General features: G+C 40.4%; 50 protein-coding genes and 1 tRNA gene (1 of these 51 running past the window's edge). 20 read left to right on the top strand and 31 right to left on the bottom strand.

The window, feature by feature from the left end; translation table 11 throughout:
- Window positions 1-655 carry the 5' portion of a hypothetical protein gene (locus CL667_14115; GenBank protein MAL18834.1) on the bottom strand. 512 nt of this gene lie to the left of the window's left edge, so 655 of the gene's 1,167 nt are visible here — the first part of the coding sequence; the start codon lies at window positions 653-655; the stop codon falls past the left edge of the window.
- Window positions 656-752: 97 nt separating this feature from the next.
- Here CL667_14115 and CL667_14110 point away from each other — a divergent pair, with 97 nt between their 5' ends.
- The 3 genes from CL667_14110 to mutY are packed head-to-tail and all read left to right on the top strand — an operon-like array spanning window position 753 to window position 4,386.
- Window positions 753-1,727 (top strand): hypothetical protein, encoded by a 975-nt coding sequence (locus CL667_14110; GenBank protein MAL18833.1) that lies wholly within the window; start codon window positions 753-755, stop codon window positions 1,725-1,727.
- A 4-nt stretch (window positions 1,728-1,731) separates the two neighbouring features.
- Complete coding sequence (locus CL667_14105; protein MAL18832.1) at window positions 1,732-3,273, top strand: hypothetical protein; 1,542 nt, start codon at window positions 1,732-1,734, stop codon at window positions 3,271-3,273.
- A gap of 51 nt (window positions 3,274-3,324) precedes the next feature.
- A complete protein-coding gene (mutY, locus tag CL667_14100; GenBank protein ID MAL18831.1) occupies window positions 3,325-4,386 on the top strand; it encodes an A/G-specific adenine glycosylase in 1,062 nt (353 codons plus the stop codon).
- Here the strand turns inward: mutY and CL667_14095 are convergent, their stop codons facing one another.
- Window positions 4,387-4,998 (bottom strand): SAM-dependent methyltransferase, encoded by a 612-nt coding sequence (locus CL667_14095; protein MAL18830.1) that lies wholly within the window; start codon window positions 4,996-4,998, stop codon window positions 4,387-4,389.
- Between the two features lie 111 nt (window positions 4,999-5,109).
- On the opposite strand from CL667_14095, the gene CL667_14090 reads away from it, so the two are divergent.
- Window positions 5,110-5,958: a TIGR02757 family protein gene (locus CL667_14090; GenBank protein MAL18829.1), complete on the top strand. Its 849-nt coding sequence runs from the start codon at window positions 5,110-5,112 to the stop codon at window positions 5,956-5,958.
- A 125-nt stretch (window positions 5,959-6,083) separates the two neighbouring features.
- Window positions 6,084-6,278, top strand: a complete 195-nt coding sequence (rpsU, locus tag CL667_14085) for a 30S ribosomal protein S21 (protein MAL18828.1) — start codon at window positions 6,084-6,086, stop codon at window positions 6,276-6,278.
- Between the two features lie 31 nt (window positions 6,279-6,309).
- On the opposite strand, the gene CL667_14080 is transcribed toward rpsU, so the two are convergent.
- From CL667_14080 to CL667_14070, 3 genes are all read right to left on the bottom strand, one after another.
- Complete coding sequence (locus CL667_14080) at window positions 6,310-7,650, bottom strand: DNA repair protein RadA (GenBank protein ID MAL18827.1); 1,341 nt, start codon at window positions 7,648-7,650, stop codon at window positions 6,310-6,312.
- Between the two features lie 3 nt (window positions 7,651-7,653).
- A complete protein-coding gene (locus CL667_14075) occupies window positions 7,654-8,607 on the bottom strand; it encodes a TIGR00374 family protein (GenBank protein ID MAL18826.1) in 954 nt (317 codons plus the stop codon).
- A gap of 170 nt (window positions 8,608-8,777) precedes the next feature.
- Window positions 8,778-9,854, bottom strand: a complete 1,077-nt coding sequence (locus CL667_14070) for a fructose-bisphosphate aldolase (GenBank protein MAL18825.1) — start codon at window positions 9,852-9,854, stop codon at window positions 8,778-8,780.
- Between the two features lie 306 nt (window positions 9,855-10,160).
- Between CL667_14070 and CL667_14065 the strand changes: the two genes are divergently transcribed.
- Together CL667_14065 and CL667_14060 are read left to right on the top strand one after the other, a co-directional pair.
- Window positions 10,161-11,150 (top strand): tRNA dihydrouridine synthase DusB, encoded by a 990-nt coding sequence (locus CL667_14065; protein ID MAL18824.1) that lies wholly within the window; start codon window positions 10,161-10,163, stop codon window positions 11,148-11,150.
- Between the two features lie 64 nt (window positions 11,151-11,214).
- The gene (locus CL667_14060; GenBank protein ID MAL18823.1) at window positions 11,215-11,421 is read left to right on the top strand and encodes a hypothetical protein; all 207 of its coding nucleotides are present in this window, start codon (window positions 11,215-11,217) and stop codon (window positions 11,419-11,421) included.
- 3 nt (window positions 11,422-11,424) lie between these two features.
- On the opposite strand, the gene CL667_14055 is transcribed toward CL667_14060, so the two are convergent.
- Complete coding sequence (locus CL667_14055) at window positions 11,425-12,693, bottom strand: serine--tRNA ligase (GenBank protein ID MAL18822.1); 1,269 nt, start codon at window positions 12,691-12,693, stop codon at window positions 11,425-11,427.
- Between the two features lie 186 nt (window positions 12,694-12,879).
- On the opposite strand from CL667_14055, the gene CL667_14050 reads away from it, so the two are divergent.
- The 4 genes from CL667_14050 (at window position 12,880) to CL667_14035 (ending at window position 15,980) form a co-directional block, all read left to right on the top strand.
- Complete coding sequence (locus CL667_14050; protein MAL18821.1) at window positions 12,880-13,362, top strand: AsnC family transcriptional regulator; 483 nt, start codon at window positions 12,880-12,882, stop codon at window positions 13,360-13,362.
- Window positions 13,363-13,509: 147 nt separating this feature from the next.
- Window positions 13,510-14,802 (top strand): sigma-54-dependent Fis family transcriptional regulator, encoded by a 1,293-nt coding sequence (locus CL667_14045; GenBank protein ID MAL18820.1) that lies wholly within the window; start codon window positions 13,510-13,512, stop codon window positions 14,800-14,802.
- Window positions 14,789-15,304 carry a hypothetical protein gene (locus CL667_14040; GenBank protein MAL18819.1) on the top strand — a complete coding sequence of 172 codons (516 nt, stop codon included), beginning with the start codon at window positions 14,789-14,791 and terminating at the stop codon, window positions 15,302-15,304. The genes CL667_14045 and CL667_14040 overlap by 14 nt, the downstream gene beginning before the upstream one ends.
- A 55-nt stretch (window positions 15,305-15,359) precedes the next feature.
- Window positions 15,360-15,980 (top strand): hypothetical protein, encoded by a 621-nt coding sequence (locus CL667_14035; GenBank protein ID MAL18818.1) that lies wholly within the window; start codon window positions 15,360-15,362, stop codon window positions 15,978-15,980.
- 4 nt (window positions 15,981-15,984) lie between these two features.
- Here the strand turns inward: CL667_14035 and CL667_14030 are convergent, their stop codons facing one another.
- The 4 genes from CL667_14030 to CL667_14015 form a co-directional block, all read right to left on the bottom strand.
- Window positions 15,985-16,614, bottom strand: a complete 630-nt coding sequence (locus CL667_14030; GenBank protein ID MAL18817.1) for a hypothetical protein — start codon at window positions 16,612-16,614, stop codon at window positions 15,985-15,987.
- A 67-nt stretch (window positions 16,615-16,681) separates the two neighbouring features.
- Window positions 16,682-16,900 (bottom strand): 50S ribosomal protein L31, encoded by a 219-nt coding sequence (gene rpmE / locus CL667_14025; GenBank protein ID MAL18816.1) that lies wholly within the window; start codon window positions 16,898-16,900, stop codon window positions 16,682-16,684.
- 72 nt (window positions 16,901-16,972) lie between these two features.
- A complete protein-coding gene (locus tag CL667_14020; protein MAL18815.1) occupies window positions 16,973-18,460 on the bottom strand; it encodes a magnesium chelatase in 1,488 nt (495 codons plus the stop codon).
- Between the two features lie 85 nt (window positions 18,461-18,545).
- Entirely contained in the window at window positions 18,546-19,802 is a 1,257-nt protein-coding gene (locus CL667_14015) for a hypothetical protein (protein ID MAL18814.1), read from the bottom strand.
- A 68-nt stretch (window positions 19,803-19,870) separates the two neighbouring features.
- Here CL667_14015 and CL667_14010 point away from each other — a divergent pair, with 68 nt between their 5' ends.
- A complete protein-coding gene (locus tag CL667_14010; protein MAL18813.1) occupies window positions 19,871-20,902 on the top strand; it encodes a dihydroorotate dehydrogenase (quinone) in 1,032 nt (343 codons plus the stop codon).
- Window position 20,903: 1 nt separating this feature from the next.
- On the opposite strand, the gene CL667_14005 is transcribed toward CL667_14010, so the two are convergent.
- Together CL667_14005 and pyk are read right to left on the bottom strand one after the other, a co-directional pair.
- The gene (locus CL667_14005) at window positions 20,904-23,636 is read right to left on the bottom strand and encodes a hypothetical protein (GenBank protein ID MAL18812.1); all 2,733 of its coding nucleotides are present in this window, start codon (window positions 23,634-23,636) and stop codon (window positions 20,904-20,906) included.
- Window positions 23,637-23,659: 23 nt separating this feature from the next.
- Window positions 23,660-25,093: a pyruvate kinase gene (gene pyk, locus CL667_14000; protein ID MAL18811.1), complete on the bottom strand. Its 1,434-nt coding sequence runs from the start codon at window positions 25,091-25,093 to the stop codon at window positions 23,660-23,662.
- 454 nt (window positions 25,094-25,547) lie between these two features.
- Between pyk and CL667_13995 the strand changes: the two genes are divergently transcribed.
- The 4 genes from CL667_13995 to CL667_13980 all read left to right on the top strand — a co-directional run bounded on the left by CL667_13995 (window position 25,548) and on the right by CL667_13980 (window position 29,974).
- Entirely contained in the window at window positions 25,548-26,897 is a 1,350-nt protein-coding gene (locus CL667_13995) for a GWxTD domain-containing protein (GenBank protein MAL18810.1), read from the top strand.
- Window positions 26,898-26,946: 49 nt separating this feature from the next.
- Window positions 26,947-28,374: a GWxTD domain-containing protein gene (locus tag CL667_13990; GenBank protein ID MAL18809.1), complete on the top strand. Its 1,428-nt coding sequence runs from the start codon at window positions 26,947-26,949 to the stop codon at window positions 28,372-28,374.
- Between the two features lie 98 nt (window positions 28,375-28,472).
- Window positions 28,473-29,177 (top strand): hypothetical protein, encoded by a 705-nt coding sequence (locus CL667_13985; protein MAL18808.1) that lies wholly within the window; start codon window positions 28,473-28,475, stop codon window positions 29,175-29,177.
- Window positions 29,178-29,302: 125 nt separating this feature from the next.
- Entirely contained in the window at window positions 29,303-29,974 is a 672-nt protein-coding gene (locus CL667_13980; GenBank protein ID MAL18807.1) for a hypothetical protein, read from the top strand.
- Window positions 29,975-30,083: 109 nt separating this feature from the next.
- Here CL667_13980 and CL667_13975 read toward each other — a convergent pair whose 3' ends face one another.
- The 6 genes from CL667_13975 to CL667_13950 form a co-directional block, all read right to left on the bottom strand.
- The gene (locus CL667_13975) at window positions 30,084-30,803 is read right to left on the bottom strand and encodes a hypothetical protein (protein MAL18806.1); all 720 of its coding nucleotides are present in this window, start codon (window positions 30,801-30,803) and stop codon (window positions 30,084-30,086) included.
- Between the two features lie 42 nt (window positions 30,804-30,845).
- Window positions 30,846-31,277 carry a hypothetical protein gene (locus CL667_13970; GenBank protein ID MAL18805.1) on the bottom strand — a complete coding sequence of 144 codons (432 nt, stop codon included), beginning with the start codon at window positions 31,275-31,277 and terminating at the stop codon, window positions 30,846-30,848.
- A 40-nt stretch (window positions 31,278-31,317) separates the two neighbouring features.
- The gene (locus tag CL667_13965; GenBank protein MAL18804.1) at window positions 31,318-32,823 is read right to left on the bottom strand and encodes a hypothetical protein; all 1,506 of its coding nucleotides are present in this window, start codon (window positions 32,821-32,823) and stop codon (window positions 31,318-31,320) included.
- A gap of 24 nt (window positions 32,824-32,847) precedes the next feature.
- Window positions 32,848-35,928, bottom strand: a complete 3,081-nt coding sequence (locus CL667_13960; protein ID MAL18803.1) for a hypothetical protein — start codon at window positions 35,926-35,928, stop codon at window positions 32,848-32,850.
- Between the two features lie 219 nt (window positions 35,929-36,147).
- A complete protein-coding gene (locus CL667_13955) occupies window positions 36,148-38,313 on the bottom strand; it encodes a hypothetical protein (protein ID MAL18802.1) in 2,166 nt (721 codons plus the stop codon).
- 413 nt (window positions 38,314-38,726) lie between these two features.
- Window positions 38,727-38,799, bottom strand: a tRNA-Met gene (locus tag CL667_13950).
- 120 nt (window positions 38,800-38,919) lie between these two features.
- On the opposite strand from CL667_13950, the gene rocD reads away from it, so the two are divergent.
- Window positions 38,920-40,176, top strand: coding sequence for an ornithine--oxo-acid transaminase (rocD, locus tag CL667_13945; protein ID MAL18801.1), 1,257 nt, complete (start codon window positions 38,920-38,922; stop codon window positions 40,174-40,176).
- A 10-nt stretch (window positions 40,177-40,186) separates the two neighbouring features.
- Here rocD and CL667_13940 read toward each other — a convergent pair whose 3' ends face one another.
- The 3 genes from CL667_13940 to CL667_13930 are packed head-to-tail and all read right to left on the bottom strand — an operon-like array spanning window position 40,187 to window position 43,238.
- On the bottom strand, window positions 40,187-40,936 hold the full coding sequence (locus tag CL667_13940; GenBank protein MAL18800.1) for a DNA-binding response regulator: 750 nt from the start codon (window positions 40,934-40,936) through the stop codon (window positions 40,187-40,189).
- Entirely contained in the window at window positions 40,933-41,967 is a 1,035-nt protein-coding gene (locus tag CL667_13935; protein MAL18799.1) for a hypothetical protein, read from the bottom strand. The genes CL667_13940 and CL667_13935 overlap by 4 nt, the downstream gene beginning before the upstream one ends.
- Window positions 41,964-43,238 (bottom strand): hypothetical protein, encoded by a 1,275-nt coding sequence (locus CL667_13930; protein ID MAL18798.1) that lies wholly within the window; start codon window positions 43,236-43,238, stop codon window positions 41,964-41,966. Before CL667_13930 ends, CL667_13935 begins: the two co-directional genes overlap by 4 nt.
- Window positions 43,239-43,539: 301 nt before the next feature.
- Here CL667_13930 and CL667_13925 point away from each other — a divergent pair, with 301 nt between their 5' ends.
- Window positions 43,540-44,664 (top strand): hypothetical protein, encoded by a 1,125-nt coding sequence (locus tag CL667_13925; GenBank protein MAL18797.1) that lies wholly within the window; start codon window positions 43,540-43,542, stop codon window positions 44,662-44,664.
- Between the two features lie 12 nt (window positions 44,665-44,676).
- Here the strand turns inward: CL667_13925 and CL667_13920 are convergent, their stop codons facing one another.
- From CL667_13920 to CL667_13910, 3 genes are all read right to left on the bottom strand, one after another.
- The gene (locus tag CL667_13920) at window positions 44,677-45,540 is read right to left on the bottom strand and encodes a hypothetical protein (GenBank protein MAL18796.1); all 864 of its coding nucleotides are present in this window, start codon (window positions 45,538-45,540) and stop codon (window positions 44,677-44,679) included.
- 132 nt (window positions 45,541-45,672) lie between these two features.
- Window positions 45,673-46,467 (bottom strand): hypothetical protein, encoded by a 795-nt coding sequence (locus CL667_13915; GenBank protein MAL18795.1) that lies wholly within the window; start codon window positions 46,465-46,467, stop codon window positions 45,673-45,675.
- A gap of 57 nt (window positions 46,468-46,524) precedes the next feature.
- Window positions 46,525-48,873: a hypothetical protein gene (locus CL667_13910; GenBank protein MAL18794.1), complete on the bottom strand. Its 2,349-nt coding sequence runs from the start codon at window positions 48,871-48,873 to the stop codon at window positions 46,525-46,527.
- A gap of 164 nt (window positions 48,874-49,037) precedes the next feature.
- Between CL667_13910 and CL667_13905 the strand changes: the two genes are divergently transcribed.
- Window positions 49,038-50,387: an L-lysine 6-transaminase gene (locus CL667_13905; protein ID MAL18793.1), complete on the top strand. Its 1,350-nt coding sequence runs from the start codon at window positions 49,038-49,040 to the stop codon at window positions 50,385-50,387.
- Window positions 50,388-50,398: 11 nt separating this feature from the next.
- Here the strand turns inward: CL667_13905 and CL667_13900 are convergent, their stop codons facing one another.
- The 6 genes from CL667_13900 to CL667_13875 form a co-directional block, all read right to left on the bottom strand.
- Window positions 50,399-50,887: a hypothetical protein gene (locus tag CL667_13900; GenBank protein MAL18792.1), complete on the bottom strand. Its 489-nt coding sequence runs from the start codon at window positions 50,885-50,887 to the stop codon at window positions 50,399-50,401.
- Between the two features lie 11 nt (window positions 50,888-50,898).
- Window positions 50,899-51,582 carry a hypothetical protein gene (locus CL667_13895; protein ID MAL18791.1) on the bottom strand — a complete coding sequence of 228 codons (684 nt, stop codon included), beginning with the start codon at window positions 51,580-51,582 and terminating at the stop codon, window positions 50,899-50,901.
- 87 nt (window positions 51,583-51,669) lie between these two features.
- Window positions 51,670-52,515 carry a hypothetical protein gene (locus CL667_13890; protein MAL18790.1) on the bottom strand — a complete coding sequence of 282 codons (846 nt, stop codon included), beginning with the start codon at window positions 52,513-52,515 and terminating at the stop codon, window positions 51,670-51,672.
- Window positions 52,512-54,041 (bottom strand): hypothetical protein, encoded by a 1,530-nt coding sequence (locus tag CL667_13885; GenBank protein MAL18789.1) that lies wholly within the window; start codon window positions 54,039-54,041, stop codon window positions 52,512-52,514. Before CL667_13885 ends, CL667_13890 begins: the two co-directional genes overlap by 4 nt.
- Window positions 54,042-54,051: 10 nt before the next feature.
- Complete coding sequence (locus CL667_13880) at window positions 54,052-54,927, bottom strand: hypothetical protein (protein MAL18788.1); 876 nt, start codon at window positions 54,925-54,927, stop codon at window positions 54,052-54,054.
- A complete protein-coding gene (locus CL667_13875; protein ID MAL18787.1) occupies window positions 54,924-56,126 on the bottom strand; it encodes a hypothetical protein in 1,203 nt (400 codons plus the stop codon). The genes CL667_13880 and CL667_13875 overlap by 4 nt, the downstream gene beginning before the upstream one ends.
- A 362-nt stretch (window positions 56,127-56,488) precedes the next feature.
- On the opposite strand from CL667_13875, the gene CL667_13870 reads away from it, so the two are divergent.
- Complete coding sequence (locus CL667_13870; GenBank protein ID MAL18786.1) at window positions 56,489-56,692, top strand: hypothetical protein; 204 nt, start codon at window positions 56,489-56,491, stop codon at window positions 56,690-56,692.
- Window positions 56,693-56,694: 2 nt separating this feature from the next.
- Here the strand turns inward: CL667_13870 and CL667_13865 are convergent, their stop codons facing one another.
- Window positions 56,695-57,414: an SDR family oxidoreductase gene (locus CL667_13865; GenBank protein ID MAL18785.1), complete on the bottom strand. Its 720-nt coding sequence runs from the start codon at window positions 57,412-57,414 to the stop codon at window positions 56,695-56,697.
- Window positions 57,415-57,671: the final 257 nt, after the last annotated feature.

Here is a 57,671-nt window from a genome sequence, read left to right as displayed (position 1 = left end):
ACACAAGACGCGACACAAAAGTCACAACGATATCGTCATCCTTGAACCCGGCTTTCCTTCTCCACTCCATATCTCGTTTTTGGGGAGAAAATAATTTTGTGTTAACTCCACGAGCCCAAATCTTCATCCCCTTTTCAAACCCATGTGTCACCAATTCGTCAATCATTGATTGAGAAGGCACGTATACATGGGTTGTAGAATTATAAAACCAGCTCAGATAGCGCCAGGCGAGAAACTCGATGGGAGTAAGTCCATAATATTTAAAATAACTGGTGAAATGAGTATGATAAGATGAAACTACCTGAACACGATTTTTCTTAGCCCACTTCAGTGCTTTGTAGCCGGCCGCATCAGGAGTAGCAATATGAATGAGGGTCGGGTTGAAATCTTTCAATTCTTTCTCAGCTTTTACTGAAAATCCTGATGCAACCCGATACTCTCCCCTTCCCGAGACCGGCATCCGGATAGATGGTACCGAAACCATGCGCCCATTATGCTCAAGAGCAGGCTTATCCACTGTTGGCGCAAAAACCAATACAGGAATTCCCTGACTTTCTAAAAATTTCACCAACCGATTCAGCGTTAATGAAACACCGTCTCTGATGTGGTTGTAGTTACCAGTAAAAAGGGCGACTCTTAATTCCTTCATAAAAATTTAAAAGCAGAGGGTAGATTTGTATCTTACTTACTCTGCAGGGATGCTTAATAATTCTCTTTTTTATTCTAAACAATCTTCAAATATAAGGAAATTAATGAAAGCCTTTGTAACCGGAGGAACAGGTTTTATTGGAAGTCATTTAGTGGAAGCTCTTCTTAAATCAAAAGAGTACTCAGAAGTCCGCTGTCTTGTACGTTCTCAAGAGAAATGGCTCTCGGGATATGATTTCAAAAAAATTAGCGGTGATCTTCAAGATCTTCAGGCTTTGAGCGAAGGGCTTGAAGGTGCTGATGTTGTCTTTCACATTGCGGCTATCGTCAAAGCTCCCACGAAAAAGGAGTTCACGCACGCAAATGTTGATGCAACAGAAAACATCGTGCGGCTTGCCCAAAAGAAAGGCGTAAAGAATATGGTAATTCTATCTTCACTGGCAGCAGCGGGACCTAGCAATGGCTCACCTAAAACAGAAACCGAACCTATGAATCCGGTGAGTATGTATGGAGAATCCAAAAAGGAAATGGAAGTAAAAATCCATAAAGCCTCTCAAAAAACCGATAGTATAAAAATTGTCCGCCCTCCGGCCGTTTATGGACCTCGGGAAGATCAGATCTATTCTTTTTTCAAATCTTTCTCAAAAGGTATCTGCCCTATTGTGGGAGACGGGAACAATCCTCGCTTGTCGATGGTGTATGTAGGTGATTTGGTTAATGGAATTCTGAAAGCAGCACAGAAATCAGATTCAGGAGTACATACCTACTTTATTTCAGGTGAAGGAACCCATTCCTGGAACGAGATTCGTGGTATTACCTCAAAGGTAATGGGCAAAAAAGCGCTGGCCATTAAGATTAAACCTAAGTTGGTTAAAAAAGCCGCCGCTGTGATAGAAAACGTTGCATCATTATTAGGTAAGTATCCCGTTGTTAATAAGGAAAAAGCCAATGAGCTTATTTTAGAGTGGACTTGCTCCACAGAAAAAGCTCAAAAAGAATTAGGTTATACTCCCGAAGTTTCTTTAGCTGAAGGAATTTCAAGAACCATTCATTGGTATAAAATGCACAACTGGCTATAGTGATATGAAATTTATTTCGACTTTAATTATCTCCGCTCTCTTTCTGTTTACCGCAGGAGTTTCTGCTTTTGCACAACAAAGTCTGGCTCAGGATTATAGCCAGCTTATGGAAATCCCAAACATATCAGCTCTAGAAGGTTCACCAACGCATTTATATGTTTTATCTGAGACGGAAGGTATGGCTGTCTTTCGCGCTTATCCTGACACGCTTCAGTGGTTATACACTTCTTCAGGAATGCAGCGCAGGGGCAACAAAATTATGGCTGACATCCGATTTGCTTACTTATTTGGTGAATCACGACGGCTCACCGTACTCGAGCCTACTTCTGTGTTAGGAGTTTATTCTTCTACTATCCTGCCTGCCCAGCCTCGAGCCGCTGCCCGACTTAATAACAGTCTATTTATTGCACTTGGAAAAGAAGGGCTTGGAATGGTTTCGTTAACCTCTCCTGAGTCGGTTGACACAAATCCAAAAATGGTGCTTTCAGAAGCCTTAGGTGGAGCTTCTGTTATCGATGCCCGTTCCTCCAATATCAACAACCAGCTTTTTGTACTTACTGACGCCCCTTCCCTTTTAGTAGTTAATCAGGTTGATTCTACTCTTGAAGTTTCAGAAAATATTAGCCTTCGCCGATCACTCAAAAACATATTTATCGATCAAGAACAGCTTTGGGGCAGTACTCAAAATGGCGAGATTTTTGAAATCCGTTCTGCTGGCATTGGCAATCGAATTGGGGTAACCAACGAGCCTGTCGCTCATGTATCAAGTTGGAATAATCGTATTTTTGTTCGAACTGAGTCCGGTAAAGTTTGGGCAACAGATCAAACAGGACTTCTTGAACTTTGGAAAAATGATGGTAATGCCGGCAACTTTATTGCCAATAACACCGGTCAGCTCTGGATCTCAGAAAATGACAATATTTCTAAAGTTGAACTCAGGTCTGAAGTGTCATCTGCTCCAACATCAGCATCCGGCAGTTTCCTGCTAAAAGCCATTCCCAATAAAATTGTAACCTACCCTAACCCTCTTATTTTACCGCTTGAACTTGAAGGCAACTATCCTGCGGGGCAAGTTGAGTTCTCCTATCGATCAAATGCCAATAATGCCAAAATCCGGAAACAAGGTTTTTTCTGGCAACCAACGGTAAATCAAATGGGGAACTACTGGTTTAATATTGTGGCAACAAATTCTGAAGGGCAGTCTGACAGTACTCGATTTGTTGTGGATGTGCGTTCTTTTAATGCTCCTCCCCGCTTCAGCCCAATCCGCACAACTTCTATAGCTATGAACGAGGAATATGTGCTCCAGTTCAATGCCAGTGACCCTGAAAATCCGCAAAACCCCATCATTCGATATATTGGAGTAGACATGCCAGATGGGGCTTCAATTAACGAGAAAACAGGTGAATTCAAATGGACACCGACTGAACGACAAGTTGGAGAAACAACGTTTAAAGTGATCGCTACTGACCGACTCGGCGCGGCATCTTCCATTGATGTAACGCTGAACGTGTTAGATATCTCCCGTGATAGTGGCGATGAATAGTTAATCAGAAAGAATTCAATATCCTTGCAGAACCAAGATTTTTCCCATCACCTGCTAAATTGGTACGAAGATCATAAACGACAAATGCCATGGCGGGGTGAAGCCGACCCTTATAAAATCTGGGTTTCCGAAATCATGCTACAGCAAACCCGGGTTGAGCAAGCCACTCCCTACTTTAAAAACTTTATTTCCCTTTTCCCTACCGTTTTTGATCTGGCTGAAGCAGAACAGCAAAAGGTTTTAAAAGCCTGGGAAGGATTAGGTTACTACAGCCGGGCACGTAATCTTCACTCAGCCGCAAAAACCGTAGTTGAGGAATATAACGGCAAGCTCCCTGAGACTTATGATGAAATCATAAAACTCAAAGGCATTGGTCCCTACACAGCAGCAGCTGTGACTAGTATTGCCTTCAACAAACCCAACGCTGTTGTAGATGGGAATGTGATTCGGGTTTTGACACGCTATTTTGGAATTGAAGATGATGTCCGGAGTTCTAAGACAAAAAATAGAGTTCAGGATTTTGCAGATGAACTTATTGATAAAGAAAACCCTGCCTCTTTTAATCAGGGGATGATGGAATTAGGTTCTATAGTCTGTAAGCCTTCTAATCCTGATTGCATGGAATGTCCTGTACAGTCCGGTTGTGTAGCTACCAAAATGGCCAAAACTGATACCATACCCTATAAATCTCCCGCTAAGAAAAAGCCACACCATACCATTGGAGTGGGCATTATTGAAGGTGAAGATGGGAAACTATTGATAGCTCTGCGCCCTGAAAATGCAATGTTAGGCGGACTTTGGGAATTTCCCGGAGGTAAGCAAGAAGAGGGCGAAGAAATACATAAAACCGTTGAACGTGAACTTAAAGAAGAGCTCGGGGTTGAAGTAAAGGCCTTTAAGGAACTAATGAGTTTAAAACATACCTACTCTCACTTCTCAATCACCTTACATGCCTGGATGTGTAAACTCGTTTCTGGAACGCCTCAACCCAAGTCAAGCCAGGAAATTAGATGGGTAGAAAGAGAAGAATTGGAAAAATATCCTTTCCCGAAAGCTAACAAAGTACTTACTGAACGACTCAGCGGTAAAGGGCTGGCCGAGTTAGGTATTTAATCATTTAGTAGCTACACCCGCTATGTGTGGGATGATCGGGAGAAATATAGTTTTGTTTGAAAACTCTGTTTGCTTCACTTTACTAAACCCTGCATGCTGAATAATGCGTCCGGTTTCCCGGGTTAAATTACAGCCATCAAAAAACCATTTCCAAGATGTTTTGAGACTTTTCTGGACTTTATAAATCCAGCTATGTTTATGGGCTCTAACATGCTCGATATATACAAAAACGCCCCCTTTCTTTAATATCCGCTTGATTTCCGACAATGTTTTGGGTGGATTAGTAACGGAACATAAAACCAAACTACTTATTACCATTTCTGAAGTGTTTTCAGAAAGCGGGATATCTTCAGCTGTTGCCTCATAGATTTCTACACTGATCCCAAACTTTTCTGCACGATATTTCAGCATATCAAAAAAGCCCTTATTCGGCTCAATAATTTTCACTTTCGTGCCTTTTCTCAGATATCTGAAATTGGCTCCATAACCTGCACCAATTTCTACAATAACATCCGGGTGATTTTCAAAAAGAACTTTTTTTCTGTCGCCATATTGTAAATGCATATAGGCATCTACCATTGCAAAAAACCAAGAATTTATAATGTGAATCAATTTGGCTGTGTTTTGTTGTTATGTAAAAGCCCCGTAATCCTCAAAGTGTAATTACACTACTTATCGGCTTTAGCTTTTAATACTTTATAATAAATAAATCAGGGTAATCTATTGCCAAGAAAACGAAAAAAGTTTAAGACCATAACGCGCAAGAAGCTTCAACAGCTCAAGCCTTTCTTGGATGATTTAGTATCAAAGATTGAGCAACCCGACTATATTAATGATGACCCTGTGCAGTTCATGCATGCCTTTGAGGATAAAGCAGACCAAGAGCTTGCCGGCTTTTTTGCGGCTACCATGGCATGGGGTCGCCGCGATATTGTAAATGCTAAAGTTGAAGACTTACTTCAGCGAATGGATAATAAGCCTGCAGAATTTATTAAGAACTATTCGGAGAGCGACTTCTCAGTTTTTGATGGGTTTAAGCACCGAACGTTTAAACCCATCGACATGCATTGGTTAACCATCATACTGCAAACTATCCTCCTGAAATTCGGCGACTTTGAACATTTTTGGAAACACTGTTATGACTCAGCTAAGCACCAGAATCGTGAGCTAATTGCCGTATTTCATGACCAATTCTTTTCTTTTCATCCCGAAATGCCTCTACGGACGAGAAAACATGTTTCTAATACGGAAAAAAATAGTTCCGCAAAACGGCTTTATATGTACCTGAGATGGTGCATAAGAAAAGATAGTCCGGTTGATCCTGGTACTATGAGTTTTATGGATCCCTCGGAACTAAAAATCCCATTAGATGTACATGTTGCCCGACAAGCGAGGAAACTGGGGCTTCTTTCCAGAAAGCAAAACGACTGGAAATCAGTGCTCGAACTTGATGCCAGATTAAAATTTTTGGATCCCGAAGATCCTGCGAAATATGATTTTGCCCTATTTGGTATAGGCGTTCTAGGATCGGAAATCCCGAATGAGTATGTGATCAATGCTAAAACTTCATAAAGCTGATTCTAAAAGTTTAACGCCTGAATTGAATTCAAAATTGAGTATAAGATTAACCTACTTTTTTCTTATCTTTTCAGTCCCAATTAAGGGGAAAAAATTAAAAGAAAGGATGTGATACTTCTATGTTAGGAGTCGAAGTTAAAGACAACGAAAGTGTTGACCGCGCAATTAACCGCTTTAAGAAACTGATTTCAAGATCTCGTGTTCTCAACGAATACAAAGATCGACAACAGTATACGAAGCCGTCATTTGAGCGTCGTGAAGCTTTGAAAAAAGCCAAACGCGAACAACGACGTCGCAATCGCGACAACTTCTAAACGAAGTTCAACTCATTTGAGCCCTCTGGTTTTACCCGAGGGCTTTTTTTATGGCTTGATGTACGTACCTGATACCATCTCTCTCCTTTGAAGCCGGCAATAGCACCTGTTTAAAACCTAACTTATTGGCTTCTTTCTGTCTCTGCTCAAGGTGAGGCACTGTTCTTACCTCTCCACCTAACCCTACCTCACCAATAAAAGCCATGTTTTGGGAAACCGCTTCATCCATTAGGCTGGAAACCAGAGCACAACAAACGCCTAAGTCACCTGCAGGATCACTGAGCTTGAAGCCCCCCGCAATATTTAAATACACATCGTGATTGGAAAAGTTTTTACCCACCCGCTTTTCTAAAACAGCTAATAATAGAGCTAAACGATTACGGTCAAACCCGTTTGCCGTTCTTTGGGGTGAACCGTAGGAAGATGGCGTTACTAAGGCCTGAACTTCAATCAGCAAAGGACGAGTTCCCTCCATCGTACATACAACTGCGTTTCCACTCACTCCTGAGGTCTTGTCCGAAATAAATAACTCTGAAGGATTTGAGACTTCTATAAGTCCATCCGATTTCATCTCAAAGACCCCTACCTCCTGCGCTGCACCAAATCGATTCTTTAAGCTTCGCAACAAGCGGTAGGTATATTGCTTATCTCCTTCAAATTGAAGCACGGTATCGACCATATGCTCTAAGACTCGTGGCCCTGCAATGTCCCCTTCTTTCGTTACGTGACCTATCACCAATGTCGTAATATTCTTTTTCTTGGCCAGCTGTTGGAATAGGGCTGCACATTCTTTCACCTGTTGAATACTTCCCGGCATGCTCGATAGCTCAGTTCGGTAAACAGTTTGAATAGAATCAACGATCAGCAGGTCCGGTTTCATCTTCTGCGCTTCAGCAATGATGTTGTCGACCTGAGTTTCGTTGTAAATCAAAAGTTTTTCTGATTCAACACCAAGACGAGCCGCACGCTGTTTTATTTGCCCTGCAGATTCTTCACCCGCACAATATAGAATCGTCAAATCTGGATTGGCTTTGGCTATCTGCAAAGTCAAAGTACTTTTTCCGACACCAGGCTCTCCCCCAATTAGCACATAAGATCCGGGCAGGAAACCTCCTCCCAATACACGGTCAAGTTCCGATATATTACTTTTGAACCTGCTCTTTTCAGAAGTCTCTACGTCTTGGAGTTTTAGTGGAGCTGCTGCAGACTCTAATCCTTCTACGTTAGCTTTATGCTTGGACGCGGATTTATTCTTACTGATTGTTTTTTCCACAAAAGTATTCCACTCGCCACAAGAGGCACAGCTTCCGTTCCATTTAGGTGAAATGTATCCGCAGTTTGAACATTCATATTGCGTCTTCACCTTAGCCATAGATCAATCCTGAGTCTTTATTTCAACAACTTTCTGATTCACGTACCATGTCGTAGCCATCATCCCCAAACCTATACTTATATAGTAGCTGATGATCCTCCACACGAATACTGCCAACCCAATAAATCCTTCTCTTGAGATGAGTGGTCCCTGGAAGAGCACAAACAAACCTTCAACACCTCCACTTCCACCCGGGGTTGGTACAACAAGGAAGGCAAGGTTCATAGCAAGACTTCTTAATACCGATAAAACTTCGGGTGCCGGAAGTAAACTCAAAACTACAATCGTCGGTAAGGCAATTCTAGCTAACCACGACATGGTTGATAAAAAGAAAGCCTTCAACAAAAAGCTAAGTGGTTTCTGTCCCAGCTGCTGAGCATATTCTTCAAGGTTCTCAGCCTCTTCCTCTACCTTATCACCCATTCGGCGTAAAATTGGAAGCTTGAAAACAAACTTAACCACTTTTTTAATTGCGGTTGGGTTAACCAAAACTCCGTATGCCAATAATCCGGCATAGCTCAACAAACATACATAAAGTATCCCCATCGAAACATCACCGGCAAGACCGATTTCTGGCGGAACAACTTCATAAAAGATTCCTGCTACCAAAAGAATAGGAATCGCGATCGCAAACCAGATTTGGTCTAGTAAAACACCGTATAAAACAATGGCACCTGAATCGCCTAGCTTAAGGCCTTCTTTGGTCATCGCGTATGTCGCCATGGGCGCACCACCTATCGTGGATGGGGTAACAGCTGAGGTAAAATCCCAAGCTAAAACTACGCGCATAGATGCGTACCAACTCAATTGTTTTTCTGAAAGAAACCGGATTTTAGCTGCCGAAAACCAAACCCTTAGTAAAGAAACGACCAGGGCAATCACTAAACCCGGCAAGCGGCTTGGCGAAAGATATTCCAAAACACCAGGGGTATAGGTCCAGTAAATAACGCCCGCCATAGTAGCAACGCTTAACAAGATGGAAATAATCAGATATTTCCTTGAAAAAAAGGACTGGGAGTATTTGGTATTTGTTGTTTCGGAGCTCAAATAAAAATTTTTAAAAGAGAGGCGTCAATAAAAAAAGCCTTACAGGATAAACCCTGCAAGGCTATAAATAGTATCCGCAATTATGCGAGTGTGATTTCGTCGTTTAGGTAAACATCCTGAATCATATTCAGAAGTTTAACTCCTTCACCAATTGGGCGTTGGAATGCTTTACGGCCACTAATAAGACCCATTCCACCAGCACGTTTGTTGATGATGGCAGTCTTAACAGCATCAGCAAAATCATTTGAGCCGGAAGCTCCACCTGAGTTAATCAATCCTGCACGACCCATAAAGCAATTTGCTACCTGGTAACGGGTAAGATCGATTGGGTGATCAGAAGCTAGTTCTGTATAAATGCGTTCGTCAAGTTTACCATAGCTGGAATCGCCTGTGTTAAGGGCTTTATAACCACCATTATTATTTGGTTGCTTTTGCTTGATAATATCAGCGCCCAAGGTTGTTCCGATATGATTAGCCTGCCCGGTTAAATCAGCAGAACCATGGTAATCAACACCATCTACCTTAAAAGCTTCATTTCTGGTATAACACCAAAGAATAGTCGCCATTCCCAATTCGTGAGCATATGCAAATGCTTGTGCCACTTCTTGAATTTGTCGGTTAGACTCTTCGGATCCAAAATAAATAGTTGCTCCAACAGCAGCTGCTCCCATATCATAAGCTTGGTCAATAGTACCAAACATGATCTGGTCGTAGTTGTTAGGATAAGTCAACAGCTCGTTGTGGTTTATTTTAACAACGAAAGGAATTTTGTGAGCATATTTTCTAGATACAGATGCAAGTGCTCCAAACGTAGAAGCTACGGCATTACAACCGGCTTCCATGGCCAATTCTACAATATTTGCAGGATCGAAATAATCTGGATTTTTAGCAAAAGAAGCTCCTGCTGAGTGCTCAATTCCCTGATCTACGGGCAGAATTGACAAAAATCCAGTTCCGCCTAAACGACCGTTATTCAAAAGCCTTTGGAGGTTTTGAAGTACTCGATTGTTTCTGTCAGAGTGATACCAAACATCATCAACATAGTTAGCAGTTGGTTTTATCAGACGGTCGGTGCTGATTGTCTGACATTTGTGATTAAGAAGATCAGAAGCTTCATCTCCAAGAAGTTCTTCAATACTGTTAATTCCAAGTGACATATATAATTTCTCTTATTAAAATTTATCTTATGAGTGAGTAAGTGGGCCTAAAATATAAGTGTAAAAGAGGGAAATGGCTAAAGCGACTTTAAGGAATTTATATGACCTAAATTACCGATCAACCTAGAGTTATGTGTTTTCAACTAAGATCGCATTTGAGTGCTTACAGCTTGAACTTTAAAGATCTTCGTAATGAATTTAGGCAAGTAAACCTGTGAGCATATATACTTTTCTTTTCCTCATATTAATCCTCCAAAAAAAGCTTTATTTTTGATAGTCTAAATTATCATTTAATAAATATTACTGATGAAAATCGGTCCCATCGAACTGCAAGACCAGCCTCTTTTTCTAGCTCCAATGGAGGATGTTACAGACTCTCCCTTTCGCCAAATTTGCCGAAAGAAAGGTGCTGACATCGTATTTACTGAATTCATTAGCTCAGAAGCCCTGATTCGTGATTCAGATATCGCGATGCACAAAATGGACTTCAGTGAAATGGAGCGTCCATTTGGTGTTCAGATTTTTGGTGGCCGTGAAGAAGCCATGGAAGGCGCTGCTAAAGTTGCTGAGAATAACAATCCCGATTTGGTTGATATCAATTTTGGATGTCCAGTCTATAAAGTAGTTAAGAAAGGCGCCGGTGCCGGATGTTTAAAAGACCTTTCTATGATGGAGCGAATGGCTGGAACAGTTGTTGATGCTGTAGAGAGTAAACCGGTTACTGTGAAAACACGCCTCGGCTGGGATGACAGCACTATTAAAATCCAGGAAGTAGCATTGATGCTTCAAAGTCTTGGTGTAAAAGCACTCACAGTTCACGCACGAACCCGTGCTCAGAAATATAAAGGGGATGCCCGATGGGAGTGGCTCAAAAAGCTGAAAAATACACCCGGACTTGAGATCCCAATTATTGGAAATGGAGATGTTACCTCTCCTGAACTTGCTAAAAAAATGTTCGAGGAAACTGGAGTTGATGGGGTGATGATTGGCCGTGGAGCGATTGGAAATCCCTGGATTTTTGAACGTACAAGACACTATCTGGAAACCGGCGAAATTCTCCCTGAACCGACCGTTGAAGAACGAATTGAATTATGTGCAGAACAACTCCGCTTGTCTGTTGAACATCAGGGAGAAAGGTATGGAGTTATCATCATGAAGAAACACTACGGCCAGTACCTCAAGGGTATTCGCAATGGGAAGAATCTTCGGATGGAACTAATGAAACACGATGAAATGGATCCTATCCTGGAGCTTCTTTATAACTTTGATGAGACTGAAATTCACGCTGTGGCTTAGTACTTGAATCTTTTGCAGGAACTGACCGTACTTTCTAAGCACCTGATAACCAACTAAGAATCCAATGTTAGCACGTTTAGTCCGAGTACTCCGATCTTTCCTGACTGCTTCTGCATTTGCAGCCTCCCCTCTTAAAGCCGTCACGGGTATCGTTGTAAGTATTATTCTTCCTTATTTACTGTACGCTTTTTTAGGCGGATTCGGAATCGCTTTAGCTTTGGTTGGCATTATTTGGGGAGTCATCTGGTTGGCTAAAAAGAATGATAAATAATTACTAAAGGTAATCTCTCCCTATAAATGGTTTGAGCACTTCAGGAACCCTTACTTTTCCATTCTCTTCCTGATACGCTTCCAAAATTGCTGACACCACTCTCGGTATTGCTAACCCTGAACCATTAATTGTGTGAAGAATTTCTATTTCTTTTTCATCTTTACGATAGCGAAGCTGCATTCTTCGAGCCTGAAAGCCTTCAAAATTGGAACAAGAACTCACTTCAAGCCAACGCTGCTGCCCCGGACTCCATACCTCCAGATCATATTTTTTACTTTGTGTAAAGCCCATATCTCCGGTACACATTAGCAGAGTTCTATATGGAAGTTCGAGAGCCTCAAGCAGCCCTTCTGCATGTTCACGAAGACTTTCCAACTCATCATAAGAATCTTCGGGCTTCACAATTTTCACCAGTTCTACTTTATCAAACTGATGAAGTCGGTTTAGGCCACGGACATCTTTTCCATAAGAACCGGCTTCTCTTCGCCAGCACGGTGTGTGGCAAACATATTTAATAGGCAGCTCTTTAAGCTCGATAATCTCATCCCGGTGAAAGTTAGTCACGGGAACTTCCGCGGTAGGTATATTGAAAAAACCATCTCGGGTAATTTCATACATCATATCCTCTTTGTCAGGAATTTGGCCTGTTCCACGAGCGGATTCTTCATTCACAAAATACGGCGCCTGGAGCTCGGTATAACCTGCATTTCCTGCCTCATTGATAAAATAGTTTATCAATGCACGCTGAAGTTGAGCAACGCCGCCAATATAGAATGGAAACCCTGCTCCGGTTACTTTCACACCTCGTTCAAAATCTACCCAACCGTGCCGTTCTGTGAGTTCCCAGTGTGGTTTTCGCCATTCATCCTTATTAGGCTCACCCCAGGTTTTATAAGTCTCGTTATCATCTTCCGTGGCTCCTACCGGTACACTTGGGTGTGGAACGTTAGGAATACGAAGCAACAGGTTGTCTCTGTCTTCACGAAGCTTTTTAACATCTTCCTCAAGAGCTTTAATCTGCTCCTTCATCTCGGATGTTTCTTTGATGATTGCCTGAGCTTCTTCTTTTTTACCCTGCCCCATCAGTTTTCCAATTTCCTTCGCCTTTGTATTACTTTCGCTGCGAAGCAGATCTCCCTCATGGACTTTGGACCTCCACTCTTCATCAACAGACAAAACCTTTTCTACAACTGAAGTATCTTTCTCTCCCTTATTAGTTATAGCATTTTCAACCCGTTCACGGTTTTCTTTGATGTAGTTGATGTCAAGCATATTTCTTGGATAGTCTTTTTTGATTTGAAGCTCAAAGATAAGAGGTATTCAACTTTTTGTTACAGCTTTTTTGGCCTAAATAAATTTAAATCAACCTCTCTTTGGAAGCGCTTTTATAGTTGACTACCTAAATTATTAAGGTTATCATTCACCATTCAAAGAATTTTTAGGAATTTAGGATATTATATGAGTCATTTATTAGACGACACAGATCTAGCTATTCTCAATCATCTGCAGAAAGATGGACGTGCTCAGCGAAACACTATTGCAGACTTAGTAAACCTCTCTGTCCCTTCTGTTTCTGAGCGTATGAAAAAGCTGGAAGAACGTGGCCTAATTGAAGGATATAAAGCAATTCTTAACAGCAAAAAATTTCACTTTGATATAACAGCTTTCATCTTCGTACAGGTTGATGGTTCTGAACACTACAAATCATTTGTCGAAAGTGCTTCGGAAGAAAGAGAAGTACTGGAATGTCATTCTATTACCGGCGACGGTTCTCATTTCCTTAAAGTCAGAACAAAAAATACCGGATCTTTTGAAAGCCTGCTATCCAGAATTCAAGCTTGGAAAGGAGTTAGCAAAACCCGCTCAAATCTGGTTTTGTCAAGTTTTAAAGAAACCCGGTCAATCCCAGTGGAACATGCTGTAGAGCTTATCAAGCAGTAGTTTACTTACTATTTAGGGCTACTTTTCATTTACTTACTAAAGTAGGAATCGTTAACTTACGTCATTCTGACAGTAAGAATTTCTAAGGGCATTAGTTGATACAAGCTGTACACAAACAGCGTGCCCAACGCTTTAACTATACTATTTATGGATCGCGAAGTTTTTCAAGAACAATATGGGTTACTCGGCAGCTCTGAAGCTATGCGCCAGGTAATCGATAAGATTATGCAAGTCGCTAAAACGGACATTACCGTTACGCTTCAGGGCGAGAGTGGAGTTGGTAAAGATGTTACGGCAAGGGCTATTCATGCCATGAGTGAACGCAGCCGAAACAATTTAGTGATTGTGAACTGTGGTGCTATTCCGGAAGGTATTATTGAAAGTGAGCTTTTTGGACATGAAAAAGGTGCTTTTACCGGAGCTGAAACATCCCGTGAAGGCTATTTCGAGAAAGCTAATAACGGGACTATTTTTCTTGATGAGATTGGAGATACTCCAAAAAATGTGCAGGTCAAACTTCTTCGTGTACTTGAAAATGGAGAGTTTTTTCGGGTTGGCTCCAGCAAGATCCAAACCACCGACGTTCGCGTTATTGCTGCTACTAATCAAAACCTGTGGCAGATGGTGCAGGATGGTTCATTCCGGGAAGATTTGTACTACCGTCTTGATACTGTCCAAATAAAACTACCTCCTCTGCGTGAACGCTCTGAAGATATCATCCCGATTTTTAGAAAGTTTGTTGAAGAATATTCTGCCCGTTATGATTCTGTTTTTAAGGGTTTCTCCGATGAAGCTCGTGAATTACTTATTTCTTACCGCTGGCCGGGTAATATCAGGGAACTGAGAAATGTTGCTGAACAACTGGTTGTACTCGAAAAGTCTCAATTCATAGATAAAGAAAAACTTCAAAAATACCTCAAGGGACGTCAGCACGAGGGAAGCGCTGATAACCTGCCAATGGTTGCCGAAGACAGCTACAGAAAGCAAAAGACCGACGATACAGAAGGTTTTGACCGTAAAGACCGTGAATTAGTCTACCGCGCATTAGTTGAACTGCGAAATGACATCGCTGACGTGAAGAAAATGTTCGCGAACTTCCTTTACTCTACCTTTTCAACGAAAAATATAAAGGCACTTCCTGCTTCCGTTAGGGATGAGGTTGATAAAACTGAAGTCTCTGGCGTGAATGTCGATTTAGGTGATCACGCAACTTTGGGAATGCAATCCATGCCGGATAATAAAGATGTGGAAGAGCCAGATGAGTCTGAGCTAAGCTCTTTTCTTGAGAATGATGAAATTCCTTCCATCGAGGAAGCTGAAAAATTTCTTATTGAACAAGCTCTTAAACGATTCGATGGAAACCGAAGAAAGGCTTCTGAAACCCTTGGTGTAAGTGAGAGAACACTTTACCGAAAACTGGATCAGTATGGCTTGGAATAGATTTCTTTTACTCGTTACGATTTCTGCTTCTCTATTGTTTGGAGGATGTCTGCGCTACAGCTTCACAGGGGCCTCGATACCCCCTGGAGTTAATACCATTTTTATTCCATTTTTTCCTGATCAATCCAATAGCGGTTTGGGGGATCTAAGTGACAGACTTAATCAGACTTTAATCAATAGATTTGTAAATCAAAGCAAGCTGCAGCTTGCTAATAATGAATCAGATGCTGATGCGGTACTCGATGGTGTAATTACCGCTTATTCAAATAGACCATTTAGTATCGGGGGCAATGAGCAATCCAATCAAAATGAAGTGACTATTACGGTTCGTGGAACATTTAAGTACGCTTCTGAAGATGAGGAAGAATGGTCAAAACCATTCACCGGAAAGTTTACCTACGACCCTGCCGAAAATCCAATTGACGGTGAGAATGAAGCTGCAAACGGAGCCCTTGAGCAAATCGCCAACAATATGTTTAATGACGCAGTAAGTAATTGGTAATTAGCTTTGATTGTAACCGCACTTCACTTATCATTGTTGAGTCTTAACAGAATTTATGCAAGAACTTCCATTCAACATACCAAAGTCACTTTCCTCTTATGTGGAAAAGTTTGATGAGGATCCTAAAAAGGTTACTCAAAAACTTAAGAAGCATTTAAAAAAACGAGGACCTGATGCCGTGGGACACTTTTTGCTTTCATGGTTTTATCATATTCAGGATAAAAAAAGCGAGGCCGTTAAAGAGGCACTAAAGGCCAAAACTTATGCTCCTGGAAGTCCGTTAATGGAACACTTGCACTACTTCCTTGTCCATCCGGAAAAATTTGAAGCGGCTATTCCCGCACACTCGTACACCTCATCGGCAGTTAAATTGCAGCAGGCATCCAGAACATCTCCTGTTTTGGATTTAGATCGTTTAATCGAGATGCTTGAAGCTGTAGAGTCACAACGTATTCAAATTCCTGCTGAAGGAGAGCCTCATGATGATACCGACTTGAGCAAAGAGGCCGAAGATGTGGATGATTTAGTTTCAGAGACGCTGGCAAAAATTCACTCCCTGCAAGGCCGTAATAAGGAAGCCATTAAAATGTATGAGCGACTTATTGAAAAGGACGAGAGTAAAGCTGATCATTATAAAGAGCAGATCAATAAGCTAAAGCAAGAACCTAAGAAATAGGTTATTATCCTGCTTTAACGAAGGAATTGTTGTTCTTTTCGTATCCAATAGTTGTTGTGGGTCCATGCCCTGGATATACAACAGTCGGCTCTGGCAACGTATATAGTTTTTCTTGAATACTCTTTTCAAGCACTTCAAAGTTCCCTTTGTACAGATCAGTTCTACCGATGCTTTCTTTGAATAGTGCATCACCTGCTATCACTAACTTTTGTTCTTCAAAGTATAATGAAACATGATCAGGAGAGTGGCCGGGTGTATAGAGGCATTCAAATTCGAAGGCACCAATTCTAAAACTTCCTTGGCTTGGAAGTTCGTCTGGCACAAAACTAAATCCACCCTGATTGATCCCAAACATTTGCGCCTGATTACCGAAGTTTTCCCACAAATAACGATCTTCATTACTGAGGTAAACAGGTACATCAAAATCGCTTTTTATGCGATTTAGCCCCATAACATGATCAACATGAGCATGAGTTAACACTACTGCTTTCAGTTCACCCGATATTGCAGTTTTTACTTGCTGATACTCGGGCTCAGTCGAGAAACCGGGATCAATAAGTAAATGCTCTTCATTTTTTGAGAGCAGATAAGTGTTTTCTAAAAAAGGGCCAACTTCAAATACTTGAACGTCCATAGGCTAAATTAAAAAAGGATGCACCTGAATAGATACATCCTTTAGTAAAAAATGATTGCTACAATTACTAATCGTCAGCATTTCCATATCGTCGCTTAAAGCGATCAACACGGCCGGCTGTTGAAGTAAATGTGTTACTCTTGGTGTAGAATGGGTGGTTTTTTGAGTCAACCTCGCTACGATAAACACCATCTTTGGTATCCATGGTGCTGCGGGTTTTAACTTCCGTACCATCACTCATCACTACTGTAATTTCTTTATAATCTGGATGAATTCCGTTTTTCATAGTCTAGTACTTGCTTGAAATTTGCAAAGGCTTTAAATATAAGGCTAACAAAAACTGAATTCAATGTATTTATTACTCAAATTCATCGTAGCCTTCATCATCGATTTCTCCCAGTGAAGAGAACATAGAACCGAGCATATCAGAGTACAATGTCTGATCGTCTAAATCCTGTTTACTTAACATTGAATTTTGGTGTAAGGCTTCTAAAACAAGGTCCATCCAAATGAACTGCTCAGATTTATCCACACCTTTAGCATGATCTTTAACCAGCTTAGCTAACCCATCTACGCCTTTAAGAGCTTTCTCGTATTCTTTGTTAGGCAAAGTATCAGAAATGTTAATCTCATTGCCATCAGCAAACCAATCCATAATTTCTTTATAGCTTGATTTCTGGTCTTCTGATTTTGCCTGTGGGTCAGGAAAATGTGCTTTAAAGATTTTGCTTATCGCTTTACCTAAAATATGTTTGGCAACACTAATTGCCCCTTCCTGTTCTCCTTCATAAACTAACTCAATTTTCCCGGTTAGTGCGGGTACCATATGATAAAGATCAGCTACTCTGATATTTGTTTCCTTCTCATCATTGAGAATAGCTCTTCGCTCAGCTGAAGAAACTACTTGCTCCAGGGCAGTAATCGTCATTCGCGTAGAAACACCACTTTTTTGATCTACATATTCAGAATCTCTGGCCTCGAAAGCTGCTTTTTCTATCACTTCTCTGTAAAGCTCAGGGATGTTGATTTTAATTCCAGTCTCCCGCTCTTGCCACGCTTCCTGCCTGGTTATATTTACTCCGGTCTCCAGTTCTTTTGGATAATGAGTGATAATCTGTGAATCAATTCTATCCTTAAGAGGTGTGATAATGTTCCCTCTGTTTGTATAATCTTCAGGATTAGCAGAAAATGCCATTGAGATATCAAGCGGAATTCGAACATTGAACCCGCGGATCTGAATATCACGCTCCTGCATGATATTCAACAGGGCAACCTGAATTCTAGGTTGAAGATCTGGCAATTCGTTAATTACAAATATTCCGCGGTTTGTGCGGGGAATAAGCCCAAAGTTGATCACATTTTGATCAGCAAGTGTCAATTTCTTCGTTGCGGCCTTAATGGGATCAATATCACCTATCAAGTCGGCCACAGTTGTGTCGGGCGTAGCTAATTTCTCCCCGTATCTGAACGAACGATGAAGCCATTCCACCGGAGTTTCATCTCCTTTTTCTTCTACCAGGTCTTTCGCGAACTTTGATAGTGGATTGAATGGGTCATCATTTATTTCAGAACCTTTTACAATAGGGATATACTCATCCATAAAGTTGACAAGCATTCGGAGGATTCGTGTCTTTGCCTGACCACGCAGCCCAAGAAGAATCATATCGTGCCGGGAGAGTAATGCGTGCTGAATTTGCGGAAGTACCGTTTTATCGTATCCAAGAATTCCGGGAAAGAGTTCTTCTCCACTCCGCATTTTTTGGATTAAGTTCTTCCGTATTTCCTCTTTTACTGATATTGATTCCCAACCACTCTCTTTAAGCTCTCCAAGTGTACTTGCCTTCATTCTTTTCCTTCGATGTGATGTGTTTTTTCTATTCATTTCTATAACCCTCAATACAAAGTCTTCATTCAGGCTTTTTGAAATTCCATTAAATATTTGTGATTGCTTTCGCTTTGATCAGAGTTTCTTCCCATTCATCTTCCGGGTTAGAATCGCTTGTTATAGCTCCTCCAACCGGATAAATCAGTTTATCCCCTTCAATAATTGCGGTCCTGATAATCACGTTAAAGTCAAAATCGCCGTTTGGTTTTATATATCCCAAAGCACCGGAGTAAATTCCACGGCGGTAATTTTCATAGTTTTCAATGGACTTCATTGCGGCAATCTTTGGTGCTCCCGTCATCGAACCCATAGGAAAACAGTTCTTTATAATATCTATGCTTTCAACCTTTTCTTCAATCTTAGCCTCAACCGTTGAGACCATCTGATGTACCGTCTCAAAACTCTGCACCTCAAATAAATTCGATACACGAACGCTATTTCTTTGCGCAACTCTCCCTAAATCGTTTCTTACTAAATCTACAATCATCAGGTTTTCAGCCCGCTCTTTCTCGGAACCTTTAAGCTTCTCTATATCCTTAGATGAATCTGCTTCCCCTTTCCTCGATGCAGTACCTTTTATGGGTTGAGACCATATTCTATCCCCTTCCCTTGCTAAAAATCGTTCCGGAGATGAGCAGCAAATAGCAATATCACTGATGTTGGCATAACCGCCAAACGGAACCGGACCAACTTTTTTCATTGCTTGATACAAGTCCCAGCTATCTCCTTCTATATCAAATTGCAGAGGGTGAGATAAATTTATCTCGTAATACTCTCCTTCATAAATATCAGACTTGGCCTTATTTACCAGCTCTATATAGTTTGTTTTTGATATCCGATTCTTCAGTTTCACAAAAACATCTTTTCTTAAAGTATCTGAGTCCAGGTTTTCTGGAAGTTCTCCCTTTATAGCCCGGAGTTGCTCATCAGCATCTATTTCAATAACAAGTTCCGGAACTATGAAATAGAGATCCGGTGCGCTATTAAGCATATTATTCTCAGACTTAAGATCTTCAATATGATTCTTTAAATCGTAGCCAAAGTACCCGAATAGCCAATCCTGATGTTCTTTTCTGAATGCTGATAATGCATCCCAGGGATTTCCCTTTTTCATCTCATGCATCCCCTCATTCCATATTTCAATACTGTCTCCTGAGGCTTTAATCCATGCTTTAGGGTGCGCCGCTAAATAGCTTTTTTTGCTTGATGGGTGCCCCTTCATCTGCGATTCAAGCAGAACTATATCTCCTTCTTTTCGAAGAGTGCGTACTAAACCCGATATATTTGCAGTCTGTTTTTTCATAGGAATTTGAGAAATGAGTATACGGGTTCTTTCACTCTTTTTGAACGTTTTTTCGTATCATTGGCACCATGAATTATCAAAATCTTCTCAGACCGTTTTTGTTTAAAACTGATGCCGAAACCGCTCATGAATGGGCACTTTCAATGGCTTCAAAAACAAATAATTCTAAGCTGCTTCAGGAACTTTCCTCTTCAATTTATGGAGAAAGTGATGAAGGTTTAGAGCAAGAATTAATGGGTTTAACGTTTCCAAACCCCATCGGTTTAGCAGCCGGATTCGATAAAAACGGTACTACTCCTAAAGCCATGCAATCTCTTGGTTTCGGATTTGTTGAGATAGGAAGCATTACTGCAAAAGCTTCCAAAGGTAATCCTAAACCCCGTGCCTTTCGTTTGCCTGACGATCATTCTTTGATCAACCGGATGGGACTGAATAACGAAGGTGCTGATGCTATTACCCAACGCCTTTCTGATTTATCGCTCGATATCCCGCTTGGTGTTAATATCGCCAAAACAAACGATACTTCTATTCATGGAAACGACGCACTACAAGACTACCTCCATAGCTACGAAAAAGCCCAAGACGTTGCTGATTATATTACTATCAACATCTCTTGCCCAAATACCGGAGAAGGCAAAACTTTTGAAGACCCTCAGGCTCTGGAAGATTTATTAGCTACTCTCAAGCCAAAAAATGTTAAGGTTCCTTCACTCGTAAAATTCACCGTAGATATCGACAAAGAAGCTCTTGAAAGATTGGTGCATATCTGTGAAGATTATGGGATAGCCGGATATGTTGCTACAAATACTTCATCGATAAGAGATGATTTAAAAACTGGGACTGAGGTATTAAATAAAATTGGAAATGGAGGGCTTAGCGGACGAGCTATTCAAAACAGAAGTACTCAGGTAGTTAAATGGCTAAGTGAAATCACAGAAGGCAAAAAGCCTCTTATTGGTGTTGGAGGTATTGATTCCCCTCAGGCAGCATTTGATAAGCTGGAAGCCGGAGCAAACCTAATTCAAATTTATACCGGATTAGTTTATGAAGGGCCAGGACTTGTAGGTCGAATCAAAAAAGCTTTGAAGGATCGGGCTTAAGTTACTGTAACGGAAATACTAGTTCACATTCAACTTTCACAGCTTGGCCATCATTCAGAATAGGCTCAAAATTCAGGTTCGTTTCTATAGCCTGATTGAAAGCATCTTCTAGTCCACTGGAAACATCTTCTGTCAGAAGTTCATATTCATCTATAATTCCTCTCTGATTCACTCTGAAGAGGTATCTTATTTCATCTATCGTAATCTCTTCGTTGACTCCTATTTGACCAAGAAAAGCTTGCATACCTCCCCTGATAGTTAGTTCTGTGCGCATTTCTTCACAGCTTATGTATCCTTCCTTAGGACCTTCTTCCGCCACTATCTCAGGCTGTTCAACAGGAGTCATAACTTTTTCTTCTTTCGGCAATGCAATTTCTCTTTTGATTCTATTCACTTTTGAAAGAAAATTAGAGTTGTTAAACACTACCAAAAACGTATCAACAGCTACACGGGCACTATCCCACATTCCACCTTTATAAGGAAATACGTCCTTGAAATCGGGCTTTTCCATTGTCGAATCTATGAGTGTCTGAAAGCCCTCTCGTTGTTCTTCCGTGATGGTAGAATCATCCAGTGCTTCCAAAGCTGAATCTTGTTTAGCCTGGAAGGTGCTGAGCCTCTCGTCCCAATTCTCGTTCACATCTACCCACTCAGCAATCATCTCTTGATAAAGCGGTTCTTCCTTCCCGGCAGACATGTATGCCTGTATAGCTTCATATTGAGCTTTAGGTGCTATTTTCTCTTCTGTATTACTCATCGCAAAACTGCTTAGGCGTCTAGCTTTTTCAGCAGTACTTATAGAGTCTGTTTGTGAAATCCTGTTGTAAACTTTTAATGGATCTACTTCATCAGCTGCATCATCTGTTTGAAGGTCCATGTCATATTTTTCAGCAACTCTTCTGGCGTATTCAGTCCTTGGGTACTCATTAATCAGCCGTTGAGCGTATAATCGAGCTTCTTCATCATTTTCCTGAATAGAATAGAGTTCAGAAAGTGAATAAAGAGAAACTGTATTTACGTTTTCTGCAGAGGGATTTACGATCGCTTTCTTAAAGTAGTACGTTGCGCTATCCGGCAGATTAAGCGACAAGAAAAATAAATTACCCAACTGATACTCGTAGGAAGCTATCAATTTCTGAACTGAATCTTGTTCAACCTCAGTAAATGGAATGCCGGATAAATCAATTTGAATACTTTCGAGTGGTGTTCTTTGTGAGCCTGATGCAACATTTTCTGACTGCTCAGCATTATTATTAGCAGCTGAATAATCAATCATAGTTCTCACCCGCCAGTTGTCAACAAGGGGACGATCACCCCAAATTGCAAAGAACTGCTGCTTTACATTTTGCTGGACTACCGGATTATTTGAATTCAGGAACCCGTTACTCAAATTGGTTGTGGCATCCCCTTCACTCTGACTTCTGTCTACATTTACCAGCTGGTTTTGCTGCTGTTGCTGCTCTTCTCTCATCTTCTCGAGCTCGGCTAATTTCTTAGCCCGCAATTCCGTTAGTACAGAATCAAAAGCTTCCGGTGATAACTTACCGAGCTTAATCAGGCTATCCTGTAAAGCAATCTGCGATTTAATTCTGGCATAATTCCCGAATGACTCAGCCAAAGTTTTAGCTTCAAAATCTTCCGGCAGCTTTTCGGCCGGTACATTTTTTTGAGCAGCAGAGTCATAATAAGCCGCTGCTTTTTCAAAATTATCATACTGGAAGCGATAAATTTCTGCTAAACCATTATAAGAACGAGCAGCTACTTCGGCAGCCGGTTGCCTTAAGTTATCGTGAAGAACATTATTGTAAAGCTTCTCGGCCCGCTTATAGTTGCCCCGTTCGTGTTCTGTTCGTGCCAGCTCAAAGTCTAATTCAGCTTTGTATTCCAGGTTCTTATCATCGCGAACCATGTTATTGAAAATATTGAAAGCTACATCATTGCGGCCAAGGTTTCTGGCTACTTCAGCCCTCTTTCTTTGTGCAAGATATTGAATTCGGTATTCCACATAGTGATTCTGCACCTGATTATAAGCAGCAAAAGCAGCTTCTGTATTATCCAGTCGCTCATATATTTGTCCTAATAAAAAGTAACCGCGTTCTCTATATTCTTTTTTGGCAAGATCAGGCAGTGCCTCCGACAGAGTATTCGCTGCTACCTGCCAATTCTCCATTTCTACATGATGCTGGGCAAGCAGAGCCAAAACTTCAGCTCTGTATCTGTTTACCCAATCCCCTTCCAACAGAGTTAGCTGCTCGGATAGAAAAGCAATCCCTTCATTATGTAGTTCCATATCCAGGAGCACTCTTCCCTGCCACAGAATTGAGTTTTGCTGTAGCTCTTTACTCTCTGTGGTAACAAATAGTTCTTTAAACTTTTGATCAGCAGAAAAGTATTCTTGACGGTAATAGTAGGATTTACCAATTAATCCGATGGCATCATCCACCCACTTGGTGTCTTCATATCTACGAAGAACATCCGCCCCTTTCTGAATAGCTTTATCGAAATCTCCGGCTCCGGCATTTACCGGTTTTGGATGAATACGAATGGGCTGAAGCGGATTATACTCCCGATTTTGGTTCAGGTTTTTTTGAAGACCAGACTTATAATTCTTCTTCGCGTTGTAATACGTGTTATAATAAGCATTGAAATTTTTCCAGTTTGATTGAAATGAGGTTTTACAACCTGTCATTAAAATCAAAGCGGTGATACTTAAAATAAGTCGGCGTATTGTCATTCTGTTTGCTTTAGGGCAATACTTTAATCAATCGTACTAACTTTAATCATGTTTGTACGTCCGCGTTTAGCCATTGGCATTCCCGTTGCTACAATTACACGATCTCCAGACTTTACCATTCCATTGTCCAGCAGATAATCTTCCATCATTTTAACACTCTTATCTGTGTCAAAGAGTTCGTCAAGCCTTACAGAATATACACCCCAAACCAAGTTTAGCTGTCGGCGTACTTTCTGGCTTTCCGTAAATGCTACAATAGGAACTTTAGGTCTAAATTTTGCAATTCTGCGGGCTGTATTTCCGGAATGTGTGATGGTACTAATCGCTTTAGCTTCTACATTATCCGCGATGGTAACGCAAGAGTAAGCTAAAGATTCTATCACTTGTTTTTCCTTCCACTCAGGTTTACGGTATCCGAGACTGTTATAAAGCTGAGGACGTTTTTCCTCGATGGAGCGGCATATTCTATCCATTACATTAACAGCTTCCATTGGGTATTTACCTGCTGCAGTTTCACCCGAAAGCATGACAGCATCTGTACCATCAAGTACGGCATTAGCAACATCAGAACTTTCTGCACGTGTTGGGCGAGGATTGTTAATCATGGAATCTAGCATCTGCGTTGCCGTAATTACTGGCTTTCCAGCAAGTCGGCATTTCTCAATAATCATTTTTTGGACTACAGGAACTTGTTCAGTCGGAATTTCGATTCCTAAGTCACCTCTGGCTACCATGATGCCATCAGCCTCTTCAATAATCTCATCAATTACTTCCAGCGCTTCTGGCTTTTCAATTTTTGCAATAATTGCAGCCTGACTCCCGGCCGCCCTTACTCTTGAAATAAGATCCCGAACATCTTTTGCGGTACGAACAAAAGATAAAGCGATTAAGTCAACATCTTGTTCAATACCAAACTCAAGATCCTTCAAATCTTTCTTTGTCATGGAAGGAATTGAAATTCGCACATTGGGCAAATTCACACCCTTTCTGGATTTCATCATTCCACCAACAACTACTTTCGCATCAAGCGAATCCGGATATTTGGCTGTTACTTTAAACTCCAGTAACCCATCATCTAAAAGAATGGTATTACCAACCTCTGCTTCATGCAAAAGGTTTTTATAATCAATAGGAATCAATTCGCTGGTTCCTAATACATCATCACCTGTAATCTTGATGGTTGAGCCCGTTTCCAACATCTGCCCGCCATCCTTCATCTTACCAACTCGAATTTTTGGACCTTGCAAATCCATCAAAACAGGTACGCTATACTTATATTTATGTGCGACTGTACGGATATGTTTGATAACCTCCGCGTGGTCTTCATGCGAACCGTGAGAAAAGTTAACCCTGGCAACATTCATTCCGTGAAGTAATAGCTCTTCAAGCTTTTCCTGAGTATTACAACTTGGGCCTATAGTGCATACTATTTTCGTTCGGCGCCTTGCAGATATCATATAGAGTAATTATTTAAAATGAGTGAGTAAGATATTATTTATATGTTGCCAAAGATAGGTGAAATGTTACAATCATTGTGAAATGATTTCATGAAAATCGGCGGTTTATGGAATTAAAGAACCATAAATTTGAATCTAGGTCTCAATTTTTGAAATGTGAACTAATAATTCGTTAAATATCTTTTAAAAAGAGAAGATAGAATATCAGTGTTAATAGATATTTAATTCCTGTAGAATCGAATAAATAATAAGTTTCCGCTAATTAGGTTAGCATAGAGATATCATTTACAATTTATACTATTATCTCACTGTATAATTACATTATAAAGAGTCACATATTTCGGTTTAATTCTTGATGTGTATGTCTAAACCTGTTTTAAAATTTTTATATCCGTCACCGCTATCATTTCTAATTATAGCCGGCTTTTTCCTCTTTGGCTGCTCCAATAAATATATTGATGAAGTAGATCGGGGAGCAGGCTATAACTATCAGCCGGGCTTCCCTGAGTTGAGGCTTGCAACCACCGGTCAGATTAACGAGTCAAATATTCCTACTATCATTGTTTCGGGTAATATCGTTTATGGCAGCCTGGTTTATTCTCGAAATGAAGATGTTTTAGAAGCTACTCTGTTAATAGAAATCATCATTAGAAATACATCTGATGAGGACAATACAGTTAAACGAAGAGAATTTGAAAGGAAGGTACTCGAGGATGATGAGGCAATAATCAATAGCCAGAACGTGCTTCGTTTTGAAGAAGTGTTTGAAGTCCCGCCTGGCAACTATGAAATCAGAACCGTAGTAACCGATCAGGTTTCCGGTAAAAGCACTACTCAAACATCAGAAACTGAGATACCGAATCCTGAAGAAAATGTTTCTCATATCACTGAGATCAGAATACTCGGAAAAAATACAGATCAAGAACAGTCGCAATTTAATCAGGCAACAACTTATGATGTCCCCTCCAGCCTGGATTCTCTTAAGTTTGTGTTTCAGGTTACCAATAATAATCCGGATGAGCCTATAGAGTTGGAATCGAGGTTATTAAAATTTAGGTCTGACACATCCATTGCACGTCCCATGCATTTCAACGACTATTCTCCTTCAAGCATTGCCTACCTTGGTATAGACTATAGCAAATTTGAAGTTATTCAGAGCTCCACAAGAAGTCTAAATCAACCGGGAAGTGTTGTTATAGAGTTTGTTTTTACAGATTTGGAAAGAGGCAATTACCGACTTGAAGTCACTTCAAATATGGAGGAAGATGATGAGCTGTATCGGGCAAGGGACTTTAGTATCAAAAGCCCAAACTACCCTTCACTTAAAACAGCTGAAGAATTAGCCCGTCCACTTGCTTACTTAATGGATGAAAAAGAATACGACAAGCTGATGGACATTAAGGACCCTAAAAAAATGAAGGCGGCCATAGATCGGTTTTGGCTTACCAATGTTCAAAACTCAAATATTGCTAAGAACGTTATTTCACTTTACTATCAGCGTGTGGAGGAGGCAAACAAACAGTTTTCTAACTTCAAGGAAGGCTGGAAAACCGACCTCGGAATGATTTATATACTTTTCGGACCGCCTTGGTACAGTGATCGCTTTTCTGATCAATTGTATTGGTCGTATTCTTATAATCAAGAAGATCCTGAAAAAAACTTCGCGTTTACAGAACCAAAAATGAAGTCAAAGTTTTACCCCTTTAATCATTATTTACTTCGTAGAAATTCTTTTTACTATAATATTCAATATCAGCAAAAGCAGCGCTGGCGTACAGGAAGCATTCTTACATATAATTTATAGATGAAAGCACTAAAGCTATTACCCGTGCTTTGTTGATTTATTCTTTACCATGAACAACACTTTTACACACATACTGACTCTTACTTTTGCTGTGCTTCTGACGGGTGCCTGTTCAAATAATTATTATGAAAATATTGACAGGGGTTCCGGGTTTCAGTTTGAGCCAGGAAAACCAGAGCTACGATTAGCTGCCTCGGGCTTTATCAATGAACAGAACACTCCACAGATACTCGTTACCGGCGATGTGGTGTATGCTAGCCTCATCTATAAAAAAAGGGATGAAGATATATCCGCAGTTATTAATATTGAGGTTTTGGTTGAAAGAAATTCGGAGTCCGGGAAAAAGACTGTTGTTTCCAATCAACAATTCACCGAAACACTGATTAGAAATGACCGGGGAGCTGTGTTCGATCAAAATGTTTTTAGATTTGAGAGGCAGTTTGATGTTGAGCCTCAGGAATACAAGGTCACGGTTTCAATCACTGATTTGGCATCAGGCGCCAATACAACCAGAGAAACTACAGTCGAAATTCCTGAAGTCGAGGATAACACAGCTGAAATCACCCAGATTAGAACATTAGCAAAAAGCTCTACGGAGGAAGGCAGTCAATTTAGTCAGGTAACGACCTATGACATTCCTTCTCAACTTGATTCGTTACAATTTGTATTTCAAGTATTGAAACCAACTTCAAGGCCCATGGAAGTTGAATCCCGTCTCATCAAATTTAATTCTGATTCAACAGCAGCATGGCCAATGAGTTATCAAAACTATCCCAACTCTAGTATCCAATATCAGGGAATTGAGTACGATGATTTTGAGGTGATTCAATCGTCTTTAAGAAATCTGCAGGTGAGGGGAAATATACTTATTGAAAACAACTTTAAGGGTTTACAGGAAGGTAATTACAGACTTGAAGTAATAGCGAAATCTGATAGAAATGAGGAGATTATCAGAGCCAGAGATTTTGGAATTAAAAGTGCGTTCTATCCTTCTCTAAAAAAGCCTAAAGATTTAGCAGCTCCACTACAATATCTAATGAATGATAAAGAATTCGAGGAACTAACTTCGATTAGTGACCCAGACTCTTTGAAGAGTGCTATTGATCGATTCTGGTTATCAAACATCGGGAATTCAAGTACGGCGAAGAGTGTAATTTCTATGTTTTATGAAAGAGTTGAAGAAGCTAATAAACAATTCTCCAATTTTGAGGAAGGTTGGAAAACGGATCCCGGTATGGTATATATTCTTTTTGGACCACCCTGGGATTTCGTAAGATATAATGATAGGATGGTTTGGTCGTATTCTTATAACTTAGATGATCCTGAAAAAAACTTTGTTTTCAGGCAGCCAAAAATGAAAAACAAATTCTATCCTTTTTACAATTTTATTCTAGACCGATCGATCTATTTAAATTCTCTTGAATACAAACAGAAAGAAAGATGGTTATCTGGAAGCATTTTAACCAGACAAAATTGATCTCTAAATAAAATTGCGGAAAAAATAATTAATAATAATACCTTAATGGATGAGTTAACTACTTATCGAACTCTTCCAAAACATTAAAATTTAATTTTATGTCTATCCAAAAAGTTACCACCATACCACTGATATTTATATTGACGCTTTTCCTGACAAATTTCTCAGTTGCACAAAGCGGCGAAGGCGAAATTGATCGTAATTCCCTAAACGACCTAGCCACCAGCAGTGTGGTTCCGAAAAAAACCAATACTGAAACGATTGGCAATCCTTATATCTTTGATCGATACATACAGGGTACGATAACTCTTACTAATGGCTCCAAGACTGATGTCTTATACATGAATTTAAATGTTTATGAAGACCGATTAGAGTATCAGGACAATGACAGAATAATGGCAATAGAATCCGGAAGAGTTACTTCTTTTGAATTTTATGACATGGATAAAATAAGAATCTTTAAAAAAGGATATTCTGCTAAAGGACTTGATTCAGATGAGTTTGTTGAAGTATATGGAACAGGAAAAGCTTCTTTACTTATTAAACACGAAGTTAGCCTCCAGGAGAATATGCCATCTTACGGAACGGCAACTGAAACAGAAGAGTATATTGATGACGAGGTCTATTACATCTACAACGATGGAGAAACTTCTAAACTAAGACGACTAAAAGAGAGATTCATTCTGCGAGAACTTGATAACTCTAAAGCTCTAAAAAGTTATATCAACCAGAAAAATTTAGACATGAACAATGTTGATCATGTTGCTGCACTTATCAATTATTATAATCAACAAAACTCTTAATAGTATTTCTTTTTTAAAACGTTGTAAAGAGATGAGTATTTAACGCTAAACCAATGTAGATTCAAGCGTTAAATACTCATTTTAATTTATACCAGTCTTGAAAGGCTGACCAAAACTATTTATCAATGTTAAAGAACCTCATCGCGTTACTTGTTCTATTATTATTTTCAATTTCTTGTTCTACTAATAATACTCAGTATCTAGTCTCAGACTACAACAACAAAAGCTTAGAAGGCCGTATATCGGTTTTAACTATTGAACTCAATTATCTGTACGACGAGTTTCCCGACTATATTTTTGGGGCTTTAAGACCGGATGAAAGAAAAATCTTCGACCAATCTCTCGAACGTCTTTTAGCAAAAAATACTAATGCATCTATTGCTGGAACATTGGATAAGTCCCTTGTACAACAACTCCCAATGGAGCAAAGAGTATTTGAGTTGAATAAATCTACGCAGTTAGAGATGGTTGCCCCAAGTAAAGGTGCACTTGTTCAAGGTGAAGATCTTGAAACTCGTTTCGTTGTTATTTTTGACCAATTCAATTTTGAGTTTACTCAAATTGAAAGCGGTGGAGGCGGATATGCTGGCCATGAAACTAAAGTAGAGACCAAACTGAACTTCGAAACCAAGTACATCATCTGGGATAATGAAATAAAAGATGCGATTGCCTGGGGAAGCGTTGATTCAGACGATATCTTTGATGCTCAAAACCCCGGCCCGATATATTCATCGCTTATTGATAAAGCCATTAATAAGATAATTCGTAAGAGCCCTTTCCCATCAAGGAATACATAATTAAAAATTACAGGAGATTTTTCTCCTGTAATGCTCCTACTTTATTACTTTAGCTTTCTCCTTCTAGAATCTGGGCAATAAAAGATCAGATCAGCCAATAAGCCCTCTATTAGAGCTGATTTGATGCGTAGCCCTGGATGTAAAGATTTTCTCTTATATTTTCCACGATAGCTGCACTGTTTTCTTGATCTCTGGGATCTAATAGATTGCCATCATCTCCTCTAAAAACGTCCTCAACATCCACTGATTTGATAATAACGAGTGTCTCGGCTGTTTTCGTTAGCTGTACTTCGGTTTCAAATCTTCTGTTAAAGTTGGCAGAAGACTTAAATATAAAGTCCTGACCATTATATAGTCCTGTAATTACAATAGAATAATTGGTTTCATCTCCAAAAAAATCGTTATCAAGTATACCCTCTCTTTCTTCTATAGGTGCTAGGAACATTTCATATCCGTTAAAGTCTGTTACATCTGAAAATCCAAGTCCTACATCTATAACTAATACCTGTTCTCTGCTCGTACTTTTTATTCCGAATATAAAGGCATTGATGTTATCAGAGCTTTCTAGTATTAATCCATCGGCAGCATATAGGTTGAACTGGTTCAACGCGAATTTGAATTCGCTAACAGAAACACTATCACTGTTATTAGTGGATTCTACATTACGGTCAAGTCCATTTACTTCAAAAAATAATGATACTCGTTTTTCATCATCACTGGCAGAGGTAGTCAGGCAACCTGATATGAATAAAGAGGCGAAAATGATGAAAATAGAAAATGGTTTTATTGCTGACATATTTAGGTATTTAATGATATTAAAAAAGGCCATATCCCTTTCGGGATACGGCCTTAAATATAAGCAAGGTTTTAATTAACCTTGAATAAATATTTGGAATTCATCGAGGTTTGGAGCAACCTTAACGCCACTACCATCGGTAATAGTAAGTACCAGATCAACTTCACCGCCGGCAGCCAGGCCACCGTCAATCAAGTTAACTGTTATATCCGCAGTACTTGAGCCTGCAGGTATAGTTACTGAACTACCACTAATTGTGTAATGTGTTCCTGATACTGCGCTGCCACCTGTAGAGAAGGCAACCGTTACATCAGAGTTACGTTGCTCGCCAATTAATTGAACTTCAACATTGTAAGTACCAGAAGCTTGATTCACTTCAGCACCTGTTAGGAAGAATCCAATTTGAGCACCATTAAAGGTTTTCTCGGCATCACCTTTGTCGAAGATGCTGTCGCATCCTACAAACAAAAGTGGAATCATAATTGCTATTAAAAGTTTAATCTTCATTGTATGATATTTTTAGATTAGAGATTGATTCCTGTATATCCTAGTTATCTTCGTACTCAGGATTCTCAACGAGTAATTCATTTACGTTAAGGAGTCCGGAACCCAGAGGTGCAAGGATTCGGTAAGAATCAGCACGCATCTTCGTAGATCCGTCAGGATTTGTGATCGCACGTCCCAATCGCTTGAGATCATAGAATCGGTGGCCTTCAATAGCCAGTTCTCTAATCCGCTCAATCAAGATTTCGTCTTCAAATGCATCAACACTTGTGAGGGCTGCAGCCGGAACAGTTCCACCGTTACGGGCGTCAAGCAGTGCCTGAAGTGCAGGAGATCCTGCAGCTGCATTGTTGCTTGCCTTAGCAAGGCCTTCAGCACGGATAAGGTACATTTCTGCAAGCCTCATCATTGGTAAGTCATCAACAGATTGCAGTTTATCACCAGACCACTTCACACTGGATAAACCAGCTGTGTTCACAGCGTCACAGTTTGTTGGCTGTGTTAGCGGGTTCTTTTGAACGTCTGCACATGGCTGGTACCAACCTAGACGGAAATCACCAGCACGATACTGGTCAATCACGAATTGTGTTGGAAGCTGAGCCATGAATCCATCAGAAGTATAGGTAGCAGGACCGTTATTACCGGAACCACCAGCGATACCTTCTGTATTAGGATTAATAACCAGTTTGAATAATGCTTCCGGGTGGTTTCCACCTGTAGAAGTTTCATTAAACATTCCTGTTACAGCATCCTGAGTATTTGATAGCGTACCACCAAATTCATCAATAGCATCCTGTGCAGCATCTGCTGCAGCTTGCCAGTTACCGGCATAAAGGTTAGCTCGTGCTTGCATTCCATGTACGAATGCGAGAGTAACGTAGGTATTGCTACCACCGTCTCCATTAGCAGTGAATAAGGTTTCCGCCTCATTCAGGTCAGCAAGAATCGCTGTATACACATCGCCAACCGTACTACGTGGTCGGAAATCAGCATCACTTACATCAATCACTGGTTCGTTACGGATGATTACACCTGCATTCCAGTTTGCTTCTGGTCCTTGACCGAAGTTACCTGGCTCGTAGCCATATACGCGTACCATGTTGTGGTAAGCAAAGGCGCGCAGTGCCAGAGCTTCTGCTCTGTACTGTGCAAGAGTAGCAGCAGGTAATACACCATCTTCAACAGCGCCTATAATAAGGTTAGCATCTTGAATCAGGTCATATCCAGCACCCCAGTTACCCATATGGGTAGTTCCGAAAGTACCTTCAGCATTGTTATATGCTTGGTACCTGGATGAACCAGGTCTGTTGCGTGTTTCGTCACTAAAAGCGCTCGGTCCTACAAAGTAATCTGTAGTAAATGAGAAGCTTTGATAGACTTTTGCGTACATGGAAGCGCGTAATGCGTTAACTCCGTTCTCCGTTGTCAAAACAACTTCTCCGGATACCGCATTAGACGGCTCCACGTTCTCTAATATACTGTCGCAGCCCAGCATTGCTACAAAAAGCGTGGCGACAATAACGTATTTCGAAAGTTTAAGTTTTTTCATTGTGTTATCTAATTTCGTTTTGGATTAAAACTGGATTTCTATACCAGCGTTAACTTGTCGCTCTGTTGGGTAAGAAGCAGCAGTAGAGTTGTTGTAAATATCATTGATATTTCCAGCTACTTCAGGATCGTACCATGGCCATGCGGTCCATGTAAGTAAGTTCACACCGGAAGCAAATAAACGAACATTTGCTAATCCAAGCTGCTGAGTTACTCTGTCAGGCAGGTTGTAGCTCAAAGAAACGTTCTTTAAGCGAATATAGCCTGTGTTGTAAATACCTTGTGTACTGAAAGTAGTACGGTAGTTACTGGTACCAGCATAATCCTGTCCACCAATGTTCATAGCACGCGGGTAATAAGTAACATCACCTGGTTGCTTCCATCGGTCAAGTACTTCTTCATTCAACTGCATTAGGAAATCAGGACTTCTTGTGAAGTAATAATCCGTTTGAGAGAATGCCCACTGGCCAAAGCTGTACTGGAAGAACGCGTCAAGAGTTAATCCTTTGAAGCTGATTGTGTTTCCAAAACCACCAACGGTATTAGCAACACCATCTTTATAATTCACAGCGTCATCAGCAAAAGTAGGAGTGAATGTTAATTCACCATCACCGTCATACCACATAGGACGTCCGTCAGCAGGGTTTACACCAGCCCAACGAATCGCTTTGATCTGACCAATTGGCTGGCCTTCAATCAAGCTTGTCAATGAGTTATCTTCACCAATTGGGTCTCCATTAGGTAACTCAAGGATTTCGTTGTCAGTAAAGGCAACGTTAAATCTTGAACTCCAGATGAAGTCTCCGCTTGAAACGTTTACAGTGTTGATTTCAAACTCAAGACCAGTATTTCTCACTTTACCGATGTTTTCAGTAATACTTCCGTATCCACTATCACCAGGTAATGGGCGATTGAAAAGCAGTTCAGAGTTATCTTTTTGGTACGCGTCAATAGAACCAGAGATACGACCTTCGAAGAGTTCGTAGTCAAGTCCAACATTAATTTCACGTGCTTCTTCCCAACCTAAGTTAGCATTCGCTAGCTGAGCTGGACGAAGACCAGTAGCACCCTGGTAAGAACCAGCAGCACTGAATAGACCACGAGCGGCAAAGTTACCAATCGCAGAGTTACCTGTTGTTCCGTATCCGGCACGAAGTTTTAATTCGTCTAACGCATCAATATCGAGGAAGTCTTCCTCAGAAATACGCCATGCACCAGAAACAGATGGGAAGAATCCCCAGCGGGTTTCATTACCAAAACGAGAGTGACCGTCATATCGGGCTACTACAGCAAGGTAGTATTTCTCATCATAGTTGTACTTCGCATTGGCAAAGTAACTACCTAGTCTCCATTCGGTGGAAGCACCGGTTGCAGTAGTAGGAGTTGCTGTAACACCAAGGGTGTTAAAGAACGGTCCCGGAAGGCCATCACCTTGAACTAGATAACTTTCAGAGTAGTCACGTCGATACTCAGTACCAACAAGACCAGAAAGGTTATGAACACCATCAAACGTTTGGCGCATGTTTGCAACCACGTTGGTGTTGAAGTTTTTCACGTTTCTGTTCGCAAAGAATACAAAACCACCAGTAGCAGCAGATGCGATAGCTGATCGGTATTGCTCATCCTGTGTATTTCGGTAATCAACACCAACTAAACCATTGAATGTTAACCAGTCGTTAGCACGGTAGGTTAAGTTCAAGTTTGTAATGATCTGGATTACTTCGTTAACACGATCTACTTCGTTCTTTTGAACAGCCGGGTTATTAGCAAGTCCAAAACGAGTTTGTGGGTTGTAATCACCGTTAGCTAAATATGGGAAACTCATTGGAGCTTCAAACATAGCCTGTGATGGAGGACAGTTAATAAAGTTACCATCCTGACATACACCAGTTTGAGTAGAACGAGATAAGTTCGCTCTTAAAGAAGTTCTGAATCGATCAGTAATAGAGTGATCAATGTTTGTTCTCAGGTTCAAACGAGTAAAGTCACTATTGAAGGCAGTACCTTCAGTGTCTTCGTATCCACCAGAAAGGTAGAATGTTGTTGCTTCGTCACCACCAGAAGCGGAAACAGAATATTTTTGAGTTACACCATCAGCAAAGATGAAATCCTGCCAGTCAGTATTAGCAAGCTCACCTGGACGGTCTGGATCTTCACCAAAGAAACCAAGAAGGAAGTTTTTCTCAGCTGTTTCGTAAGCAGAGATATCACTGTCTACAACCTGATCAATTCCATTTGTTCGGTCATTAAGGGCACCACCTTCAGCAAGGTAACGCACGTATTGATCCGAAGTAATGTAGTCTACGTTTCTTGCAAGCGTACGAACACCCGTCTCAGCACGTGCTGTAACGCTAGTAGCACCACGACGTCCACCTTTTGTAGTAATAATTACTACACCGGCAGCAGCCTGAGCACCATAGATAGCAGCAGAAGCCGCATCTTTAAGTACTTCAATAGACTCAATATCGCTAGGATTCAATGCATTCAATGCAGAAGTACTAGCTTGAGAAGATTGCTGTGAGAATGAAATCTGTACACCATCAATGATGTAAAGAGGCTGAGTAGCGGCGTTAACAGAACCATTACCACGAATATTTACGCGGAAAGCTCCACCCGGGTTACCAGATGTAGTGGTTACGTTTACACCAGCAGCACGACCCTGCAGAAGTCCTTCTGTACTTTGAAGAGATACATCTTCAAGCTCAGAAGCACTGATACTTGAAATAGACCCTGTTAGCTCACGCTTTGTTTGTACGGCATAACCCGATACAACCAATTCGTCCAAGCCAACTGCACCTGCTGCAAGAGCGATATCAAGCACGGTTGTTTGTCCGGCATTGATTTCTACAGTTTCTTCGAAATCCTGGAATCCCACATATGTTACAGTAACAGTATATGTTCCTTCAGGTATGTTAGTGATACGATAGTTTCCGTTAACGTCACTCGGAGTACCTCGTGTCAGTTCAGTTATAATTACATTGGCCCCAACTAACGTTTCGCCGGTTTCGGCGTCCGTTACTTGTCCTTCAAGAGCACCTGTCTGAGCAAATGCTAATGATGATGTCAAGAGGACCATACTTAATACGGTTAGTAACTTTTTATACATACGTAACCTCAGATTAGTTTATGGTTTTGTTATTGGTATTTTGATTTAACACTATTTAAGCCTCAAAAATGTCTTCACATATTGAAGTCATCAAATAATGAAAAAATTGTCACAAATAAAACAGTCAATTAATAATTCTATAACACTTAAGAGTTAGTGTTGTAATACTTAATTTAAAAGCCTTTCCAACGATAAAGATTTTTTTTGCAGCCAACCTAATTACTGTTCAATTGTCAGTTTAATTTCTTTTCTGTGTAACACTTCTTCAGAGTTCGGATTGGATAACTCTATTTCCAGAATATATTCACCTTCAACAAATTCCGCAGATTGAATTTCAAGCAATTGTGTAAATCTTGAGCTTTCACTGGCATTGTTTATTGTGATTGAATTTTCGTTATCCTTCCTGAATTGGAATAATTTTCCTAGAAAATTTCTGTCCTTACTTATTTTGCTTGTTAAGTTATACCGATAGTAGCCATCGGTATCGAGTGGTATGTTATAAGCTTCATAATAAATTATCAAATTTTTTCCTCTGGGGATAATTCTATCGTGGCTTACAAGGAAATCAGTAAATGATTCATCTCCACCCCTATGATAGCCCACAATAATGTCAGATGAAAATAAATCTTCCTTTGCCTCAGTAGGCTCAATGTCCACTTTTGAAGAACCCGCCCCAACCAAGGACGTTTTGAGTGTAGAGTTTTGATCTATATTCGTTTCTTCCTCACCCAATTTCCTGTGAAGTTCCGAATAGACCTTAATAGTATTATCAGCTAAAGTAGTGGGTACATCAATATAATTGGAGAATGTATTTTCGGATTGAAGTTCTGCTATCTCCGATTCTTTAGTAACACTGTGGCTTATATCAATTTCACCAGTCATTGATCGTACCGTATGGATGAGCTCATAATTGGAGGGGCTGATACTGCCAAGCCCACTACCCTTTTTAAGACCATCAAATGTAATGGCCTCTTCTGACTTCCCAGTAAAATAGACCCTATAATATGGGTTATTATCCGAATCGTAGAACTGATAGCTATACGCATCCGGTGCCAGATCATATATGAAATTGCTGTTGCTGGAGTTTTCTTCAGGAGCTTTCGCTTGTATTGTTAATAATTTAGCAGTGTTTGTCTGCTGAAACTGGCGTGCTAAAGATCTTGACATCGGAGTTGAAACATCCATATACCGATTCATCATCTGATCGTATTGACTACTAAAAAAGATATCTAAACTTGCAAGTTGGCGGTAATACATAAGTTGAAGCACAACGGCCGGCGAAACTACCTCAGACTGCCCTACATCCTGATTCGACTCAAAAGCCAACGATGTACGTTCTCTTTCTCTACTTTCTTCAGAATTCGAATTATCATCGGAGCCGCCTGCCCCTCCCGATATCGATTGACCAATGGACATATTTCCTGCAATATTTCTATTAGTCATGCTGTAGGCTGCTGAAGGAATAAAGTCATCTACTGACCTTTTCAACTCCATTTCTTGTCCGCCAAAATTATTCCCAAACAAATAAATGACCCGATCTTCGCTGGTAGACAAATCTTCGTACAACCAAATTTCATATGCCGGATATTGGTGATACTCTCTTACTCTATATAAAGTATTAAGGTAGGAAGTGGTATTGTTGGAACTTTCAACCGGGCTAGATTCACCCCCTCTCCCATCCTGCATCCTGGTTGATAATATGAATGAAGCAAAGGCAGGGTTATACATTAGATAACCGTTTCTTTTCTTTACTGGGTCACCGAAACGAAGATAAATCTCCCCTCTGTCATCAAATTTTTCTCTTTGGTTTGTGTTGAAATTCTCTGACACATAGTTAACCCTCTCCCAATGTTCCAAAAGACGTTCATTATAGTCATCAGAGGGGGACAGGCTTTTATTTTCCCAAAATTGAGTTAGATACCTAAATATCTCCGGATCTGAATTGCTTACTAGCTCATCTAATTTTTTCCTTTCTTTTGCCCCAATGATGGGTTCAAGGTAAGCCAGCTCTTTGTAAAGGCTTTCTTTTATTTCTGTATCAAAAAAGTTGCCGGAAAGACCCGAAAAATAGCTCTTACTGGCCTCCTCATAGTAATCCTTTAGCTTGTTTCTGGTTACTATTTCAATAAGCTGCTGGCTTAAAGTAAAATCGGGTTCTTGCCACAATTCTATTTTGCTGATCAATTGTTTGGCAGAATCAACAGCAGATTGGTTTAGCTTTGTGCTTTCAGGGCCATCATTAGACGCCAACATGCTATTTTGATCTGAAAGAGAAGACTGAAAATTTACAGATAAGCTTTCCAGATTTACTTTTTCGTTCAAACCTTGAGCTAAAAACGGGTTTAAAAGAAGGAGTAATGATATGATGAATGTATTTTTTAGCATGGAATCAGTGCTTTGCTTCTAAAATCATGTTTACTGTCCAAAACCACTATTTAAAATAATCAACTTCTATCCATTTCAAAGAATATTAAATTCACTTTTTGAATTTCTTTCTTTGTTATTAGGCATCATAATACCTGCATAATTGTAAAAAAGAAGTCCTTAAGCTGAATATAGGAAGTGTATTTCGGAGCTTTTCTTAAGTTACTCAAGTTCTATAAAGAACCATTTTTTTGTGGCTGAACATTCACAATATCACCTTCAAACAAACACTTCCCCCCTCAAACCTGCCCTGATAACTTTTTTTGAGCATAGAATTTCTTGTAATTTGAAAAATTTGGCAGGAGCGGGATCTTTGAGTGGATAGGGTAAGAAATAAAAAAAGCCTTCTGAAGTTAATCAGAAGGCTTTTAAAGTGGCGGGGACAGGATTCGAACCTGTGACCTTCGGGTTATGAGCCCGACGAGCTACCAGCTGCTCCACCCCGCGATGTGGAGACACAAATATACAACTAATATCATACCGATATCAAGCTATTTTTTCGATTTCTCATTAATCTTTCAGCTAATGATTTAGTAGTTTCAAAGAAAACATTATAAACCATTCTATATGACTGAAAGTAAGCAAGCGATTGAGCTGGAAAACAAATTTGGCGCCCATAATTATCATCCTCTACCGGTAGTCCTTTCTAAAGGGAAAGGTGTTTATGTGTGGGATCCGGAGGGTAACAAGTATTACGACTTCCTTTCGGCCTATTCTGCCGTAAATCAAGGGCACAGTCATCCTGAGATTATTAAAGCGCTTACGGACCAAGCCAATACATTAAGCCTCACTTCCAGAGCATTTTACAATAATGTACTGGGCGAATATGAAAAATATGTAACCGAGTATTTCGGGTTTGAGAAAATTCTCCCCATGAATACCGGGGCCGAAGGGGTTGAGACCGCTATTAAGATTTGCCGTAAATGGGCTTATGAAAAGAAAGGCATCCCAGAGCAAGAAGCACAAATCATTGTCTTGGAAAATAATTTCCATGGCCGTACTACCACCGTTATTTCTTTTTCGAATGATCCTGACGCTCGCAAGAATTTCGGGCCATACACTCCCGGATTTATCAAAATACCATATAATGATATTGATGCACTTCAAGAAGCACTTCAAAACCCAAATGTAGCCGGGCTTTTAGCTGAACCTATTCAAGGCGAGGCCGGTGTTGTAGTTCCCGATGAAGGATATATTTCTAAAGCAGCCGCCCTTTGTAATGAGCAAAACGTACTTTTTATGGCAGATGAAATCCAAACGGGTATCGCCAGAACGGGAAGCTTGCTGGCTGTTTGTGGAGATTGTTCTTGCCAAAACCATTGTGAGCGACAGGAAACCTACACCAAGCCCGATATTCTTATTTTAGGCAAAGCTCTTTCCGGCGGAGCTTATCCGGTTTCAGCTGTTTTAGCTGATGATCATATTATGGAAGTCATTAAACCCGGTCAGCATGGCTCCACCTATGGAGGCAATCCGTTAGCATGTAAGGTTGCGATGGCGGCGTTGGAAGTAGTTAAAAAAGAAAACCTGGCACAAAATGCGCGCACTCTTGGGAAGCTTTTCAGAAGTGAGATGCAGAAACTGGTTGATGAGTTTTCTCTATTCGTGAAAGTGCGAGGAAAAGGGTTACTCAACGCTGTTATTATTAATGACAGCCCCGAAAGTGATACCGCATGGAAATTCTGTGTAGCTTTAAAGGAGAATGGATTACTCGCAAAACCTACTCATGGTAACATCATTCGCTTTGCCCCTCCCCTTGTAATGACTGAAGACCAGCTCATGGAGTGCGTGGGAATAATCCGAAAAACGATTGAAGAATTTTAGAGATTTCTTACTAAACCCCGAGCCAATCTTTGAGTTCGGGGGTTTTATTTCTGCTGATTATAATCTCTTCCTCAACCGGCGGCAAAAGGTTTACGGTGACCTGCCCTTTAAAGTAAGGTTCCAGATCTTTGACAGCATTTACATTGGTAATAAACTGCCTGTTTAGCCGAAAGAAGATTTCAGGATCAAGTATTTCTTCCAATTCCGAAAGCGTGAAGTTCACGATGTATCGCTTCTTTTCGTTAGTCACGAGCCATACCAGCTTATCACTTGCCATAAAATAGGCTATCTCGTTGGTGTTTAAAGGGAATAACTTCCTTCCCAATTTCACCAAAAAGCGTTCTTTATAATTTTTTTCCTGAAAAATCTCTCTCTTAAACTTAAAAGAAGGCACCTCTTCAAAGCTCTGCTTCATTTTCTTGTATTTCTCGAAGCCACTCTCAATATCCTGCCGGGAAATAGGCTTTACCAAATAGTCGATGCTGTTCAGCTTAAAGGCTTTAAGTGCATATTCATCATAAGCCGTGGTGAATATAACAGGGGTGTGGATTTCAACTTTATCGAGGGTTTCAAAACAAGGTCCGTCAGCGAGCTCGACATCCATAAAGATCAGATCTAAATCTACATTCTGAATTACGGATAATGCCTCTTCCCCGGTCTCTACCGCTGCAACGATATGAACATCAGGATACACTTCTTTGATATTTTTTGAAATCTGCTTCCTTGCTGGTGCTTCGTCTTCACAAATTAGCACATTCATGGGGCCTCCATACTTAAAATTGGAATTTGTACGATGAACTCATCTTTGGTCTTATTGACATAGACCTCTTTTTCTGTAAAGTATTTGAAACGATCAGAAATATTCTTTAAACCCACTTCTGTACTCTTAATTGAACTTCGTTTGGGCTGAAGGTTATTCCTGATTTCCAGCCATTCGTCTTCTATTACTTTGATAGCAATATTCATAGGATTTCTGGATGATATCTCGTTGTGCTTAACCGCATTTTCCACCAATATCTGTAATGTAGCGGACGGTACTTTATAATTACCATGACCATTAAGGTTAATTTCACAGTTTAGTTTTTCGTTGAACCGAATTCGAAGCAAGAACAGATATTTTTCTATGAATTCAATTTCATCTTTTAAATAAACCAATTCTTCGTTCTTCTGATTGAGCACGTACCGGTAGATATCACTCAGAACATCCAAATATTTCTGAGCCAGCTTTGGATCCTCATCAATTAAAGCACTGAGCACGTTGAAGTTGTTGAACAAGAAATGTGGACTTATCTGTGCTTGCAAAACACTCAGCTTAGCTTTGGCATTTTCCTTCTCTAAAATTTCATAGTCCAAAAGCGATTTTTTCCACTCTTTTATGATGACATCCGCATTCACAAAGGCAGCGATGGAAACTGAAAAACTCAGTGCGAAAAGGTTGTACTCAATCAAACCCGGAAACCAAACCCCCATATCCCAGATGGTCTGATATAACAGCACCATAACCGGATTAACTATTGCCGGGGTCAGGACTGCAGTTAAAGCAATTTCAGCCCAAAGGCGTTTTTTTACGTTAAATTTCCAGGGGATTTTACCTTCTAGCCAGCGACTTTTGAGAGTATGAAGTTCAAAAAGACAGATGAGAATCAAAAAGACTGCACATGAATACTCGATATGGGCATATGCCGTCATGTCCGCAAAATCGTACCCTCTGATGAGATATAGAAAGGTATAAGAAGGAGTTGCTAGTACTGCAGCTATTATTGCTCGATTTTTAAGAGTATTAAATCTCATTTTTCTGTCTTAAGGCGAAATATTTTTAGCGCCGGCCATTCGTTAGTTTTTGGCTGATTTTCATCATCATAATACCCCCAGGGGCTGTTCGCAATATAGAATAATTCCGAATTTACCCAAGTACCCAGTGTAGGCTCTTCCATGTCCCCACGGGCCTGATCAGGAAATGATAAACTTTCCGCAATTCCATACCCCTCTGAGTCAAGTTTGATGTGCGCAATGCGTTTCGGTGTTGAACCATTTTGGAGAATGTAGAGCTTATCATTTTTCAGGTAAATGCCATCTCCTCCTCGCAGCCTTTCATTCTCATTGATGAAAGGTGTGATGGCTCCGGTTGCCACTTCTATTTTATATATGCCTTGAATGTAGTCAGAAACATATAACGCTTGTTCGTCATCCGAAAAAGCCAAGCCCTGTAAGTTCCACCAATCGTTATTTTTAAAAGCTTGGGTTAGGGAATCACCACTTTCGTCAATGGTATATATTATTGGATTGTTACTGTCGGTGGTATAAAGCTTGCCTTGAGATGAAAGAATCAAGTCTCCGAGTAACTGACCTTCACTATTAGGTTTGTAGGCCTTCAGAAGCTCACCGGTCTGGGCATGTAATTTTAAGACAGCCGATTTTCCTGCTAAAGCATCCTTATATCCTGAGAATAATGAAACTGCAGATGTTGTAACCCAGAGTATTTCATCATCTGTGGGATCTACAGCCACTCCCATTGCTGACCAATACCCAAGTTCTTTTAAGCTTGCCAGCAATTCAATTTCGGTTCCTGATTGGTTTACTCTATATATATGTCCCTCTCTGATATCTGATATATAAAAGACATCTTGTTTAGCATGGTAGGCTATTCCCTCAGGATGAAAGCCAGCTTTTTCTATTTCAAAAGCCAAATCGCTTGTCGCCTTTGTAGTTTGATATGACTTCACCATTTCTTCCAGAACATACCAGTCCTGAGAATGAAAAAGACTATTGAAGTCGGTGGTATCGAGAACATTTACCGAAGCATAAAAATGCGTTAGTACCTCAAGTGTTTTTGCAGCCTCCTTGTCCTGATTGTTTAACGCATAACTTTTAGCCAAACTATACATTAATGACGGGTGGTTAGGCCGAAGCGAATCCGCCTTTCTTGCATTCTCTAAATAGGACGGATAGTTCTTAGCCTCCAGAGCAGCCATACCCTGCCTGTGATACTCAACGTAATCTTGTGCCTTTAAAACCGCAGATGAAACAAGTGTAAGAATGAGCGCTAAAAAAATACCTTTCATTATAATTATATAGGTGATCTGTTCATGTTAATGGTAGCTATAAAGACTAAGGTTTACCTTTCTTATCAGACCAAATGGCACCTTTGTTGAATAAACTCATAAATGAGGGGGCTGAATAAATAATCTGATTTGGTTCGATCTCAAATCAACCTCCAAAAGATACAAATGCAGGTCTAAGCATTAATTTCCTCATCCTCAAAAAATGCACCTTCAACAGTACAAATAACCATTAGAAACTCTTAGCCGAGCAGAGGTCTGGTTTATACAGAATATTAGTCTCAATCATTAATAATTGAGCATCATGAAACTATTCTTGAATTCTATTTACTCTAAAAATTCGGCTTTAAAAAACCTGCTTGGTTTATGCTTTTTAGCGGTCTTTATTTCGGGATGCCCTGACTCCCCCGTTTCCGACATCTGCAATAATGAGTCTTGCAGGGGAAGCCTTCAGGATTACCAACTGAATAATGGAATGCAGGTTACGGTGTATACCCCAAGCGATTATGACGAATCAAAAGCTTACCCGCTGCTGATTCTCAATGATGGCGAGACCGTGTTCCCGCCAAACCCAAGCAGTATGGCTGTTATTTTTAATACGTTGATTGATGAAGGTATAACCGAGCCTTTCTTGGCAGTAGCTATATATAGCGGAAGCCAAAGAAATAACTGGTATATCCCTTATGAGGATGAATGGGTTACCAATAACTGGGGCGCCTATGAACCACAAGCTGACCTTTATGCCGAACAGATTTTTGAACAGGTCATACCTTCTCTGCAAATGGAATATAATATTGATGAAAATGAAGTCGGTATTTTAGGGTATTCCCTCGGCGGATTAGTTTCAACGTGGATGGGTCTTAAATACCCTGATAAAATCAAATACTCAGCCAGTCTTTCCGGATCATTCTGGGTTGCTGATTATGCGATTTTTGATGATGTTGATGGTGATTACAGCAATGGTCAAAAATTTTGGTTTGATATAGGCACCAGAGAATGGAACTACTATGTACCGCTTTATGCCGAACTTGAAGATGCCGGAGTTGAGCCTGGAATTAGAAACTTATACTACGAAGTTCCGGGTGGTAGTCACCAACAGGTAGATTGGCTGGAACGCATACCCTTTCCGCTGACCTTATTTTTTGGGACTCAAGAGCCGGAACAAGAAAGCATGGATGTTGTGCTGGAATGTATCCCCAGCCAGAGTACAGCAGGACTTTTCTTTAGACGAATGAACCCAATCATTACACTTTCTAACGGTGTCAAGTATTCACTTGCTCAAACTGCGTCATATACACTTCAGTCGGGGGAAGTTCAGCTTGGTATTGAAGGTAGTTTTAGAAATAATCCTGACATGGAAGCTGAAGTATTGGTGGAATATGAGTCTTTTTCTGATACTGTCAGTATCCCCAAAGGATTCTGCCCTTAAAACAGGAGCTTATTATTGATTGGAAATGGGAGGATCAGGTGATTTAGCGGTGTCTTTGAAGAACAACTCTTTTTCTCCACTGTAGTAGCTTAAAACAATCTTCCGGAAATACGTTTGCCCTTCCTGATCCTGAATGTCTTGAGCTATTGAATCCCCAATATCTTCTATGAACCCAAGATGGGTATATCGAACTCTAATTTTAGGATTATCAAATTCCACACATTGAGGGTACGCTAAAATCCCACCCTGTAATTCACCGAAAAGGGTAGCTGAAACTCCAATTGGTGTCCACCTCGCTTCCAATACCTCTGTTTCAGGATCGTATTCAATATTGCTGTTTCTTTGAGTCCAAAACCACTGAGTTCCCAGTTGCATGCCTACTTCAATTTCCAATTCTTCTCCAGCCTCAAGATCAATGTTGGTGAACCTGACTTGGAAGACTTCGTCACAATGCACAAGGTCTTTTGAGAGTGAAACGCTGCTCTTTTTTGGGGTCACCGTGATCAAGCTATCCCTGAAACCATCCTCATCTTCTAACGAAATTTTATAGCGTGTATCATAGTTTATGGAGTCTTGGATTCTGAAGTTATGGGTGTAGAGGCTATCAAAAACCCTGAACTCGTCCTCAAGTAGTTGTGAGGCTCCCGTATTTAAATTAGTGAGGGTAATGTCAGCTCCTAAATCTTTGGTGGCGATGGTATTTAACAAATCATTCGTGTCGTGTACACGAATGTAATTTGGAGTATCCAACATATTTAAAGGGCCATAAATGGAGTAAGCTTTCCCTTTATCAGCTATAGGTTCAATAGGGCTGTCACAGCCTGAAATACCCAGCAGAGCCACCCACAATATCATCCCGTAAACAGCAGCCTTCATGTTCTTTTTTAGTCCTTTTTCTTTTCTGACTCAATGTAGCCTTGAAGGACAAAAATGTAAAAAAAGGAAATCATAAACTATTTAAGGAGAGTAAAACTATTTTCAGAGTTAAGAATTTAGCTAAGGTAGTTTCTAATTAAAAACAGTTGAATCTATGGTGACTTCTGTGCTTCCCTTATATTTGCTAAGTACTACCTGGTTAGGCGTATAAAGCTGATCGAATTCTAGTTCATTTGGGGCATTAGGTTGGACCTCTTCCATGTAGCCAACATGAGTAAAGCTAAACTTTATTTTATCACTCGAAAACGTACTGCACGTTACCCAATCAAAAGGACCAAAGATGAGTTCAGACACATAGTTTGGACTCCAGCCCATTGTTAAGGTATTCGTTGCGCTGTTGTATTGTCGGAAATTAGCCGGACGTTTTGTGTACATCCAAGCAACTCCAACTTTAATCCCAACCTCGGTTTCGATACGTTCTCCTGCATTAAGATCGACATTTGTAAACCTGAGCATAAAAAGCTCCCCACATGACACAGAATCCTGAATAACAGTCAGTTCCGTTTCTTTTGTTGTAACAGAAATTACACTATCCCGATATCCATCCTCATCTTCTAACGAAAATTTATAGCGGGTGTCGTATTCAAGTGAATCCGGAATCTCAAAATTGTGGGTATATAAGCTGTCAAAAACTTTGACTTCATCTTTCAACAATTGGGAAGCGCCGGTGTTTAAATTTGTCATAGTAACCTGAACCCCTAAATCCTTTGTCAGATCAGGGTTTAACAGGTCATTGGTATCGTGTACTCTTATGTAGTTTGGTGTTTTCTGAATATCCAAAGGCCCGTAAATAGAGTAAGCCTTGCCTTTATCAACTATGGGCTGGATGCTGGTATCACAGGCTGATAGTATTACCAGCAGTAACATTGTCAATACTACGTACAACGATGTTTCTTTACGTTTTCTCATCCTCTTGTGACTTTATCAGTCTAAGTTCAGACTTACAGATGCGTATGGTAAAAACCGAGACTGATTGACCACTTCAAATTCTACTACATCCAGGTAAAAAACATTGGTTCGGTCATAGACATTGATGGCTCCAAGTTCAGCGCCGATCTCGAACCTTGGGTTAATTTCAAAAAACCGTTTTGCTGAAATATCTAACCGGTGATAGACGGGTAAGCGCTCGGTATAAGGTTCATCATAGTAGGCATCAGTTATACCCGGATCTCTGATGGGATCTTGATCGGGGATATTTAAGCGCAGATCGGTGGCGTATATCTGGGTGTATGGTAAACCACTTCCAAATTCCCATCCGGCACTTAAGGTGGTGCCTTTAACATTATAGTTTATGTACGTGTTGAATTTATGTCGCTGGTCGTGTGCCGGCGTATAGCTTACCACTTCGTTACCCAGCCACTCGCCCAGATTGCTACCTACTGCACTATATTCCACTTTCCCAAGCCCATAGCCGGCATACCAGAACAGAGGTCCGTTATTGAATTCCAATCTAAAATCCATCCCATAGGTTTCGCCATCTGCTAAAATAATTTCCGTTTCTACTCCGGTCTCCTGAGTCCAAAGTGGTACGGGTGTGTTTTGATGATCTTTGTAATAGGCTTCAACATTTGTGGTCCAGTATCTTCCGATCTTATTCTGCGCACTCACAATAGCATGAAAAGCTGATGGTAATGGCTCCCCTCTTCTCGTTGATCGATAGATAGTAAACGTTGATCCTGCATCCCTCTGATCCGTTATCCCCTCCATGGTCTGAGCATATATCCCTGTAGCAAAGCTCAGCTCCATTCTGTTATTCTTTAAGGGATTGTATTGAACTCGCACCCGAGGTTCTAAAGTTGCTTCACTTTCTGATGCAAATTGAGTTCCAATTCCAGGTTCTATTGCAAGCCATCGGCTGGGCTGCCACTTGGTTTTGGTATAGAGCTGCACTACCCCATCAATGATATCAACGCCATCATCTATGCTTGTGAACCGTTCATCGGCCCGGGCCTTATAACCCTGCATTAAAATATTGATGCCATAATCGATTCGGAGGTTGAGCAATTCTTCCTGCATATCTAACCGAAGATAACCCTGAGTTACATCGGCATCTCGTTCAGTTACAAGTTCACTTCCCTCTGAATTATTGAAATTTGAAAAGCCCATAGAAACTTCAAACGGGTGGTCGAAAGTCTCATCAAAACCAAAACATCGTAGTCCCGCTCCGGTATTATACCAGCTTAAGGTTTGATTTCGGGTTTCATTTATTTTCCCTTCATCTCCTGTGAGGATCATACTGGCGCTGCAGTTAAATTGGCTTCCCTGCAGGGTGTACCGGGCGATCACATCATAAAATTCCATCTCCTGTTTCTCAGTACCTAAATATCCCGAAAACCCATTGATCGTAGATTTTCGGCCACTTAGCACCAACGATGATTTACCTTGTACAAGCGGACTTTCAACAAATACCGTTGACATATATGGACTGAATGAAGCGCTCCCACCTGATCGATTATAATTTCCTGTCTTCAGGTTTACATCTATTACTGCTGAAGTGGAACTCATGTATCTGTTGTCAAATCCACCGGCCATAATTTGAACATCATTGACTGCTTTTTCCGGAAAGGCTGAAAATAAGTTTGAAATATGAAAGGGCTTTATCAATGGGATGTTATCAACCAAAACCAGATTCTGTGCCGGTGTTCCGCCCCTGATGTAAAGATCCCCACCTTGATCACCCGTGCTGATTACACCCGGCATGGTTTGTATGTAGGCCATCAAATCGCCTTCAAGACTGGCAGAGGGAAGCCTGCTTAAATCTTCTGCTCTAACTCTGGTGATACCCACTCCGCCTGTGCTATTTCCTTCCCCAATAACCTGAACTTCCTGCAGTTCGCCAACCGCTTCCTCCAGTGTCAAGCGATATACTTTGGTTTCGCTTGGTTGTATTTCATAATACTCTTCAAAGGTTTCAAAACCGATAAATGAAATCCTGACCCGGTAGGTACCGGCACTAAGTCCCCTGAATTCCACAAAACCATCTCTTGTTGTAACGCCGTAATCGGTATACTCTTCTTCATCCCCCTCAAAAAGCAGAACATTAGCACTTACTATTGGCTGTCCACCTTCTTCAGATACCACGAAACGCAGAATAGAGCTGGATTGGGCTGCCAAAGTTGTAGTGGTGAAAAGTGTAACAATGAAAAGGTAAACAAATCTCATACTGCTATTTCGTGGATACAAATACTTAATGGATTTTTCGTGAAGGCTCATTATAAAAAAATATCCCTTACAACTCTCTATCAACATATACAGTTCTCGTAACTTATTCATAGCATTTCCATGCGATGGTCAACTTTTTACCAATAGTGTGGCATATTATACGCACGAGTTACTACTCCAAAATCGGCATTTCAAACTTTAGTGAATTTAAACGCTATTGAGGCGTTAGGCCGTATTTGGTAGCTTCTTTAAAAGAAAATAAACGAAGAGATGATATGGCGGATACAATGACGATTAGTCCAAACGAAGTGCGTTCAGTTTTAAGCAAGCATATGCTAACAGATGGATATGAAATGGTGCTTGATCTTGAAGAAAGTGAAGGCGCCTACCTGTATGATTCCAAGTCCGGAAAACGGTATCTCGATTTCTTCACCTTTTTTGCTTCTAATCCACTGGGAATGAATCACCCCAAAATTGCCGGGGATGATGACTTCATGTCTAAGCTTGGGCGAGTGGCCATTAACAAGCCATCGAATTCTGACATCTACACCAAAGACATGGCTGAGTTCATGGAATCTTTTGACCGAGTCGGAATTCCTGATTACATGCCCTACTCTTTTTTCATCTCTGGAGGAGCATTAGCCGTTGAAAATGCCATGAAAGTTGCCTTTGATTGGAAAGTGCAGAAAAACTTTCAAAAGGGTTATCGTGAGGAAAAGGGCCATAAAGTCCTTCATTTTGAAAAAGCATTTCATGGGCGCTCGGGATACACGCTCTCTGTTACCAATACGGTTCCCAATAAAGTAAAATACTTTCCGAAGTTTGACTGGCCAAGGGTTATCAGTCCCGCCATGACTTTCCCTGCAACCAAAGAAAATATTCAGGAAACCGTGCAGCAGGAAGACCTGGCTATTACACAGGCAGAACGGTATTTCGAGCAGTTTAAAGATGATATTGCCTGCATTCTGATTGAGCCGATTCAGGGTGAAGGTGGAGACCGACATTTCCGTCCTGAATTTCATCAGGCGCTAAGAGATCTTGCCGACAAACATGAGGCTTTGCTTATTTATGATGAGGTACAAACCGGTGTTGGTATGACTGGGAAATTCTGGGCGCATGAGCATTTTGTGAAGCCGGATATTCTTGCTTTTGGGAAAAAAGCTCAGGTCTGCGGCATCCTTGCTGGCAAACGTGTTGATGAAGTAGAAACCAACTGCTTTCACGTTTCATCCCGAATCAATTCAACCTGGGGTGGTAATCTCGTTGATATGGTCCGGTTTGGACGAATACTCGACATCATTGAAGAGGAAAATCTGGTTGATAATGCAGCCAAAGTCGGCAACTACCTGCAGACTCGTTTGGAAGCGCTAGCTGACAATCACGAATATTTCTCCAATCCTAGAGGTAAAGGCCTCTTTTGCGCCATTGATTTACCGGATACTCATTCCAGAAATGCAGTCATAAAAGAATGCATGAATAATGGACTAATGATCCTATCCTGCGGACCTAATACTGTTCGGTTCAGACCACCACTTACTATTACTCAGGCTCAAATTGATGAAGGACTGGATATACTGGAAAAAGCATATAAGACTTCACTAGACAAATGCCCGGTTGCTGATTAGTTTCAGAGCTGTTAATCTAACTTATTGACAACCGGTTCAGAGTTTGTTGATGCAACCGATTCTATCTTCCAGTTTCCATCTTTCTGTATTCTGTATACCGCAAGCCAAGCAAAGTGGACGCTATCTCTAAGTATTGTTCCATTGTCGTCTGGATACCTAACAATAACGTCTTTCTGAACGATAGTATATGCAAGGGAATGATCATCGGAAAAACGAATAATGGGCTTTTCTGTATCATCCCACTTTTCAAACTCTACGGAAGCAAAATATCGGTCATACCTGGCCTTATGTTCCTCGAAGCTCTGCTGTGATAGCTCTCCTCGGTTTACAGATATAAAGTCATCTGTAAGCTGACCTGCAAACTCTTCTGACATTTTTTGAAAGTGATACTCTCGCTGTGCTTCATGCATCTTCATGATCTCTTTTTCATGAACCATTCTGCTTAATTTCTGGTCTACACATGAAGTAAGGATCAGGCTAAGTAATATATATTTAATCATAGAAATCGATTTTATCTTTCTTCTATCTGAACGGTTATTTCTGAGTATTTAAATGTGAAAACTTTTTCCCCGTCAATAATCCGGATCAATTCTGGTACTCTTATCCCCTCTTTCGTTGATGTCCAGGAATCAAAAATCGTGGTTATCGTTTGGTTATCTTCTGAATTCAAACTGTATTTCAAAGGTTTGTGATCAGCATTTGTTATGTACTCAGTTGAGTATCCAGAACCAGCACTCCCGAAAAACTTAATCTCGTCTTTTTTTTGAATCACTGAATCGATCTCTTGAAATAAATATTCTGGCTGTAATGCAATTCGTACGTAGTCATGCATTCTGCCAAAGAAAATCATGAACTCACTTATGCTCTCACCTTCTGCATCAACTCCTTCATCACCATTTATTTTTAATTCAACTGGTTCATCACGATAAGAGAATTGTTGTTTAAAGGTTAAATGACCTTCACTGCTTTCAACTTTGGTGACATAAGCCCCATCAGGACCTTTGCATTCTGCAATGGAATGGATGGTCAGGCTTAATCCTGCTACGCCCATTCGTTTCTTTATCTCACTAAAGTGTTTTGAGATAGCTTTTTCATCCTTTGTTAATTTCGGGGTCTGTGCATATAACTGTTCATTTATAGCAAAAACTAACCATCCCAAAAGCAATAGATATTTGAGTACTAAACTCAGCTTCATTATTCTAATATTCCATTTTGGTAAACTGGATATTTTCCATTTATAAACATCAAGTGATAAAGGCTTGATTAAGAGAATACTCGATTTCTATTCGTCCATTAAATACTTGTATGTACTCACTGTTTTTAATTCAGGGGTATTGTCTATCAAGTCTTCGAGGATCCATTTATGATTATCGCCTACAATCACCAAAAGCCGGTCGCCAGTTTCACTTATTTTCAACAAGTTTCCCATCATACGTATGTTACGCTGGTACCAACGTCCAAGCCAGTCTGGCCCCATCCAGTTATCACCAATGCCTGCCCTTAGTTCGTACATATGCATCCGGTAGGTATTCTGCTGCTGGGCCTCTGGTGAATTCAGAAGCTTAATTCGTTTGTATAGAGGAAGTGTTTTTTTCAGACTATCGTTATATGAAAAGGCTGAAATAATCTGATCAATGTGTTTTCTGGCGAATGCTGAGTCGTTCTTAGCTGCATATTCGTTGAATTTCGAAAATGTGAACCCTTCCAATGATCCAATGAACTCAGGTTTATTATCGAACAGATAAATGGAGCCATGATTCATCCTGTGTGCCATCTTAAACCCAAGCTGGTACGTCTCATTTGCCAAAGTATCAATAGAAAATGAACCAGCTCTATAATCTGTATAAATTTCGTTAAAGTGATCCTTGAATTGAGCTTCTTTTTCTATCACAACTTTAGTTGGACAAAACTTTTCCAGAGCATCTAAAATCTTATCAATCTCAAGCTGATTCTCTTCCGATAATTCATCGGTTTCTGATTCCTGGGCGAAATGATACGAACCGACAATCATCACCTTTGAAACAGGCTGAATGGTGAATACTTTTAGTTCAGGCCTGTCTTCCTTTTTCTGACACGAATACAAGAATCCTGCCAATAAAATACATACTAACCCTATCCTTGGATTCATTCTTTAATCTCCAAAAATTCGTTTATAGTTATGTCTTGCATAATTGTGACTTTTCCTGAAGGCCAATTAACAGTTATCTCATCAACTTGAGAACAATTTCCTAAACCAATAATCTGTACCAAATCAGCTTGTGATCGCCATGTGATTTGGGAGTAAACCCCTTTTGAATTGGTTTTCAACTGTCCGTTTTCGGTGCATTTTGCACTGATTTTTGCACCTATAGCAGAACGGTTTGACTCCCTACCCTCTAATTTTATTTTTATCCAATTCCCCGGTTTTTCGTATGTATTTATATAGACTTCATTTTTTTCAAAATCACCTCTCGAATTCGGCCATTGTGGGATTATGATATCCGGCTTACCATCATTATTGAAATCTCCACTGGTGATAGTAGATGCGAAGAAAATCCGATTATGAAAGGCTGTATTTACAAGCAGCTCGAACTCAGCCCCCTTATTCTTGAAAAGTTGTACCCCACTTCCCCAATTAGCAATCGCTATATCCTGATCTCCATCGTTATCAAAATCATCCATCAAAGTGCCGTAAGTATGGCCTCCAACAGAGGTGAGGCCATCTTTTTCAACAAACTCAAAATTTCCATTTCCATTATTTACATAAAGGAAATTAGCCCCTCCCATAAGTGATGTTTGATAAATATCCAGATCACCATCATTGTCAATATCACCAACGGTACCGGTACTTTTAGGAAATGAAAAACGCTCAGCCTGTGGCGTTTCAAGCATATACACATCAAATTCCCATTCACCTTTATTAAAATAGATGCGATCTTTTTGAAGCCGGTAGGAAGCATATAGGTCCGGGAGATTGTCTCCATTAAAATCCCTCCACAATCCCCCAATTGTAGAAGCGGTATCTTTTGTTATTGGCGTGTTTGCTACCTTTGAAAATTTTTCGTTTCCGTCATTCCTGTACAAAAAATCAGGTTCCTGATTACTGATCCCACCATTTGCTACATACAGGTCTAAATCACCATCATTATCAATATCTGACCAATTGGCTGAATAGGAATAGCCCGCATCATTGCTGACTATTGAATGGGCTACCATCTTGAACTCGCCTTCTCCCTTGTTTACAAATAGAGCGTTATTCTGGGACTGTTGATTAGCAATAAATACATCTATTAGTCCGTCGTTGTTGAAATCACCCCAAGTGCTTCCTGATGAAAAGAACACATCATTAGATAAGATACTTTCTTCATTCAGGGCAAATACCCCCTTTCCATCATTAAGATATAAGCGATTTTTTTGAGGAACTGGGGGAGATGAACTAACATCATACCCATTGCTGACATAGACATCCAAGTCATTATCGTGGTCAACATCAATTAAGCTGATACCACCGGTGCTTTCTTTTCCATTAAGTGGAGAGTGTTGTAGGTAATCGAATTTAATTGAGCTTTGATCTAAAGGGTTATAGACCTCTTTTCCTATTGAAGTAATTGACCATGCTAGTAAAGCTATAGGTATGGCAGCTACTAAAACCCCCAAGCAGATTTTCATCTTCATTCTTAAGCCTTTAATTATCTTTAATGTTTACTTCTATTTCTTTCAAAGAAAGGCTGAAGAAATCGGTGCCAGTATGTTCAAGTTTTTGACTGCTTGCCCATACCAGCTTATTCGATTTATATAGAATTCTTGGGTTCAAGTCTGAGCCGGTGGTATTCAAGGCTTTCAAGTTCGTTGGCTCTGACCAATCACCGGTGGTATTCTTTCTACTGAGATATAAGTCTCCATAAGGCGAACTCCCATCTGCTCTACCAGAGGATTCAAAAATAATCCACTCAGCATCCGGAGATATAATTAGGTTCCATTCGCCAGAGGGTGAATTTATAGAACCCTCCAAAAGCTCGGGTTTTGAATACTCTCCTGTCCCAATAACTCTGGACATATAGATATCGCCGAGTCCTAAGCCCTCTTGCCTTATAGAGCTGAAGTAGATATTCCCTTCCTTATCAGTTACAGGACTTGCCTCGTACCCGGGAGAGTTTAGCGCCTCGACAGCTGAAGGTTTGCTCCATTTATCTCCATTTTTAGTCATCATGAATATATCCGGATCCGATTCACCTGACTTCCCTTGATAAGGTCGGTTGCTCACAAAAAAGGCTAGTTCACCATTAGGGCTAATAAATATGCCTGAATCAGACCAGGGGGAGTCCTTGTCGCTAAAATCTGCATATCCGGTATTAATCCATTTTTCATCTTTTTTGACGTACCTGTGAATTTTTGAGGGTGGATTTACTCTGCTTCCCCACTCCCCATCATGCCGAACCACATAGGCTACGTTTTCATCAGGAGTAAATGCAATTCCGTAATCAACTTTTTCTGTTGATAGTGTACCCTCACCAAAAAGAGTGAGGACTGATTGCAGAAGTATCACTTTAAATATCATCATAACTCTGACTGGCTTTCCGAAACTTCATTTAAATTTCTTTCAATAACGGTTCGCATTCTGGGAGGCATATTTCCGACTTCCAGTGCTTTTCTATAATTGAATATGGACAGTTCTTTTCTCCCGTCTTCTTTGGCAATAGCGCCCAGAAAATAGAATACTTGATAACTTTCATCATAAACAGAACCAAGCCAACTCAGCATATCTATGGCTTCTTGTGTTTTTCCATCCCGGGCATGGAGGCCATATGCATAAGTACGAATAGCTTCTTCAGGTAACCGAAACCGAAATCCATACTCCTGAGCATTCTGTTCATAAACAGAATGAATCTCATCCTTACCTCCTTTTGTCCAAGCTGAGATAAGTGCTCTTTCAAACTGCTCTACAGGGAATAGTTTTTTCAATCCTTCATGAAGCGTGATGGAGACGTTGGTAAAATGATTTTCTCCCTCATGGATATCAGAATAGAGCTCAAGTTGCTCTGCATGTCCACTTTCATTTAGGAAATTGATGTACTGCTCTATGGCCTGCATGTTGGTTCGGTCGTTAGTTCCTGCGGTTGTATATACAAACGGCTTACTGTCCAAATCATTAAATGAGTAAGAACCATACATATATTCATCTTTCCACCAAACGCTTGGGCTGACGGCTATATATCCATCAAAAAGTGTTGGTTTTGACTTTAGAGTATAAAGTGAAAACAATCCACCAAAGCTATGTCCGAATAAGATTCTCTGATTTGAAAGGTTGTATTCTTTTTCCATGTGGGGAATGAGTTCTTCCTCTATAAATTCAAGAAACTGCTTGGCTCCTCCACTGCCCGGATATCGCTGATCATGTTCAGTTGGGGTGAAATCTTTAGTTCGATTGATATTATTTAAGCTCACAACTGCCATGTCAGGAATACGGCCCCATCGTATAAAATGCCCAACGATTCCTGATGCTAGTTCGTGATTCCATTCCCCATCTAATACATATAAAACAGGTAATGGATCTTTAACTGAATCAGGTAAAAAAATGCTTCCTGTTCGCTGCTCACCTAATATTTGGGAGCTTAGCTCAAAGTTATCCCCTTTATAATCTAACGCTTGCCCAAAAGCAGCTTCAGGAAATATGCTTGATATGAATATTAATAATGGTAGTATCGTTTTCATCGGGCTCTTAAGTAGTTGGAGTTCTGTATTCAATAGTAGCCATACCATTCCTACAAAAGATCAGAGTCAGTGTTTTAAAGTGCCGATTCATTCAAATTTCGGGGCACTTTATTTTGTGTGTGCGAATCTTCTTGCCCCTGATCAACTAAAGCAAACACGATGAACTACACCGTTTTAAGATCTACTGTTATTATTAATAGGGCAATCCATGCTGTTTGGGATGCTGTAAAGTTCCCCCGTGATATCAAGCGTTATCATCCGCTTATAAAAGAACCCTACATGACTAGTGATAAACAATCAGGAAGGGGTCAAAAAGATACTGCCAATTAAAACCCATGGGAACCATGGAAGAATTAATCTCTGAATTGATAGGTGGTGAATTAATTTAGACCGAAGTAATAGGCGGAAAGATGCTTCCGCCTTATTCATTTATGAGAGGGATTCTGAATTTAAAACCACTGTCTAAAGATCAGACAGAAGTATCATTGACCTTTAGCTATAAACAAAAGTTTGGTGCTTTTGGGATGCTCATGGATAAACTGCTGGTGCGTCCCCAATTCAGAAACACATCAGCAAGATATACCTCAGGGCTTAAAAATTACGTGGAAGACTAAGATCAAACCAACTGATGACTTTCAGGCTGAATAACCACTTCATTCATTACAGAACCTGAAGGCTGATTTACTGCGTAAAATACGGCATCAGCAACTTCATCAGGGGTTAGCATCATGTCTTTCTTGACCCGCATGTTTACTCTGTCATCATCCCAAAAAGCAGTGTCAACTCCGCCTAAATAGAGCAGGGAGAATTTTGTTTTACCGCGACGCTGTTCCTCAACCAGTGCTTTGGTAAACCCTTGGATGGCAAATTTTGATGCCGCGTAAACAGATGCATTCTTCATTACATATTTACCCATAGTACCGGGAAACATAACCACCGAAGTAGTCTCATCCTCGTTCATATTTTTCATCACGGTTTGGGTAACTAGAAAAGTACCGTACACATTGGTATCGATGATTTCTTTGGCATCTTTTGGATCAATATCCAAGAAGGGCTGGATGATACCCTGACCAAATGCATTGATGAGTATATCAATTTTACCAAGCTGACTGCTAATCTCTTCTGCCATTTTCTCTACTGAAGCTTGGTCTTTGGCATCGACCTCAATCGCGTAAGCTTCTCCGCCGGCATCATTAATTTCTTTAGCTACGCTTTCAACGTTTGTTTTATTTCTTGAAGCAAGAACCACCTTAGCCCCTGCATCACCAAATTTTTTAGCCGTTGCACTTCCAATTCCACCTGAACCGCCAACAATTAATACAATTTTATTATCCATAATATGATTTCTTTCTTGATAAATAGTCACACAAGAAAAGTGGAAATCGGGGTTTTTCGTTCCTAAAAATGTGAGCACGAAATAAGGTATCTGAAATTGTCATCCAGAGCGCATAAAGAGCCATACTAAACACAATTGTTTAACGCGAAGGATCTCAATGTATAATACAATTGAGTATTTCGAACTTTGAGACCCTTCGCGAAATACAATGTAACCCTTATTATATTTGATAAACGCTCTGGGTGACAACCGGGGGG

The organism is Balneola sp. (assembly GCA_002694685.1).
Taxonomy (GTDB): domain Bacteria; phylum Bacteroidota; class Rhodothermia; order Balneolales; family Balneolaceae; genus Gracilimonas.
The sequence above is the reverse complement of the archived record's forward strand: the minus strand, read 5'-3'. Positions and strand labels throughout refer to the sequence as shown.

Bases quoted from the DNA above. Each gene is read 5' to 3' on its own strand.
- CL667_13920 (MAL18796.1), bottom strand. From the start codon at position 45,540: ATGAAGGCTGCTGTTTACGGGATGATATTGTGGGTGGCTCTGCTGGGT.
- CL667_13985 (MAL18808.1), top strand. From the start codon at position 28,473: ATGTCTATCCAAAAAGTTACCACCATACCACTGATATTTATATTGACG.
- CL667_13975 (MAL18806.1), bottom strand. From the start codon at position 30,803: ATGGCCTTTTTTAATATCATTAAATACCTAAATATGTCAGCAATAAAA.
- CL667_13865 (MAL18785.1), bottom strand. From the start codon at position 57,414: ATGGATAATAAAATTGTATTAATTGTTGGCGGTTCAGGTGGAATTGGA.
- CL667_14020 (MAL18815.1), bottom strand. From the start codon at position 18,460: ATGAAGGCAAGTACACTTGGAGAGCTTAAAGAGAGTGGTTGGGAATCA.
- CL667_14010 (MAL18813.1), top strand. From the start codon at position 19,871: ATGAATTATCAAAATCTTCTCAGACCGTTTTTGTTTAAAACTGATGCC.
- CL667_14110 (MAL18833.1), top strand. From the start codon at position 753: ATGAAAGCCTTTGTAACCGGAGGAACAGGTTTTATTGGAAGTCATTTA.
- CL667_14035 (MAL18818.1), top strand. From the start codon at position 15,360: ATGCAAGAACTTCCATTCAACATACCAAAGTCACTTTCCTCTTATGTG.
- CL667_14080 (MAL18827.1), bottom strand. From the start codon at position 7,650: ATGGCTAAGGTGAAGACGCAATATGAATGTTCAAACTGCGGATACATT.
- CL667_14040 (MAL18819.1), top strand. From the start codon at position 14,789: ATGGCTTGGAATAGATTTCTTTTACTCGTTACGATTTCTGCTTCTCTA.
- rpmE (MAL18816.1), bottom strand. From the start codon at position 16,900: ATGAAAAACGGAATTCATCCAGATTATAAAGAAATTACAGTAGTGATG.
- CL667_14105 (MAL18832.1), top strand. From the start codon at position 1,732: ATGAAATTTATTTCGACTTTAATTATCTCCGCTCTCTTTCTGTTTACC.
- CL667_14075 (MAL18826.1), bottom strand. From the start codon at position 8,607: ATGGCGGGCGTTATTTACTGGACCTATACCCCTGGTGTTTTGGAATAT.
- CL667_14050 (MAL18821.1), top strand. From the start codon at position 12,880: ATGAGTCATTTATTAGACGACACAGATCTAGCTATTCTCAATCATCTG.
- CL667_13885 (MAL18789.1), bottom strand. From the start codon at position 54,041: ATGAAGATGAAAATCTGCTTGGGGGTTTTAGTAGCTGCCATACCTATA.
- CL667_13925 (MAL18797.1), top strand. From the start codon at position 43,540: ATGAAACTATTCTTGAATTCTATTTACTCTAAAAATTCGGCTTTAAAA.
- CL667_13935 (MAL18799.1), bottom strand. From the start codon at position 41,967: ATGAGATTTAATACTCTTAAAAATCGAGCAATAATAGCTGCAGTACTA.
- CL667_13915 (MAL18795.1), bottom strand. From the start codon at position 46,467: ATGTTACTGCTGGTAATACTATCAGCCTGTGATACCAGCATCCAGCCC.
- CL667_13930 (MAL18798.1), bottom strand. From the start codon at position 43,238: ATGAAAGGTATTTTTTTAGCGCTCATTCTTACACTTGTTTCATCTGCG.
- CL667_13875 (MAL18787.1), bottom strand. From the start codon at position 56,126: ATGGTATGGCTACTATTGAATACAGAACTCCAACTACTTAAGAGCCCG.
- CL667_13890 (MAL18790.1), bottom strand. From the start codon at position 52,515: ATGAATCCAAGGATAGGGTTAGTATGTATTTTATTGGCAGGATTCTTG.
- CL667_13910 (MAL18794.1), bottom strand. From the start codon at position 48,873: ATGAATAAGTTACGAGAACTGTATATGTTGATAGAGAGTTGTAAGGGA.
- CL667_13880 (MAL18788.1), bottom strand. From the start codon at position 54,927: ATGATGATATTTAAAGTGATACTTCTGCAATCAGTCCTCACTCTTTTT.
- rocD (MAL18801.1), top strand. From the start codon at position 38,920: ATGACTGAAAGTAAGCAAGCGATTGAGCTGGAAAACAAATTTGGCGCC.
- pyk (MAL18811.1), bottom strand. From the start codon at position 25,093: ATGATATCTGCAAGGCGCCGAACGAAAATAGTATGCACTATAGGCCCA.
- rpsU (MAL18828.1), top strand. From the start codon at position 6,084: ATGTTAGGAGTCGAAGTTAAAGACAACGAAAGTGTTGACCGCGCAATT.
- CL667_13905 (MAL18793.1), top strand. From the start codon at position 49,038: ATGGCGGATACAATGACGATTAGTCCAAACGAAGTGCGTTCAGTTTTA.
- CL667_13965 (MAL18804.1), bottom strand. From the start codon at position 32,823: ATGAAAAAACTTAAACTTTCGAAATACGTTATTGTCGCCACGCTTTTT.
- CL667_14030 (MAL18817.1), bottom strand. From the start codon at position 16,614: ATGGACGTTCAAGTATTTGAAGTTGGCCCTTTTTTAGAAAACACTTAT.
- CL667_14055 (MAL18822.1), bottom strand. From the start codon at position 12,693: ATGCTTGACATCAACTACATCAAAGAAAACCGTGAACGGGTTGAAAAT.
- CL667_13895 (MAL18791.1), bottom strand. From the start codon at position 51,582: ATGAAGCTGAGTTTAGTACTCAAATATCTATTGCTTTTGGGATGGTTA.
- CL667_14065 (MAL18824.1), top strand. From the start codon at position 10,161: ATGAAAATCGGTCCCATCGAACTGCAAGACCAGCCTCTTTTTCTAGCT.
- CL667_14070 (MAL18825.1), bottom strand. From the start codon at position 9,854: ATGTCACTTGGAATTAACAGTATTGAAGAACTTCTTGGAGATGAAGCT.
- CL667_14060 (MAL18823.1), top strand. From the start codon at position 11,215: ATGTTAGCACGTTTAGTCCGAGTACTCCGATCTTTCCTGACTGCTTCT.
- CL667_13990 (MAL18809.1), top strand. From the start codon at position 26,947: ATGAACAACACTTTTACACACATACTGACTCTTACTTTTGCTGTGCTT.
- CL667_13940 (MAL18800.1), bottom strand. From the start codon at position 40,936: ATGAATGTGCTAATTTGTGAAGACGAAGCACCAGCAAGGAAGCAGATT.
- CL667_13980 (MAL18807.1), top strand. From the start codon at position 29,303: ATGTTAAAGAACCTCATCGCGTTACTTGTTCTATTATTATTTTCAATT.
- CL667_14015 (MAL18814.1), bottom strand. From the start codon at position 19,802: ATGAAAAAACAGACTGCAAATATATCGGGTTTAGTACGCACTCTTCGA.
- CL667_13870 (MAL18786.1), top strand. From the start codon at position 56,489: ATGCTTCCGCCTTATTCATTTATGAGAGGGATTCTGAATTTAAAACCA.
- CL667_13900 (MAL18792.1), bottom strand. From the start codon at position 50,887: ATGATTAAATATATATTACTTAGCCTGATCCTTACTTCATGTGTAGAC.
- CL667_13960 (MAL18803.1), bottom strand. From the start codon at position 35,928: ATGTATAAAAAGTTACTAACCGTATTAAGTATGGTCCTCTTGACATCA.
- CL667_13970 (MAL18805.1), bottom strand. From the start codon at position 31,277: ATGAAGATTAAACTTTTAATAGCAATTATGATTCCACTTTTGTTTGTA.
- CL667_13955 (MAL18802.1), bottom strand. From the start codon at position 38,313: ATGCTAAAAAATACATTCATCATATCATTACTCCTTCTTTTAAACCCG.
- CL667_14045 (MAL18820.1), top strand. From the start codon at position 13,510: ATGGATCGCGAAGTTTTTCAAGAACAATATGGGTTACTCGGCAGCTCT.
- CL667_14005 (MAL18812.1), bottom strand. From the start codon at position 23,636: ATGACAATACGCCGACTTATTTTAAGTATCACCGCTTTGATTTTAATG.